At 70.2% G+C, this 57265-nt stretch carries 50 protein-coding genes, 2 tRNA genes and 2 pseudogenes (1 of these 54 cut by a window edge); 30 read left to right on the forward strand and 24 right to left on the reverse strand.

Features of this window, described 5'->3' with window-relative positions:
* A pseudogene (locus tag AC1DWR_RS13245) lies at positions 1–189 on the forward strand (hypothetical protein); the annotation flags it as partial.
* A gap of 96 nt (positions 190–285) precedes the next feature.
* Here AC1DWR_RS13245 and thpR read toward each other — a convergent pair.
* Positions 286–852 (reverse strand): RNA 2',3'-cyclic phosphodiesterase, encoded by a 567-nt coding sequence (thpR, locus tag AC1DWR_RS13250; RefSeq protein WP_477624631.1) that lies wholly within the window; start codon positions 850–852, stop codon positions 286–288.
* Between the two features lie 60 nt (positions 853–912).
* Here thpR and AC1DWR_RS13255 point away from each other — a divergent pair, with 60 nt between their 5' ends.
* The 5 genes from AC1DWR_RS13255 to ettA all read left to right on the forward strand — a co-directional run bounded on the left by AC1DWR_RS13255 (position 913) and on the right by ettA (position 7773).
* The gene (locus AC1DWR_RS13255) at positions 913–1677 is read left to right on the forward strand and encodes a hypothetical protein (protein WP_477624632.1); all 765 of its coding nucleotides are present in this window, start codon (positions 913–915) and stop codon (positions 1675–1677) included.
* A gap of 175 nt (positions 1678–1852) precedes the next feature.
* Positions 1853–3556 carry a dynamin family protein gene (locus AC1DWR_RS13260; protein ID WP_477612410.1) on the forward strand — a complete coding sequence of 568 codons (1704 nt, stop codon included), beginning with the start codon at positions 1853–1855 and terminating at the stop codon, positions 3554–3556.
* On the forward strand, positions 3553–5265 hold the full coding sequence (locus AC1DWR_RS13265) for a GTPase (protein WP_477624633.1): 1713 nt from the start codon (positions 3553–3555) through the stop codon (positions 5263–5265). The genes AC1DWR_RS13260 and AC1DWR_RS13265 overlap by 4 nt, the downstream gene beginning before the upstream one ends.
* A gap of 170 nt (positions 5266–5435) precedes the next feature.
* On the forward strand, positions 5436–6047 hold the full coding sequence (locus tag AC1DWR_RS13270) for a single-stranded DNA-binding protein (protein ID WP_477613401.1): 612 nt from the start codon (positions 5436–5438) through the stop codon (positions 6045–6047).
* 43 nt (positions 6048–6090) lie between these two features.
* Positions 6091–7773, forward strand: coding sequence for an energy-dependent translational throttle protein EttA (gene ettA, locus AC1DWR_RS13275; protein ID WP_477612412.1), 1683 nt, complete (start codon positions 6091–6093; stop codon positions 7771–7773).
* 22 nt (positions 7774–7795) lie between these two features.
* Here the strand turns inward: ettA and AC1DWR_RS13280 are convergent, their stop codons facing one another.
* Positions 7796–8395 (reverse strand): TetR/AcrR family transcriptional regulator, encoded by a 600-nt coding sequence (locus AC1DWR_RS13280; protein WP_477612413.1) that lies wholly within the window; start codon positions 8393–8395, stop codon positions 7796–7798.
* Between the two features lie 63 nt (positions 8396–8458).
* Between AC1DWR_RS13280 and AC1DWR_RS13285 the strand changes: the two genes are divergently transcribed.
* The 4 genes from AC1DWR_RS13285 (at position 8459) to AC1DWR_RS13300 (ending at position 12286) form a co-directional block, all read left to right on the forward strand.
* Positions 8459–9604: an acyl-CoA dehydrogenase family protein gene (locus AC1DWR_RS13285; RefSeq protein WP_477612414.1), complete on the forward strand. Its 1146-nt coding sequence runs from the start codon at positions 8459–8461 to the stop codon at positions 9602–9604.
* Complete coding sequence (locus AC1DWR_RS13290) at positions 9588–10376, forward strand: SDR family oxidoreductase (protein WP_477624634.1); 789 nt, start codon at positions 9588–9590, stop codon at positions 10374–10376. Before AC1DWR_RS13285 ends, AC1DWR_RS13290 begins: the two co-directional genes overlap by 17 nt.
* Positions 10373–11164 carry an SDR family oxidoreductase gene (locus AC1DWR_RS13295; protein ID WP_477624635.1) on the forward strand — a complete coding sequence of 264 codons (792 nt, stop codon included), beginning with the start codon at positions 10373–10375 and terminating at the stop codon, positions 11162–11164. The genes AC1DWR_RS13290 and AC1DWR_RS13295 overlap by 4 nt, the downstream gene beginning before the upstream one ends.
* Before the next feature lie 135 nt (positions 11165–11299).
* A complete protein-coding gene (locus tag AC1DWR_RS13300; protein WP_477624636.1) occupies positions 11300–12286 on the forward strand; it encodes an NADPH:quinone oxidoreductase family protein in 987 nt (328 codons plus the stop codon).
* Between the two features lie 24 nt (positions 12287–12310).
* On the opposite strand, the gene AC1DWR_RS13305 is transcribed toward AC1DWR_RS13300, so the two are convergent.
* Positions 12311–12805 (reverse strand): SRPBCC family protein, encoded by a 495-nt coding sequence (locus AC1DWR_RS13305; RefSeq protein ID WP_477624637.1) that lies wholly within the window; start codon positions 12803–12805, stop codon positions 12311–12313.
* A complete protein-coding gene (locus tag AC1DWR_RS13310) occupies positions 12802–13185 on the reverse strand; it encodes an ArsR/SmtB family transcription factor (protein ID WP_477624638.1) in 384 nt (127 codons plus the stop codon). Before AC1DWR_RS13310 ends, AC1DWR_RS13305 begins: the two co-directional genes overlap by 4 nt.
* Positions 13186–13285: 100 nt before the next feature.
* Between AC1DWR_RS13310 and AC1DWR_RS13315 the strand changes: the two genes are divergently transcribed.
* Positions 13286–13810, forward strand: coding sequence for a nitroreductase family deazaflavin-dependent oxidoreductase (locus AC1DWR_RS13315; RefSeq protein WP_477624639.1), 525 nt, complete (start codon positions 13286–13288; stop codon positions 13808–13810).
* On the opposite strand, the gene fabG is transcribed toward AC1DWR_RS13315, so the two are convergent.
* Positions 13783–14538: a 3-oxoacyl-ACP reductase FabG gene (fabG, locus tag AC1DWR_RS13320; RefSeq protein WP_477612421.1), complete on the reverse strand. Its 756-nt coding sequence runs from the start codon at positions 14536–14538 to the stop codon at positions 13783–13785. The two genes, AC1DWR_RS13315 and fabG, sit on opposite strands and share 28 nt — an antisense overlap.
* Positions 14539–14725: 187 nt before the next feature.
* On the opposite strand from fabG, the gene glgX reads away from it, so the two are divergent.
* From glgX to treZ, 3 genes are read left to right on the forward strand one after another with little or no spacing between them, the layout of a single operon-like run.
* On the forward strand, positions 14726–16891 hold the full coding sequence (glgX, locus tag AC1DWR_RS13325) for a glycogen debranching protein GlgX (RefSeq protein ID WP_477624640.1): 2166 nt from the start codon (positions 14726–14728) through the stop codon (positions 16889–16891).
* A 17-nt stretch (positions 16892–16908) separates the two neighbouring features.
* Positions 16909–19395, forward strand: coding sequence for a malto-oligosyltrehalose synthase (gene treY, locus AC1DWR_RS13330; protein ID WP_477624641.1), 2487 nt, complete (start codon positions 16909–16911; stop codon positions 19393–19395).
* Positions 19392–21296: a malto-oligosyltrehalose trehalohydrolase gene (treZ, locus tag AC1DWR_RS13335; protein WP_477624642.1), complete on the forward strand. Its 1905-nt coding sequence runs from the start codon at positions 19392–19394 to the stop codon at positions 21294–21296. Before treY ends, treZ begins: the two co-directional genes overlap by 4 nt.
* Positions 21297–21327: 31 nt before the next feature.
* Here treZ and AC1DWR_RS13340 read toward each other — a convergent pair whose 3' ends face one another.
* A complete protein-coding gene (locus tag AC1DWR_RS13340; RefSeq protein ID WP_477612425.1) occupies positions 21328–22281 on the reverse strand; it encodes an acyl-CoA thioesterase in 954 nt (317 codons plus the stop codon).
* A 166-nt stretch (positions 22282–22447) separates the two neighbouring features.
* Entirely contained in the window at positions 22448–23899 is a 1452-nt protein-coding gene (gene yczR / locus AC1DWR_RS13345; protein WP_477624643.1) for a MocR-like transcription factor YczR, read from the reverse strand.
* 182 nt (positions 23900–24081) lie between these two features.
* Between yczR and AC1DWR_RS13350 the strand changes: the two are divergent.
* Positions 24082–24513, forward strand: a pseudogene (locus AC1DWR_RS13350) (YczE/YyaS/YitT family protein); the annotation flags it as partial.
* Positions 24514–24633: 120 nt separating this feature from the next.
* Here AC1DWR_RS13350 and AC1DWR_RS13355 read toward each other — a convergent pair.
* Complete coding sequence (locus tag AC1DWR_RS13355) at positions 24634–26787, reverse strand: RecQ family ATP-dependent DNA helicase (protein ID WP_477612427.1); 2154 nt, start codon at positions 26785–26787, stop codon at positions 24634–24636.
* A gap of 48 nt (positions 26788–26835) precedes the next feature.
* Between AC1DWR_RS13355 and AC1DWR_RS13360 the strand changes: the two genes are divergently transcribed.
* Positions 26836–27369 (forward strand): acyl-CoA thioesterase, encoded by a 534-nt coding sequence (locus AC1DWR_RS13360; protein WP_477612428.1) that lies wholly within the window; start codon positions 26836–26838, stop codon positions 27367–27369.
* On the forward strand, positions 27369–28028 hold the full coding sequence (locus AC1DWR_RS13365) for a DUF8185 domain-containing protein (protein ID WP_477612429.1): 660 nt from the start codon (positions 27369–27371) through the stop codon (positions 28026–28028). The genes AC1DWR_RS13360 and AC1DWR_RS13365 overlap by 1 nt, the downstream gene beginning before the upstream one ends.
* Here AC1DWR_RS13365 and AC1DWR_RS13370 read toward each other — a convergent pair.
* Together AC1DWR_RS13370 and AC1DWR_RS13375 are read right to left on the reverse strand one after the other, a co-directional pair.
* Positions 28010–29467 carry an MFS transporter gene (locus AC1DWR_RS13370; RefSeq protein ID WP_477612430.1) on the reverse strand — a complete coding sequence of 486 codons (1458 nt, stop codon included), beginning with the start codon at positions 29465–29467 and terminating at the stop codon, positions 28010–28012. The genes AC1DWR_RS13365 and AC1DWR_RS13370 overlap by 19 nt on opposite strands.
* Complete coding sequence (locus AC1DWR_RS13375) at positions 29464–30258, reverse strand: glycerophosphodiester phosphodiesterase family protein (protein WP_477612431.1); 795 nt, start codon at positions 30256–30258, stop codon at positions 29464–29466. The genes AC1DWR_RS13370 and AC1DWR_RS13375 overlap by 4 nt, the downstream gene beginning before the upstream one ends.
* A gap of 178 nt (positions 30259–30436) precedes the next feature.
* Between AC1DWR_RS13375 and AC1DWR_RS13380 the strand changes: the two genes are divergently transcribed.
* Positions 30437–31138 (forward strand): GAF and ANTAR domain-containing protein, encoded by a 702-nt coding sequence (locus AC1DWR_RS13380; protein ID WP_477624644.1) that lies wholly within the window; start codon positions 30437–30439, stop codon positions 31136–31138.
* Positions 31139–31175: 37 nt separating this feature from the next.
* Here the strand turns inward: AC1DWR_RS13380 and AC1DWR_RS13385 are convergent, their stop codons facing one another.
* From AC1DWR_RS13385 to pepN, 5 genes are all read right to left on the reverse strand, one after another.
* The gene (locus AC1DWR_RS13385; RefSeq protein ID WP_477612433.1) at positions 31176–31559 is read right to left on the reverse strand and encodes a hypothetical protein; all 384 of its coding nucleotides are present in this window, start codon (positions 31557–31559) and stop codon (positions 31176–31178) included.
* Positions 31560–31845: 286 nt separating this feature from the next.
* The gene (locus tag AC1DWR_RS13390) at positions 31846–33561 is read right to left on the reverse strand and encodes a glycoside hydrolase family 13 protein (RefSeq protein WP_477624645.1); all 1716 of its coding nucleotides are present in this window, start codon (positions 33559–33561) and stop codon (positions 31846–31848) included.
* 397 nt (positions 33562–33958) lie between these two features.
* Positions 33959–34375, reverse strand: a complete 417-nt coding sequence (locus AC1DWR_RS13395; RefSeq protein ID WP_477612435.1) for a globin — start codon at positions 34373–34375, stop codon at positions 33959–33961.
* A complete protein-coding gene (locus AC1DWR_RS13400; protein WP_477612436.1) occupies positions 34372–35307 on the reverse strand; it encodes a mechanosensitive ion channel family protein in 936 nt (311 codons plus the stop codon). The genes AC1DWR_RS13395 and AC1DWR_RS13400 overlap by 4 nt, the downstream gene beginning before the upstream one ends.
* Positions 35300–37849 (reverse strand): aminopeptidase N, encoded by a 2550-nt coding sequence (gene pepN / locus AC1DWR_RS13405; RefSeq protein WP_477612437.1) that lies wholly within the window; start codon positions 37847–37849, stop codon positions 35300–35302. Before pepN ends, AC1DWR_RS13400 begins: the two co-directional genes overlap by 8 nt.
* Positions 37850–38080: 231 nt before the next feature.
* On the opposite strand from pepN, the gene AC1DWR_RS13410 reads away from it, so the two are divergent.
* From AC1DWR_RS13410 to AC1DWR_RS13420, 3 genes are all read left to right on the forward strand, one after another.
* Entirely contained in the window at positions 38081–38632 is a 552-nt protein-coding gene (locus AC1DWR_RS13410; RefSeq protein ID WP_477613402.1) for a mycothiol-dependent nitroreductase Rv2466c family protein, read from the forward strand.
* Positions 38633–38642: 10 nt separating this feature from the next.
* Positions 38643–39110, forward strand: coding sequence for a ribose-5-phosphate isomerase (locus AC1DWR_RS13415; RefSeq protein WP_477612438.1), 468 nt, complete (start codon positions 38643–38645; stop codon positions 39108–39110).
* A 126-nt stretch (positions 39111–39236) separates the two neighbouring features.
* Positions 39237–40334, forward strand: coding sequence for a PP2C family protein-serine/threonine phosphatase (locus tag AC1DWR_RS13420; protein ID WP_477612439.1), 1098 nt, complete (start codon positions 39237–39239; stop codon positions 40332–40334).
* 27 nt (positions 40335–40361) lie between these two features.
* On the opposite strand, the gene AC1DWR_RS13425 is transcribed toward AC1DWR_RS13420, so the two are convergent.
* A complete protein-coding gene (locus AC1DWR_RS13425) occupies positions 40362–40868 on the reverse strand; it encodes a DUF4395 domain-containing protein (RefSeq protein ID WP_477612440.1) in 507 nt (168 codons plus the stop codon).
* Positions 40869–40967: 99 nt separating this feature from the next.
* Here AC1DWR_RS13425 and trmB point away from each other — a divergent pair, with 99 nt between their 5' ends.
* Entirely contained in the window at positions 40968–41651 is a 684-nt protein-coding gene (trmB, locus tag AC1DWR_RS13430) for a tRNA (guanine(46)-N(7))-methyltransferase TrmB (protein WP_477612441.1), read from the forward strand.
* Positions 41652–41745: 94 nt separating this feature from the next.
* Here the strand turns inward: trmB and AC1DWR_RS13435 are convergent.
* A tRNA-Gly gene (locus AC1DWR_RS13435) sits at positions 41746–41816 on the reverse strand.
* 85 nt (positions 41817–41901) lie between these two features.
* On the opposite strand from AC1DWR_RS13435, the gene AC1DWR_RS13440 reads away from it, so the two are divergent.
* Positions 41902–41975 (forward strand) — tRNA-Pro (locus AC1DWR_RS13440).
* Between the two features lie 83 nt (positions 41976–42058).
* Here the strand turns inward: AC1DWR_RS13440 and AC1DWR_RS13445 are convergent.
* From AC1DWR_RS13445 to AC1DWR_RS13455, 3 genes are all read right to left on the reverse strand, one after another.
* The gene (locus AC1DWR_RS13445; RefSeq protein WP_477612442.1) at positions 42059–43033 is read right to left on the reverse strand and encodes a zinc metalloprotease; all 975 of its coding nucleotides are present in this window, start codon (positions 43031–43033) and stop codon (positions 42059–42061) included.
* A 140-nt stretch (positions 43034–43173) separates the two neighbouring features.
* On the reverse strand, positions 43174–44622 hold the full coding sequence (locus tag AC1DWR_RS13450) for a dihydrolipoyl dehydrogenase family protein (protein ID WP_477612443.1): 1449 nt from the start codon (positions 44620–44622) through the stop codon (positions 43174–43176).
* A gap of 111 nt (positions 44623–44733) precedes the next feature.
* Entirely contained in the window at positions 44734–45930 is a 1197-nt protein-coding gene (locus AC1DWR_RS13455; protein WP_477612444.1) for a S53 family peptidase, read from the reverse strand.
* A gap of 459 nt (positions 45931–46389) precedes the next feature.
* Here AC1DWR_RS13455 and tig point away from each other — a divergent pair, with 459 nt between their 5' ends.
* Positions 46390–47736, forward strand: a complete 1347-nt coding sequence (gene tig, locus AC1DWR_RS13460) for a trigger factor (protein ID WP_477612445.1) — start codon at positions 46390–46392, stop codon at positions 47734–47736.
* A gap of 117 nt (positions 47737–47853) precedes the next feature.
* A complete protein-coding gene (locus AC1DWR_RS13465) occupies positions 47854–48318 on the forward strand; it encodes a hypothetical protein (RefSeq protein ID WP_477612446.1) in 465 nt (154 codons plus the stop codon).
* Positions 48319–48414: 96 nt separating this feature from the next.
* Here the strand turns inward: AC1DWR_RS13465 and AC1DWR_RS13470 are convergent, their stop codons facing one another.
* Entirely contained in the window at positions 48415–49509 is a 1095-nt protein-coding gene (locus AC1DWR_RS13470; protein ID WP_477624646.1) for a LacI family DNA-binding transcriptional regulator, read from the reverse strand.
* Between the two features lie 72 nt (positions 49510–49581).
* On the opposite strand from AC1DWR_RS13470, the gene AC1DWR_RS13475 reads away from it, so the two are divergent.
* The 5 genes from AC1DWR_RS13475 to clpX all read left to right on the forward strand — a co-directional run bounded on the left by AC1DWR_RS13475 (position 49582) and on the right by clpX (position 54505).
* On the forward strand, positions 49582–50880 hold the full coding sequence (locus AC1DWR_RS13475; protein ID WP_477612448.1) for an MFS transporter: 1299 nt from the start codon (positions 49582–49584) through the stop codon (positions 50878–50880).
* Positions 50881–50980: 100 nt separating this feature from the next.
* Positions 50981–51616, forward strand: a complete 636-nt coding sequence (locus AC1DWR_RS13480) for an ATP-dependent Clp protease proteolytic subunit (RefSeq protein WP_477612449.1) — start codon at positions 50981–50983, stop codon at positions 51614–51616.
* 11 nt (positions 51617–51627) lie between these two features.
* Positions 51628–52305 (forward strand): ATP-dependent Clp protease proteolytic subunit, encoded by a 678-nt coding sequence (locus tag AC1DWR_RS13485; protein WP_477612450.1) that lies wholly within the window; start codon positions 51628–51630, stop codon positions 52303–52305.
* Positions 52306–52347: 42 nt separating this feature from the next.
* Positions 52348–53034 carry a hypothetical protein gene (locus AC1DWR_RS13490; protein ID WP_477624647.1) on the forward strand — a complete coding sequence of 229 codons (687 nt, stop codon included), beginning with the start codon at positions 52348–52350 and terminating at the stop codon, positions 53032–53034.
* Positions 53035–53230: 196 nt separating this feature from the next.
* A complete protein-coding gene (gene clpX / locus AC1DWR_RS13495; protein WP_477612452.1) occupies positions 53231–54505 on the forward strand; it encodes an ATP-dependent Clp protease ATP-binding subunit ClpX in 1275 nt (424 codons plus the stop codon).
* Between the two features lie 108 nt (positions 54506–54613).
* Here clpX and AC1DWR_RS13500 read toward each other — a convergent pair whose 3' ends face one another.
* The 3 genes in view from AC1DWR_RS13500 to AC1DWR_RS13510 are tightly spaced (each overlapping or abutting the next) and all read right to left on the reverse strand, a layout consistent with a single transcriptional unit that may run on beyond the window.
* Positions 54614–55135: a hypothetical protein gene (locus AC1DWR_RS13500; protein ID WP_477612453.1), complete on the reverse strand. Its 522-nt coding sequence runs from the start codon at positions 55133–55135 to the stop codon at positions 54614–54616.
* Entirely contained in the window at positions 55135–56514 is a 1380-nt protein-coding gene (locus tag AC1DWR_RS13505) for a DUF58 domain-containing protein (protein ID WP_477624648.1), read from the reverse strand. The genes AC1DWR_RS13500 and AC1DWR_RS13505 overlap by 1 nt, the downstream gene beginning before the upstream one ends.
* Positions 56511–57265 carry the 3' portion of an AAA family ATPase gene (locus AC1DWR_RS13510; protein WP_477613403.1) on the reverse strand. It continues 229 nt past the right edge of the window, so the window shows 755 of its 984 coding nt (coding positions 230–984); its start codon lies beyond the right edge, outside the window — the gene reads right to left on this strand; it ends in the stop codon at positions 56511–56513. The genes AC1DWR_RS13505 and AC1DWR_RS13510 overlap by 4 nt, the downstream gene beginning before the upstream one ends.

Here is a 57265-nt window from a genome sequence, read left to right on the forward strand (position 1 = left end):
TCCTGGCAACAGGTCTCCGTCGGACGCCACCGGGCCGGTGAACGCTGCGACGTCCACGTCGGCCCCGACACCCTCCAGTTCTGGATCGGCAACGAGCTGCTGCGCACCGTGCGACGCGACAGCACCGGCCCCGTCCGCAACAAACGACCCTTGGGAGGTGCACTGACCAAGACCCGCAGGACAAACTGACGTAAGGAGTGTCAAGGATCAACCGACGTAAAACCGTCAACCATCAGCCGAATGCCTACAGGGGCGCTCACGGCTGGGCGCTCACGGCCAACCGGTTCAGCCGGCCAGCTCGACCACGGCGATCGGCTCGTAGTGGGGGCGCCCCTTGGCCTCACCACGGTGCGACGCGAAGAGGGTGACCTCGTCCGCCGTCCACGCCGGGCCGGCATACGCATCGAGCACGCGCAGCCACCGTGTGGCCTCGAAAGGGTGGCGTGAGCGGGCCACCGTGAGGTGCGGCGTGAACGGCCCGCCCTCGGGGCTGGCGCCGACGTGGCTGCAGGCGCGGCGCACGGCACGCGCCAGGCCGGCAAGGGACTCCAGGGACTCCGGGTCCCCGTCGACGCCCATCCAGGTGACTCTGGCCTCATAGGGATTGGGAAAGGCGCCGCCACCCTTGAGGCGCAGCGACATGGGTCGACGTTCGCCCACGGCCTCGGCGATCCCGTCGACCAGGGACTCGACCAGCCGGCTCGGCACGTCGGCCATGAAGGCGGTGGTGACGTGCCAGAGGCTGGAGTCGGTCCACCGCAGGTCCGGGCCGGCGTCACGGCGGGGGTCGAGGAACTCGGCGAGGTCCTCCAGGGCGGTCTCGGTCGGCACGACGGCGGCAAAGATGCGCATCAGGCCATTGTGGCCGCGCCACGCTCGATTAGATTGGACGCCGGGAGGAAGGGGCCAACCATGCAGCTGACGTCGTTGCGGCAGGACTGGACCCTGCCGCGCACGTGGTTCGTGTCCGCTCGACTGCTCGAGGTGGCCGCCGCGGTGGCAGTCGTCGCGACCGCCTACCAGAGCTGGCTGGTCTTCCAGTCGACGGGGCAGAGCTACGGGGCAGACGGGGAGCCGCGCACGGAGGCGACACCGTTCCTCGACAGGCTGTTCGTGTTCGCGATGTACGGGTTCGGCTTCGGTCAGTCTCCGACGGGGATGCTCATCGGATCGCTGCTGCTGCTGGCAGTCCTCGGCATGCTCCACTTTGCGCAGCCGGTCAGCCACGCCGGACTCCTGCGCTGGGAGACCTTCGCCGTCTGGGTGGCCGCGGTCCTGCTGAACCTGGTCTTCGTGGTGTCCTCGGCAGTGGGACTGGTCCGCGGTGACCCCAACGCACCCTCGGCGGACAGCGAAACCGTCACCTACGATCCCGGGCCCAGCACGACCGAGCAGCTGCTCAACGGTCTGGCCATGCCTGTCGTCTGCCTCTTGCTGCTGGCACTGGTCGCGATCTGGTGGCTGCGGCTTCCGGCGGAGTTCGACGAGCCGGACGACGAACAACCCGTCCGAGAGCCCCGCCGCTGGCGTCCGGCGCCGGCCCAGGACGCCAACATCGACGACCTCACCCTCGACGGTGTCGAGCTGATCGAACCCGTCGAACGCCTCCACCCACGCACCAGCAGCGGCGACGGGTCGACGGCGAGCGGCTACGACGACTACTTCCGACGCTTCTAGGTCCTGAGCTCCTCGCGTCCCGGCCCCGAAACCGGCCCGAAACCGGACCCGGTCGGGCGAACCCCGTCACCCGCGTCCGCCCTCGGTCCCGACGAGGCAGGATCTTTATCGAACGGGTGCTTCGACCGGGTCTGTCGCGCACGGCGCACAGCGTCCGATTCGTTAGGCTTGCGGTGTGATTTCCAGGGACGACGCCATGTCGATGTTGGGCGCCGTGACGACCCTCCGTGAACAGGTCGAGCAGGCCGGTCTGCCCCTCGACATCCCCGACGTCGTGGTCGGACGGGCCACCCGCGATGCCCTCATCAAGCAGCTCGACGACTACGTCATCCCGCGGCTGCGCTCCCTCGACGCGCCCCTGCTCGCGGTGGTCGGTGGCTCGACGGGGGCCGGCAAGTCCACCCTGGTCAACTCCATCGTGGATGCCGAGGTGAGCCGCTCAGGGGTGCTCCGCCCGACGACGACCACCCCTGTCCTGGTCCACCACCCCCAGGACGCGCGGTGGTTCTCCGACGACCGCGTGCTGCCGGGGCTGAGCCGGGTGACCGGGGCTGCGGCCAGCGCCGGGGTCAACGCCCTGCGCCTCGTCGTGTCGAGCTCGCTGCCCCCCGGCATGGCCCTGCTGGATGCTCCCGACATCGACTCCGTGGTGAGTGCGAACCGGGCACTCGCGACCCAGCTGCTCGCGGCAGCCGACCTCTGGCTCTTCGTCACGACGGCCGCCCGGTACGCCGACGCCGTCCCGTGGGACCTGCTGCGCCAGGCGTCCGAGCACGGCACTGCCATCGCCATCGTGCTGGACCGCGTGCCGCCCGAGGCGATGGCCGACATCCGCAGCCACCTCGCCTCGATGCTGCGTGAGCAGGGTTTGTCCACCGCGCCCATCTTCGGGATCCCGGAAGCCGACCTGACCGACGAGGGACGGCTGCCCGAGCCCGACGTCGCCCGCCTCCGTTCGTGGTTGACCGCGCTCGCCAGCGACGCCCGCGCCCGCTCGGTCATCGTCAAGCAGACTCTCGACGGCGCCCTCGGCAGCCTCGACCACCGCGCTGGCGTCCTCGTCACGGCCTCCCGGCAGCAGGCCCAGGCGGTGGACGCCCTGCACGACGCCGCCGAGGCGGCATACCGCGAGGCGCTGGCCAACGTCGAACACGGCATGACCGACGGCACGCTGCTGCGCGGCGAGGTGCTGGCCCGCTGGCAGGAGTACGTCGGCACTGGCGAGTTCTTCAAGCAGGTCGAGTCGACCATCTCGAAGGTGCGTGACCGGATCACGGCGGCGCTGAAGGGTCAGGCCCCGCCCGCGGGYGACCTGGGGGAGGCGCTCCAGACCGGGGTCGCCGCCCTCATCAACGCCCAGGGGCAGGGTGCCGCCGCGACGGTCGCGCGCACGTGGCGCCAGCTCCCCGGCGGAGATCGGCTGCTCGAGCAGACACCGGAGCTGTCCAAGGCGTCGACCGACCTGGCGCCACAGGTCGAGCGGCTCGTCCGCGACTGGCAGGTCGAGGTGCTCGAGCTGGTGCGTGGCGAGGGCAAGGACCGCCGCACCACGGCACGCATCGCGGCCTACGGCCTCAACGGCATCGGCGTGATCCTGATGCTCGTGGCGTTCGCCCACACCGGGGGCCTGATCGGGGCCGAGGTCGGCATCGCCGGTGGCACCGCGGTGCTCGCCCAGAAGGTGCTCGAGGCGATCTTCGGCGACCAGGCGGTGCGCGACATGGCGGCCAAGGCGCGCAAGCGCCTGCTCGAGCACGTGCAGGAGCTGTATGCCGTGGAGCGACGTCGCTACGACGGTGCCCTCGACGGGGTGGAGACGACAGAAGGCCAGGCCGAACGCCTGGCCGACGCGGCGGCAGCGGTGAAGGCGGTTCGATGAGCCCGTTGAAGATGGGCAGCAAGCAGGTCAAGTCCGTGAGTGTCGAGGAGCTGACCGCGCGCACCCGTGCCCTCGAGCAGGCGGTGGCCGCTGGGGGGAACCAGCTCGACCCGGCCGCGGTGGCGTCCGCTCGCGCGGTGGTCGACAAGATCGCCGGACGAATCTCCAAGACCGGCAACCACACCGTCGTCGCCCTCGCGGGGGCAACGGGTTCCGGCAAGTCCAGCCTGTTCAACGCCCTGGTCGGTTCAACCGTGGCCATGGTCGGGGCCCGCAGGCCGACGACGTCGCGCCCTGTGGCTGCGGTGTGGGGCGACGACGACGCCACGGACCTGCTCGACTGGTTGTCCGTGGCCCAACGCCACCACGTGGACCCGCTGACGACGGACCCGACCGGTGGCCCCGACAGCCCGTGGAACCTCGACGGGCTGGTGCTTCTGGACCTGCCCGACTTCGACTCGCGGGTCGAGGCGCACCGCGCCGAGTCAGAGCGAGTGCTCGAGCTCGTCGACGTGTTCGTGTGGGTCACCGACCCGCAGAAGTACGCCGATGCTCGACTGCACGACGACTATCTCCGCACCTTGTCGACCCATCACGCCGTGACGGTCGTGGTGCTGAACCAGGCCGACCGCCTTTCCTCGGACGCGATGGGCCAGATCCGTCGCGACCTCGCGCGGCTGGCGGCGGAGGACGGCATCCCGGGGGTCCAGGTGATCTCGACCTCGGCCACTGCTGGCACGGGGATCGACGACCTCCGGCTCCGCCTTGCGACGGCGGTCGCTGCCCAGAACGCGGCCCAGCATCGGCTCCTAGCCGACGTCTCGGCCAGCGCGACCACCTTGCGCGGCGGGGTGGCCCTGACCGAGCCGACGCTGTCCGACACCGTGGACGCGGAGCTCGTCAACGCGCTCGCCCGTGCTGCCGGGATCCCGACGGTCGTGGCAGCCGTCGAGAGGGACTACCGCAACCAGGCCTGGGGACGCACCGGGTGGCCGTTCACCCGCTGGGTGCGCGCCCTGCGCCCCGACCCGATGAAGCGGCTGCGCCTCAACACCCGCGATGCGGTGGAGGAGAAGCTCGCCGTCACGGCAGGTGACGTCCGAACCGTTCTCGGGCGTTCCTCCCTTCCCCCGCCCACCCCGGCAGCCCGGTCGGCCGTCGAGCTGGCTACCCGAAAGGTCGGGGACGAGGCCGCAGAGGGCCTGCCCAACCGGTGGGCCGAAGCGGTCGCCGACGCGGCGACGCCGCCCGGTCCCGAGCTGGCCGACGCCCTCGACCAGGCGGTCGTGGGCACGTCGCTGAAGATGCGCCCCCCGATGTGGTGGCAGGCCTTCGGGCTCGCCCAGCTACTTCTTGCCTTCGTCGCCGCCCTCGGGTTCCTCTGGCTAGCCGCGCTCGTGGTGATGGGGTGGCTGGCGCTTCCCGACGTGGACCCACCACGGCTCGGACCTCTGCCCTACCCATTGCTGATGTTCGCCGGGGGCCTGCTGCTGGGGCTGGCGCTCGCAGCACTCGCCCGCACCCTCGGGCGCGCAGGCGCCCGTCGCCGTGGACAGCGAGTCCGGAACATGTTGACCGACAAGGTCGCCGGGGTCGCCCGCGAGCGCATCGTGGGTCCGGTGCGGCTGGTCCTGGACCGGCACCGCGCCACCCGTGAGTCGTTGGACCGGGCGGGGGTGCGGCTGGCCCCGGCCAGCTCGCGACGCTAGACGTCCCGACACGGCAGCGATGCGGCACGGATGCGCCGGGGTTCGTGCACAGGCACGTCCAGCCCCCTGACACCGTCCACAGGCGCTCCGGCGCACGCTCGTCCGCGGCCTCGCGTTGCCTCACTGTTGCGTCCAACCCACAGGGAAACGACACAGATGAGGTGAGCGAGATGAACGAGTCCTACATCACGGTGACCGGGCGAGTGGTCGCCGATCCGGAGTCGCGCACGACACGCAACGGAGTGCCCTTCGCGGCCTTCCGGCTGGCGTCGACGGTGCGACGGCCGAACCCGAAGACGCGCGAGTACGAGGACGCCGGCACCAGCTTCTACAACGTCACGGCCTTCAGGTCGCTCGGCGCCAACGTGGCCCACTCGCTCAAGAAGGGCGAGCCGGTGGTGGTCTACGGACGGCTGCGGGTCAACCAGTGGATGCGCCAGGACAACACCCACGCGACGTCGGTCGAGATCGACGCCTACAACGTCGGCCACGACCTCAGCTGGGGCACCACCGCGCTGACGCGGGTGACCCGCGCCCAGCTGGACACCAACGACCGGATGGCCGACGAGGGCGTCCAGGGTGCGATGGCGGCGCTCGAGGGTGAGCTCCCGGCCCAGGAGGAGGACTTCGGCTCCTACGACCCCGGCGACCTGGCCGCTCGACGCAGCACAGGGGACGAGCAGGACACCGGTGATCCCGAGACGGACGACTACGTGGTGGCCCAGGAGCCGACGGGCCTGGTGCCTCGCGGAGAGGGCGAGCGCGAGCTCTCGACGGTCTGACGCGGATTCGGGCGTGGGGGCCCCGGCCGATAGCCTTGCCCCCATGCCCGAGTTCATCTACGTCATGTCGAAGGCCCGCAAGGCCCACGGCGACAAGGTCATCCTCGATGACGTGACCATCTCCTTCTACCCCGGCGCCAAGATCGGCGTGGTGGGGCCCAACGGAGCCGGCAAGTCCTCGGTCCTGAAGATCATGGCCGGGCTGGACCACCCTTCCAACGGTGAAGCCCGCCTCACGCCCGGCTTCACGGTCGGGATCCTCATGCAGGAGCCCGAGCTCAACGAGGAGAAGACGGTCCTCGGCAACGTCGAGGAGGGGGCCGGCGAGATCAAGGCCAAGCTCGACCGCTACAACGCGATCTCCGCGGAGATGGCTGAGCCGGACGCCGACTTCGACGCCTTGATGGAGGAGATGGGCAAGCTCCAGGAGGCCATCGACTCCGCCGACGCCTGGGACCTCGACTCCCAGCTCGAACAGGCCATGGACGCCCTGCGCTGCCCGCCGCCGGATGCGGACGTCACCGTGCTCTCGGGTGGGGAGCGCCGCCGCGTCGCGCTGTGCAAGCTGCTTCTCCAGAAGCCGGACCTGCTCCTGCTGGACGAGCCCACCAACCACCTGGACGCCGAGTCGGTCCTGTGGCTCGAGCAGCACCTCGCGGCCTACCACGGCGCCGTCGTCGCCGTGACCCACGACCGCTACTTCATGGACAACGTCGCCCAGTGGATCCTCGAGCTGGACCGCGGTCGCGCCTACCCCTACGAGGGCAACTACTCGACCTACCTCGAGAAGAAGCAGGCGCGCCTGCAGGTGCAGGGCAAGAAGGACGCCAAGCTCTCCAAGCGCCTCAAGGAGGAGCTGGAGTGGGTCCGTTCCAACGCCAAGGCCCGTCAGGTGAAGTCCAAGGCGCGTCTGGCGCGCTACGAGGAGATGGCGGCCGAGGCCGACCGGACACGCAAGCTCGACTTCGACGAGATCGCCATCCCGCCGGGGCCGCGGCTGGGCTCGACCGTCATCGAGGTCAAGAACCTCAAGAAGGGCTTCGGTGACCGCGTCCTCATCGACAACCTGTCCTTCACCCTGCCGCGCAACGGCATCGTCGGGGTCATCGGCCCCAACGGCGTCGGCAAGACCACCCTCTTCAAGACCATCGTCGGTCTCGAGGAGGCGGACAGTGGCTCGGTCAAGGTGGGCGAGACGGTCAAGATCTCCTACGTCGACCAGAGCCGAGGCGGCCTGGACCCGAACAAGAACCTCTGGGAGACCGTCTCCGGCGGCCACGACTACATCAACGTGGGCCACGTCGAGATCCCGTCCCGCGCTTACGTGTCGCAGTTCGGGTTCAAGGGCCCTGACCAGCAGAAGAAGACCGGCGTCCTCTCGGGTGGCGAGCGCAACCGCCTCAACCTGGCGCTCACCCTCAAGGAGGGCGGCAACCTGCTGCTCCTTGACGAGCCGACCAACGACCTCGACGTCGAGACCCTCGGTTCGCTCGAGAACGCCCTGCTCGACTTCCCCGGCTGCGCAGTGGTCATCAGCCACGACCGGTGGTTCCTCGACCGGGTGGCGACCCACATCCTCGCCTTCGAGGGTGACGACGAGGACCCGGCCAAGTGGTACTGGTTCGAGGGCAACTTCGAGTCCTACGAGGCCAACAAGGTCGAGCGCCTCGGGGCCGACGCGGCGCGGCCGCACCGCGTCACCTACCGCAAGCTCACCCGAGACTGAGCGTCACGCCGGCGCGGACGAGCTAGCCGGCGCGGACGAGGCGCAGGCCGAGTTCGGCGTAGGCCGCGCCGATGGCTTCGGGGGAGCGCTTGATCACTGGGTCGTACCAGCGGGCGACGTCGACCGCCATCGACATGAGCGCCAGGGTCGTGTCGGGCACGTCGTCGACGGTGAACTCACCGCTCGCGACACCGGCGGTCACGACGTCGCGCACGACGGCGTCGATCTGCTTGCGCAGCGTCAGGACGGCGTCGCGGTGCTCGGGAGTGAGGTTCGCGAACTCGTACTGCACGATGCGAGCCACCCGGAAGTGCTCGGCGTGCCAGGTGGCGAACCGGCCCATGATCGCCCGCAGCGCCTCGGTGGGGGAGCTGGCGCTGCTCGCGGCAGCCAACAGCATGTCGCGGGCGACCTCGTGGCCCTCACGGCTGAGCTGGTAGAGCAGCTCCTCCTTGGAGGAGAAGTGGACGTAGACGCCCGCCGGGGACAGCCCGGCCCGCGACGCGATGTCTCGCGTGGTGGTCGCGTGGAAGCCCCGGTCGGCGAACGCCTCGGCCGCTGCTTCGAGAAGTCGGTGGGGCGCGTCTGTGACGGAGTCCACGGTGCGTACGGGACTGGACATGGTTGACAGCATGCCTCAGCCATCGCAGACTAAGCAAGCGCTTAGTCACCTTGGAGGAATGTCATGCCCCGCAATGTGTACGGTCCCGACCACGAGTCCTTCCGCAGCTCGGTCCGCGAGTTCGTCGAACGCACGCTCAAGCCGCGTGCCGAGCAGATGCTCGAGGTGAAGTCGGTCGACCGCGACATCTGGAAGGAAGCCGGCAAGCAGGGCCTGTTCGGTCTCGACATCCCCGAGGAGTTCGGCGGTGCCGGCGCCGATGACTACCGCTTCAACGCGATCGCGGCCGAGGAGATCGCCGGCTTCAACTTCGCCGTGTCGTCCTGCTTCGGGATCCACTCCGACGTCTGCCCGCCCTACATCGTCGACCTCGGCACGCAGGAGCAGAAGGAGCGCTGGCTCCCGGGCATGGCCAACGGTGACCTGATCTGCGCCATCGCGATGACCGAGCCGTCGGGTGGTTCCGACCTCGCTGCCCTCAAGACCACCGCCGTCCGCGACGGCGACGACTGGGTGCTCAACGGCTCCAAGACGTTCATCACCAACGGCTACCAGGCAGACCTGGTCATCGTGGCCGCCCGGACCGACCCTTCCAAGGGCGCCAAGGGCATCACCCTGTTCATGGTCGAGGCGGGCATGGAGGGTTTCAGCCGTGGTCGCAAGCTCGACAAGGTCGGGCAGGAGGAGGCTGACACCTCCGAGCTCTTCTTCGAGGCCGTGCGCGTCCCCGACGCCAACCGGCTCGGGGCCGAGGGTCTCGGCTTCATCTCGATGATGCAGCGCCTGCCCCAGGAGCGGGTCGGCGCGGCGGTGGCCAACACGGCCCACGCGTTCCAGATCTTCCGCGAGACGGTCGAGTACACCAAGGAGCGCAAGGCGTTCGGCCAGCCGGTGGGCTCGTTCCAGCACAACAAGTTCAAGATGGCCGAGCTGCAGACCAAGCTCGAGGTCACCCAGGCGTACGTCGACGACTGCATCGCGGCGCACGCCGAACAGAAGCTCAGTGCCGTCGACGCAGCCAAGGCCAAGTGGTGGTCCGCCCAGGTCCAGAACGACGTCCTCGACGAGTGCGTCCAGCTCTACGGTGGCTACGGCTTCATGAACGAGTACCGCGTCGCTCGCGCCTGGCGCGACGCCCGGGTCTCGAAGATCTGGGCAGGGTCGAACGAAATCATGAAGGAGCTCATCGGCCGTGACCTCGGACTCTGAGGTGAGCGCCGGGCATGGGGTCCACGGGGGAACGGTCGCCATCGTCACCGGAGCCTCGCGGGGCATCGGGCTCGGTATCGCCGAGAAGCTGGTTGCCGAAGGCGCCCGAGTCGTCATCACGGCGCGCAAGCCCGAGGCGCTGGCAGCGGCCGTGGAGCACCTCGGCGGCGAGTCGAAAGCCATTGGTGTGGCAGGAAATGCCGCCGACGAGGCACACCAGGACGAGGTCATCCGAGTCGCCCACGAGCGGTTCGGAGGCCTCGACCACCTCGTCAACAACACTGGCATCAACCCGGCCTACGGCCCCATGCTCGACGCGCCGCTCGACGTGGCGCGCAAGATCATGGACGTCAACGTCCTGGCCGCGTTCTCGTGGATCCAGAAGGCCGTCGCCTCAGGGCTGGGCCGAGACGATCGGCCGGGAGCCGTGGTGAACGTCGCGTCCATCGCCGGGCTCGGCGCCACCGGCACGATCGGGTGGTATGCCGTGAGCAAGGCCGCCCTGATCCACCTCACCGTCGAGCTGGCCTACCAGCTCGGACCCGCCATCCGGGTCAACGCCGTCGCTCCGGCGATCGTGAAGACCCAGTTCGCCCAGGCCCTCTACGAGGGTCGGGAGGAGAAGGTGGCGGCGGCCTACCCGTTGAAGCGCCTGGGTGCGCCGGAGGACATCGCCGGAGCCGTGTCGTTCCTGCTGTCCCCGGACGCAGGCTGGGTCACCGGCCAGACCCTCGTCGTCGACGGAGGCGTCACGCTCGGGGGCGGCCTGTGAGCCCTGACCTGACGGGGCGCGGGGTCATCGTGACGGGCGCCGGCAGGGGGATCGGCGCTGCCTACGCCAGGGCGTTCGTGGCAGTGGGCGCCAGGGTCGTGGTCAACGACCTCGACGCGGAGGCAGCGGAGTCCACCGCGCTCGAGCTCGGGGCCGTCGCAGTCCCTGGTGATGCCTCGAGCGAGGCGGGCGTGACAGCCCTGGTCGGGGCGGCTCGTGAGCACCTCGGAGAGGTCGAGGTGTTCTGCGCCAACGCAGGCGTGGCTCGCGGGGGGACCGAGGCGGTCGACGAGAAGGCCTGGGAGGTGTCGTGGAACGTCAACGTGATGGCCCACGTCCGCGCCGCCAAGCTGCTCGTTCCCGAGTGGGTCGAGCGCGGGAGCGGCACGTTCATCGCGACCGTTTCTGCCGCGGGCCTGCTGTCGATCCCGGGCGCGGCTCCCTACGCCGTGACCAAGCACGCCGCGCTGGCCTTTGCCGAGTGGTTGTCGATGACCTACGGCGACAAGGGGATTCGGGTTCACGCCGTGTGCCCGCAGGGGGTGCGCACCGACATGCTCTGGAACTCCGGCTCTGCCGGCAGAGCCCTCATGGAGCCGGGCGCGGTCGACCCCGATGACGTCGCGCGCGACCTCATGACCGCGATGGACGACGGCCGGTTCCTCGTCCTTCCCCACCCCGAGGTCGCCGAGATGTATGCCGGCCGGGCCGCCGACCCGGATCGCTGGCTTGCCGGAATGCGCCGGATGGCGGCCTCCCTCCCGGCGGTCACCATGGGCACCGGCTGACAGCGTGATCAACCACTGACACCATGGGCACCGACTGACACTGGCACTGGCCCTGACACTGGCACTGGCCCTGACACTGACACTGGCCCTGACACTGACACTGGCCCTGACACTGACACTGACATCGGAGACTCCGTGAAGGCCTGGCAGGTCACCTCCCACGGCGAGCCGGCTGACGTGATGTGGCTGACCGAGCGCAGCGAGCCGCGCGTCCAGCCGGGCCACCTGTTGGTCCGCGTCCTGGCCGTTGCCCTGAACTTCCCCGACGTGCTCATGGCACGCGGCCACTACCAGGTGCGACCGGACCTCCCCTTCACCCCGGGAGTCGAGGTGTGCGCCGAGGTGCTCGAGCTCGGCGAGGGCGTCACGGGGTTCGCCGTGGCCGACCGGGTGGTGGGCACCACGGCCGTCCCCCACGGCGGGTTGGCGCAGGTGTGCCTCATGCCCGCGACCGGCGCCTTCGCCGCACCGCCTTCACTCTCCGACGCCCAGGCGAGCGCCCTGACGATCGGCTACCAGACGGCCTACGTGGGGCTGGTCCGTCGGGCCGGCCTTCACGCCGACGAGACGCTGTTGGTCCACGCCGCGGCGGGCGGTGTCGGCTTGGCGGCCGTGCAGGTCGGCAAGGCCCTCGGCGCGCGGGTCGTCGCGGTGGTCGGCAGTCCCGCGAAGGCGGACGTCGCCCGCCACGCAGGTGCGGACGTCGTGGTCGACCGCTCGGCCGGCGACCTCGTGGCGGACCTCAAGGGGGCAGTGGGACCCGACGGCGCCGACGTGGTGTTCGACCCGGTGGGTGGCGCCGCCTTCGAGGCGTCGACCAAGGTCGTGGCCTTCGAGGGGCGGATCCTCGTCGTGGGCTTCACCAGCGGGACCATCCCGACGCCGGCCCTCAACCACGCGCTGGTCAAGAACTACTCGATCCTGGGGCTGCACTGGGGGCTCTACCTCCAGCGCGACCACGACGTGGCTGAGGCTGCCCACCTCCAGCTGGGGAAGTGGGCATCAACTGGAGCCATCAAGCCCTTTGTCTCCCAAGAGGTGGCGTTCGAGGACGCGCGCAGTGCCCTCACCCGGCTCGGAGCCGGAGAGAGCACTGGACGCATCGTGGTGCTGGGCGCCTGACGTCAGCCGTGGGCAGCCGCCGGCTCAGTCGGCGAGGCCCTGGGCGACCTTCTCGAGGGCGTCGTAGGAGTCGTTGAGCCCGACCTCCATGCCGGACGCGAGCACCAGCTCGACGGTCTCGGGGGAGTCGTACGTGATCACGGCCCGAAGTGTCGTCAGGCCGTCCTGCTCGGTGAAGGTCGACTGGATGAGTGACGGCGGGCTCTGGATGTTGTCGAAGACCTCGGTGTGCACCAGGCGGCCCGGAGGGTCGAGCTCGCGGTACTCGCCGGAGAACGACACCTCGTCACCACCAGGGGTCACCTGGGCAAAGTGCCAGCGACCACCGACACGGAGGTCGACCTCGCAGACGGTGACCTCGCCGTGGCCGGCACCCCACCACTGGCGGATGTGCTCCGGCGTGGTCATGACCTCGTAGATGAGGGCGGCGGGCGCGGCGAAGGTTCGGGTGATGACGACCTCGCTTCCCTGCTGGGTGACGGTGGCCCGCTGGTTGGTTTCGGCAGCTGTGTTGCTCATGACTTCTCCTCGTGGTGTGAGGTGGTGGGTGTGTCGGGGTGTGCATCGGGGGATGCGGGTCCCTGGATGCGGGTGAGGTACGCGTCGAGGTGGTCGAGGTTGGCCTCCCAGTGGCGGCGGTACTCCTCGAGCCAGGACGTGGCGCTCCTCAATGGCGTGGCGGTGATCCGGCAGTGACGCCGCTGCCCGTCACGGTCCTTGGCGATCAGCCCGGCCCGCTCCAGCACCGACAGGTGCTTGGAGATCGCCGGCAGGGTCATGGCGAACGGCTCTGCGAGCTCCCCGACCGTGAGGTCACCCCCGGCGAGGCGCTCGAGGATGGCGCGCCGCGTGGGGTCCGCCAGGGCGGCGAACGTGCTGCTGAGCTGATCGTGGTCCATTGTCCTTAACCATTCGGTTTATTAACTGCTAAGGAAACTATCGCCCTGAGGACGCCCGGCTGTCAAGGGGTATGCCGCATCGCCGGCGTAGCGTGAGAACGTGCCCCGAACCCGAAGCCAGGACCTCAAGCCCTGGCTTCGCGCCGTCTTTGCCCTTCCGAATGCGTTGTACGCCAACGGGTTCGGATGGATCCTCGGTCACCGGTTCCTTCAGCTCACGCACACCGGACGCCACAGCGGAGAGCGCTTCACAGTTGTCGTCGAGGTGGTGCGCCGCGACAGGTCGACCGGCGAGGCGACCGTCGTGTCCGGCTACGGCAGGAGCTCCGACTGGTTCCGCAACCTCGAAGCAGGCGGGCCGGCCGCAGTGGACTTCGGTCGCGGACCCAGGCCCGCGGCATACCGGGTCCTGGGGCTCGAGGAGGCGCAGGAGGTCTACGCCGCCTATGAGCGGCGCAACCTGCTCATCGCACCGCTGGTGCGGTGGACGCTGACCACGTTGCTCGGCTGGCGCTACGACGGGAGCACCGGAGCCCGCCGGCGCATGGTCGCCGAGCTCCCGATGGTCGCCTTGCGACCGTCCCGGAGTCGACCGGTTCAGTCGAGCGGGCCGCCGGCGACGTAGATGACCTGGCCGGAGACGAAGCCGGCCTCCTCGGAGCAGAGGAAGCCGATCGTGGCGGCGATGTCCTCGGGCTGGCCGACCCGCTGGACGGGGATCGCGGCCGCCGAGTGGGCGATGAAGTCCTCGAACGAGACTCCGAGCCGCTCTGCCGTCATCTTGGTCATCTCGGTCTGGATGAACCCCGGGGCGACGGCGTTCGCGGTCACGCCGAACTTCCCGAGCTCGATGGCGAGGGTCTTGGTGAAGCCCTGCAGGCCCGCCTTGGCCGCCGAGTAGTTCACCTGGCCGCGGTTGCCCTGCGCAGAGCTGGAGGAGAGGTTCACGATGCGGCCGAACTTCTCCTTGGTCATGTAGCCCTGGACGGCGCGCGTCATGAGGAAGGAGCCACGCAGGTGCACGTTGATGACCGCGTCCCAGTCCTCCTCGGTCATCTTGAAGATCAGGTTGTCGCGGGTGATCCCCGCGTTGTTCACCAGGATCGTCGGCGCCCCGAGCTCGTCCGCGACGCGCTGGACGGCGGCCTCGACCTGGGCGGCATCAGCCACGTCGACGCCCACAGCCAGCGCCCGGCCGCCGGCGTCGGTGATGGCCGAAACCGTGTCGGCACAGGCTGACTCGTCGAGGTCGAGCACGGCCACGGCGTGTCCCGCCGCGGCGAGACGCTTGGCCGTTGCTGCGCCGATGCCGCGGGCGGCTCCGGTGACGATCGCGGTGCGCTGGGTGCTCATGCGGGACTCCTGAGAGGGCTTGGCGGGTGAGGTGTCCCGGCGAGTGTACTAAGCGGGCGCTTACCCCTGGGGCGACCGGTGGCGTGAAAAGGCTGTGGGCTCGGGCACAATGGGTTCGCTGGAGGCCGTCGACGTCCTTCTTCACCACGGCCCCAGGACGAGGGCTGCTCTACGACGAAGGCGATGCATGGAAATCTGGCCCGGCAAGTCCTACCCGCTCGGCGCAACGTTCGACGGCACCGGCGTGAACTTCGCGTTGTTCTCAGAGGTGGCCACCAAGGTCGAGCTGTGCCTCATCGACGACGAGGGCGCGGAGACCCGCGTCCCGCTGCCGGAGGTGGACGGCTTCGTGTGGCACGCCTACCTGCCCGGCGTCCAGCCCGGGCAGCGCTACGGCTACCGCGTCCACGGTCCCTACGACCCGGCCAACGGCCACCGCTGCAACCCCCAGAAGCTGCTGCTCGACCCCTATGCCAAGGCGATCGACGGCCAGCCGGACGGCGACCAGTCGCTGTTCTCCTACGACTTCGGGTCACCCAGCGAGGACCCGGCCAAGGCCAACGTCGAGGACAGCCTCGGCCACACGATGATGGGTGTGGTCATCAACCCCTTCTTCGACTGGGGCCAGGACCGCCTCCCACGGCACGAGTACCACAACACCGTCATCTACGAAGCCCACGTCAAGGGCCTCACCGAGACCCATCCCGACATCCCGGAGGAGATCCGCGGCACCTATGCGGGGATCGCCCACCCGGTGATCATCGAGCACCTCAAGAACCTCGGCATCACGGCCATCGAGCTGATGCCGGTGCACCAGTTCGTCAACGACTTCACGCTGCGCGACAAGGGCCTGTCGAACTACTGGGGCTACAACACGATCGGGTTCCTCGCCCCCCACAACGGCTATGCGGCCTACGGCACGCGCGGCGAACAGGTGGCGGAGTTCAAGGGGATGGTCAAGGCGCTCCACGAGGCGGGTATCGAGGTCATCCTCGACGTGGTCTACAACCACACCGCCGAGGGCAACCAGCTCGGGCCCACCATCTGTTTCCGCGGGATCGACAACGCGGCCTACTACCGGCTGGTCGACGAGGACAAGGCCCACTACTACGACACGACCGGCACCGGCAACAGCCTGCTGATGCGGCACCCCCACGTGCTGCAGCTCATCATGGACTCGCTGCGCTACTGGGTGACCGAGATGCACGTCGACGGCTTCCGGTTCGACCTCGCGGCGACGCTGGCCCGCCAGTTCCACGAGGTCGACAAGCTCTCGGCGTTCTTCGACTTGGTCCAGCAGGACCCGGTGGTCAGCCAGGTCAAGCTCATCGCGGAGCCCTGGGACGTCGGCGACGGTGGCTACCAGGTCGGCAACTTCCCGCCCCTGTGGACCGAGTGGAACGGCAAGTACCGCGACACCGTCCGCGACTTCTGGCGTGGCGAGAGCGCGACCCTCGGCGAGTTCGCCTCGCGCCTCACCGGCTCCAGCGACCTCTACGAACACAGCGGTCGCAAGCCCATCGCGTCGATCAACTTCGTCACCGCCCACGACGGCTTCACGCTACGGGACCTGGTGTCCTACAACGAGAAGCACAACGACGCCAACGGCGAGGACGGCAACGACGGCGAGAGCCACAACCGCTCCTGGAACTGCGGCGTCGAAGGTCCCACCAAGGACAAGAAGGTCAACGCGCTCCGGCTGCGGCAGCAGCGCAACATGCTGGCGACCCTCCTGCTCTCGCAGGGCGTGCCGATGCTGCTGCACGGTGACGAGCTCGGTCGCACCCAGGGCGGCAACAACAACGGCTACTGCCAGGACAACGAGATCTCCTGGATCGACTGGGACCTCGACCAGGACCAGCTCGACCTCATTGCCTTCACGCAGCGGCTCGTCGAGCTGCGCCGCGACCACCCGGTCTTCCGTCGCCGTCGCTTCTTCGCCGGGTCGGCCGACCACGGCGGGGAGAGCGCCGTGGGCGACATCGCGTGGTTCGAGCCGGGCGGCAACCACATGGACGAGGACTCCTGGGCCAACGGTTACGCGCGCTCGATGATGGTGTTCCTCAACGGCCAGACCATCCCGGAGCCCGACACGCGTGGGCAGCAGACCCTCGACGACCACTTCCTCGTCATCTTCAACGGCCACCACGAGGTGCTGCCGTTCGTCCTCCCGGGCAAGGAGTACGGCGAGCGCTGGGTCACCGAGCTCGACACCTCCGCCCAGGAGGTCGAGGCCAAGGAGTACAAGCCCGACGCCAAGGTCAAGGCCAACGGCCGCAGTGTCATCGTGCTGCGCTGCCCTCGTCCGCTTCCGTCCGGATCGCCCGCGGGAGCGGCCGCCGCCCGCCGATGAACGAAAGGCAGACACGTATGCCGAGTGGTGCAGCGCCGCACCGACCGGGACCCGGGCGGGTCGTGCCGTCCTCGACCTACCGGCTGCAGGTCCAGCCTGAGTTCACCTTCGGCGATGCTGCCGACCAGGCCGACTACCTTGCGGCACTGGGGGTATCACACGCCTACCTGTCGCCGATCCTGGCGCCGGCGCCAGGATCGGCGCACGGCTATGACGTGGTGAGTCACGAGTTCCTCAACGAGGAGGCCGGTGGGTCGGAGGGCTTCGACCTGCTGACGGGCGCCCTCCGGCAGGCGGGGCTGGGGACCGTCGTCGACGTGGTGCCCAACCACATGACGACCCCGACCCCGGCCTCGCTCAACCATCCGTGGTGGTTCCTGCTCCGCGACGGCCGCGAGTCGGACCACGCCCACTGGTTCGACGTGGACTGGGAGGCCGAAGACGGTCGGGTGCTCGTTCCGGTCCTCGGACAGCCACTGGAGTCGGTCCTCGCCGCGGGCGAGCTCGCCCTCGAGTCCGGGGGAGGCCCCCACGGCAACGAGACCGTGCTGCGCTACTTCGACCACGAGTTCCCCGTGCGAACCGGGACCGAGGGGCTCGACCTGCCGGAGCTCGTGGCTGCCCAGCGCTATCGACTCTGCGACTGGCACGAGGGTGGGAGCCGGCTCAACTACCGTCGCTTCTTCGACGTGACGACCCTGGCTGCCGTTCGGGTCGAGGTCGAAGACGTGTTCGACCACACCCACCGCCTGTTGCTCGAAGAGTTCCGGGCCGGCACCATCGACGGCTTCAGGATCGACCACCCCGACGGGCTGGCAGATCCCGGCGGCTACCTCGCCCGGCTCGCGGACGCGACCGGGGACGCCTGGGTCGTCGCCGAAAAGATCCTCGAGGGACACGAGCAGCTGCCCGACGACTGGCGCTGCGCGGGCACGACCGGTTACGACACGATGCTGCGCGTCCAGCAGGTCTTCGTCGACCCTGCGGGCGAGCAGCCACTGACCGACCTGCTCACCGAGCTCGTGGGGGAGCAGCAGGACCTCGAGGCGGTGGTCCACACCGCGAAGCGACAGGTCGTCGCCCAGGTGCAGCAGGCAGAGGTCAACCGGCTGATGCGACTCGTCGGCCGGGTCCTCGTCGGTGAGGACCAGGCTGCCCTGCGACGTGGACTCGAGGCCCTGCTCGTGTCGATGGATCGCTATCGGGCCTACCTCGCCCCCGGGGCCGAGCCGGATCCCGAACAGCTCGCAGTGCTGGCTCACGCCGAGGCCCGGGCAGCCGAGCTGGTCTCGGAGGAGGACCGCGACGCGTTGGCGATGGTGGCCCAGCTCGCGTCCGGAGGGCACCTGCCCGGTGCGCAGGTCGACACCCGCGGTGCCCAGCGCGAGTTCGTCGTGCGGTTCCAGCAGACCTGCGGACCGGTGATGGCCAAGGGCATCGAGGACACCGCGTTCTACCGCTTCGCCCGCCTCACGGGGCTCAACGAGGTGGGCGGGGACCCCGGCCGCCTCGGCCTCGCCCCGGGCGAGCTGCATGCCTTCGCCGCCCGGCAGCTCGCCACCTGGCCGACGACGATGACGACGTTGTCGACCCACGACACCAAGCGTTCCGAAGACGTGCGAGCCAGGCTGTCCGTCATCTCCGAGGTGCCGCAGGAGTGGGCCCAGTGGGTGAGCGCGGCCCGTGACCTGGCCGCTCCCCACCGAGGATCCCGGCTCGACGCGCCCACCGAGTACCTGCTCTGGCAGACCGCCGTGGGCGCGTGGCCGATCAGCACCGACCGGCTGAAGGCCTACGCCACCAAGGCGGTGCGCGAGGCCAAGCAGCACACGACCTGGACCGAGCCCGACGCCGGCTACGAGGCAGACGTGGCGGCGTTCGTCGAGGCACTGACGACGGAGCCGGCTCTCACCGACCACCTCGCGGAGTGGGTGGAGCTGACCGCGGACGCTGCCCGCGCGACCACGCTGGGACAGAAGCTGCTCCAGCTCGTCGTCCCGGGCGTCCCGGACGTCTACCAGGGCACCGAGCTCGTCGACCTCTCGCTCGTCGACCCCGACAACCGTCGTCCCGTCGACTACGCCTCGCGTCGCGCCCGGCTCGCCCGGCTCGACGCCCGCGAGGCCCCGGGCGACGTCGACGACGAGAAGCTGCTCGTCACCTCGCGGGCGCTGCGGCTGCGGCGTGACCACCCCGAGTGGTTCACGGGCGGTCAGGCCACGTATGCCGCCGTCCCCACGTCGAACGAGCACGCCCTGGCAGTGGGTCGTGGCGATGCGGACGGGGTGCAGGTGGTGGCCGTGGCGACCCGACTCAGTGCGCGGCTGCGGTCCGACGGCGGGTGGGGCCAGGCGACGATCACGCTGCCCGAGGGCAGCTGGGTCGACCTGCTCGACGCCGACGGCCCCGGACGACCGGTGCACGGCGAGATGGAGCTCGCGGGCGTGCTGCGTGCCCTTCCGGTTGCCTTGTTCGTACGGCATGACAGCCTTGACCCGCGATGAAGACGGCTGACATTGAGATGAACACGGCGGAGACAGTCACGACGCTCCTGCCAGGGCCCGAGCTCACGGTCTGGGCTCCCCACGCCCACACGGTAGAGGTGGAGTGGGCTCTCGACGACGCCGCGGCCGAGCGCTCGGCCATGGAGGCCAAGGGGGACGGCTGGTGGCGCTGGCAGGCGCCAGCGAAGGTGCCGTCCACCGTGGGGCCGGGGACGGCGGCATACCCCGTCCTCGACTATGGCTTCCGGCTCGACGGCGGTCCGGTGACCCCGGACCCGCGGTCCGCATGGCAGCCGCATGGCGTGCACGCGGAGAGCCGCTACTTCGATGCCACGGCGCACACCTGGCGGGACGCCACCTGGGCTGGACCGCAACAGGGCGAGGGTGTGCTCGGCGGGGTCGTCTACGAGCTGCACGTGGGGACCTTCACCCCCGAGGGCACCCTCGATGCGGCGCAACACCGGCTGCAGCACCTGGTGGACCTCGGTGTCGACGTGGTCGAGCTGATGCCGGTGGCGTCGTGGCCGGGGCGCTGGAACTGGGGCTACGACGGCGTCGGGCCGTGGGCCGTCGACGCGGCGTACGGCGGCCCGGCGGCTCTCCAGCGGTTCGTCGATGCCTGCCACCGCCTGGGGCTGGGCGTCTGCCTCGACGTGGTCTACAACCACCTGGGGCCGGTGGGGAACTACCTGTCCCGGTTCGGGCCGTACTTCTCCGGCACCCATCCGACACCGTGGGGCGACGGACTCAACCTCGACGGCACGGACAGCCTGCACGTTCGGCGCTGGATCGTCGACAACGCGCTGCGCTGGTTCGGCGACTTCCACGTGGACGCACTGCGGCTCGATGCCGTGCACGAGCTGCACGATGACTCCGGTCGACACGTCCTCGCGCAGCTCGCCGACGAGGTGGCGGCGCTGAGTGCGCGACTGGGACGCCCGCTCGACCTGATCGCCGAGAGCGACCTCAACGACCCCCGCACCGTCACGCCCACGGGCGAAGGCGGGCACGGCATGGACGCGCAGTGGGACGACGACGTGCACCACGCCCTGCACGTCACTCTGACCGGCGAGACGCAGGGCTACTACGCCGACTTCGCCGGGCACTGTCCGGCGCTGCCCGACGGGGGACCGCTCGCGGTCCTCGCCAAGACCTTGAGCAGGGCCTTCCTGCACGACGGCAGCTGGTCGAGCTTCCGCGAGGCTGACTGGGGCGCCCCCGTCGACCGCGCACGACTGGACGGGCGGCGGTTCCTGGCCTACCTGCAGACCCACGACCAGGTGGGCAACCGGGCGCTGGGCGACCGCATCTCCGCCCTCGTCACCCCCGGAGGACAGGCGATCGGCGCGGCCCTCTACCTCACCGGACCCTTCACCCCGATGGTCTTCATGGGGGAGGAGTGGGCGGCGCGGACGCCGTTCCAGTTCTTCACCGACTTCGACGACCCCGCGATGAAGGTCGCCGTGACCCAGGGCCGGCGACGCGAGTTCGAGGCCCACGGGTGGGCGGCCGACGACGTCCCGGACCCGCAGGACGAGCAGACCTTCCGCCGCTCGCACCTGAGCTGGGCCGAGCTCAGGGGAGAGGACAACGCGCGGATGCTTGCGTGGTATCGCGACCTGATCTCGTTGCGACGCATGGAGTTCGACCTCAACAACGGGCGGCTCGACGAGGTCGAGGTCGACTTCGACGAGAGCGACGGGTGGCTGGTCATGCGGCGTGGCGCGTTCCGCATCGTCGTGAACCTCGGGGAGTCGCGCTGGACGGTGCCCCTCGACGCCGAGCCGGAGAGCGTTGTGCTCGCCTGGGAGCCTGGGCAGACCCGGTTGCGCGGCGATGGCGTGCACCTGCCGCCCTTCACCGCGGCGGTCGTCCGGATGGGTCAGCCGACCCTGGGCTAGCCGACGGGGAGGTCGTGGGCCACCCAACCTCTCAGGACGAGGACTCCTTGACCCGGACCATGCCTTCTTGCGCCACGGTGGCCACGAGGGTGCCGTCGGCCGCGAACATCCGCCCGATGCCCAGACCGCGTCCGCCGGAGGCGGAGGGCGACTCCTGGCTGTAGAGGATCCACTCGTCGGCGTGCACCGGACGGTGGAACCACATGGCGTGGTCGAGGCTCGCCGGTCGCAGGCGCCGGTCGGTCCACGTCAGTCCGTGTCGACGGATGACCGGCTCCAGCAGGGTGTAGTCGGAGGCGTAGGCGAGAACAGCGGCGTGCACCAGTGGGTCGTCGGGCAGCCTGCCCAGGGCCTTCATCCAGACACTCTGGTGGGCCACCTGCTCCGGACCGGGAGCGACGAACAGGTTGTTCTCGACGTGGCGGTGCTCGATGGGGCGCTTGGTGAGGTGACGGGCGCCCGGGTGGTCGATCCCGCCGAACTCGTCGGCCAGGGATCGCAGCTGGTCGGGGCCCGGGACCTCGGGCATCGGGTCCTGGTGGTCCAGTCCGCCGGACTCCTCCTGGAAGGAGGTGATCATCGACAGGATGGGCAGGCCGTCCTGGATCGCGTGCACCCGCCGCGTGGAGAACGAGTTGCCGTCGCGCATCCGCTCGACGGCGAACCGGATCGGCTTGGTGTCGTCGCCCGGGCGCATGAAGTAGCCGTGCAACGAGTGGATCCGCCGCGCCCCGTCGCCGTCGTCGATGTCCTGCATCGTCCGACCGGCGGCCATGACGCACTGCGCGAGCACCTGCCCGCCGAACACCCGGCCGTGCGGCATCCTCTGGCTGCGCCCGAGGAAGACCGTGGCACCTGACTCGCCGAAGTCGGCCCGGTCCCCGACCCCTTCGACGGTGATCCGGGCGGTACCCAGCTCCTCGAGGTCGAGGGTGTCGAGCAGGTCAGCCAGCGGGTCGAAGTCGGGGGAGCTCTCGTCGGTCACGCACCGACCCTAGCGGGGCCGCCCACCCGCTCACTCAGCAGACCGAAGGCCCCTGCTCATGCCGGCGGCGGTGACCGCTCACGCGACGAGCGGTGACCGCTCAGGCAACCAGCGGTGACCGCTCAGGCAACCAGCGGTGACCGCTCACGCGACGAGCGGTGACCGCTCAGGCAACCAGCGGTGACCGGCCGTGACGCGAGGGACGGGCTGACTGGGCGTCCGCCCAGGCCAGTGCGAGGCGTTCGACGGCCTCGTCGACGACCTCGGGCGAGTGCCCGGTGAAAGGCAGTCGGACGAAGCGTTCCATGCCGCCCTCGACGGCGAACTGAGCGCCCGGTGCCAGGACGACGCCGCGCTGGTCGGCCGCAGCACACAGGGGAGTGGACAGTGCATCCGGCAGTTCCACCCACAGGCACAGCCCTCCCTCCGGCATGCGGAAACGCCACTGCGGCAGGCGATTTCGCAGTGCGCCCACGAGCGCGTCCCGACTGGACACAATGGCAGCGCGCCGCTCGGTGATGATCTGCTCACGGTGGGCCAACAGGTCGGTCAGCACCAGCTGTTCGAGAACCGGGGCCCCCAGGTCGAGGGTCAACCTCGCGCTCACCAGGGTCGCCATCAGCTCACGCGGCGCGCGGATCCAGCCGACGCGCAGGCCACCCCAGAAGGACTTGCTCGCGCCGCCCAGCGTGACCGTGCGTGGGTGGTGTGCCGCGAGCGGCCGTGGCATGACCAGGCTGGGGTCGTGGGCCAGGTCGACGAGCGTCTCGTCGACGATGCCGACCGTGTGCGTGCTGGCCAGCGCGCCGGCCAGGTCGGCTCGCTGCGCATCAGGCATGAGGGCGCCGGTGGGGTTGTGGAAGTCGGGGATCAGGTAGGCCGCCCGGGGAGCGGTCTGCCGCAACGCGGCATCGGCCGCATCCACGTCCCAGCCGTCACGATCGAGCGGCAGGGCAACGGGACGTGCGCCCGAGCGACGCAGCGTGTCGATGGCGTTGGGGTAGGTCGGGCTCTCCAACAGCACCCGGTCGCCGGGCGAGAGCAGGGCCCGGGCGGCAACTGCCAGACCGGCCAGCGCTCCGCTGGTCACCATGATCTGGTCGGGGGTGGTTGCCAGCCCCCGCTCCGTGAAGCGGTCGGCCAGGGCTTCACGCAGGCTGGTCAGGCCCAGCGGGTGGTATCCCGTGCCGGCGAGGTAGCGAGGCAGTTCGAGCATGGCGCGCTCGTAGGCCGCCACCGTCCCGCCCGGGGCGCTCATGGAGGCGCAGGTCAGGTCGACGACATCACCGACGAGCTGGTCCGAGGTGGGGTGCAGTGCGGTGCCCTGGCGCCGGCCAGACGTCTCCCCCGGTAGGGCCGCGACGCTCCCGGAGCCCTGGCGGGAGGCCAGGTAGCCGCGGTCGCGCAGCTCGGCATACGCACGGCTGACGGTGGTGCGGCTCACGCCGAGGGCGCTGGTGAGGTCGCGCTCGCTGGGTAGCCGGGTCCCGACCGGGACTCGACCATCGGCGACGAGCAGCCGGACGGCGTCGGCGAGGCCGCGGTAGGCCGGGGTCGTCTCCAGAGCTGCGCCGAGCATGGGGACCAGCCGGGACGCTGAGATGCTTCGTGCCACCATGCAGACCACTTTTGCACAATTGGATATGGAAGAACAGACCAATCAAGTCCAATCTTGGGTGCATGACCCGAACCAGCCTGGCCTCGATGACACCGGTGGAGCAGCTGCGCGCCGGGCGGACCACCCGGCGACTACTCCAGCTCGCCGTCGGCCTGACGCTCTACGGGGTCTCGATGGGCATGATGGTCCGGTCAGGGCTGGGGCTCGACCCGTGGGACGTCTTCCACTACGGGATCGCCCAGCACCTGCCCGTCAGCTTCGGCACCGTGACGATCATCGTGGGCGTGGCCGTGTTGCTGTTGTGGATCCCGCTTCGCCAGTGGCCGGGCCTCGGCACGGTGGCCAACGTCATCGTGATCGGCCTGGCGACCGACGCCACGCTCGCTCTGCTCGATGCGCCTCGCGCCATGCCTGTCCGGGTGGCGCTGCTGCTCGGGGGGATCGTGTCCAACGGCCTGGCGGGCGCGCTGTACATCGGCAGCCAGTTCGGTCCCGGCCTGCGGGACGGCCTGATGACGGGCTTGGTGCGACGCACCGGACGCAGTTTCAGGTTGGTGCGCACCAGCATCGAGGTCACCGTGCTGGTCGTGGGCTGGCTCATGGGCGGTGTCGTCGGCCTCGGCACGATCCTGTATGCCGTGTTGATCGGACCCGTGGTGCAGGTGTTCCTGCCGATCTTCACCGTGCCGTTGGACTCGCCGCGCACCGGCCGGCTGCCGGGTGGCAGCGCCGGCTCAGGCGTCGAGGGCCAGAACGAAGGGCAGCACGCCAGCGGCGCCGGCGCGACGCAGGGCGGCAGCGGCGACGGTGAGGGTCCAGCGCGAGTTGGCGACGTCGTCGACGAGCAGGACGGGGCCGTCGAGCCCGCGCAGCGCTGACGCCTGCTCGGGGCCGACCTCCAGACGGCCCCAGACACCGGCGAGCCGGAACGCGCTGTTGCCACCCGCTTCGCCGACCGGACCACCGTCCACCGGGTCGAGGGCGCCGAGCCACTGCATGCGGCCCAGCTCGGCGATGCCCCTGGCCAGCGACTCCACGAGCTGTGGCCTGGTGCGTGAGGGCACCATGGCGACGGCCACGGGACGCTGTGTCCACCCCCAGTCGCGCAGGATCGGCACGCAGGCACGCAAGAGCTCGGGCGGCACCTCGGCATCGGGGGCCCTCAGCAGGCTGCGCAGCTGCTGTCCCCAGCCGAGGTCGGTCAGCCGCGCCACCGCGCGCCCGGTCTCCATGGCCTCGTCGGCCTTGATCTTGCCGCGGACGGGCACGCCGAGACGGTCCATTCCCGACGGCCACTGGGCGCGGGACTCCAGCTCCACGCCTGCACGCTCCAGCCGCCCACGGGCGGTCGTGACCGCAGTCTGCGGGATGTCGGTCGGGAACCAGACCCCGGCACACGAGTCGCAGCGGCCGCAGCTCGCAGCGGAGTCGTCGTCCAGCGACTCCTGGAGGAAGGCCATCCGGCACTCCGCTGTCTGCTCGTAGGTCACCATCAGGTCCTGCTCCCGGACACGAGCGGCGGTGACTCGCTGATAGCGCTCGGCGTCGTAGCTCCACGGCTGACCGGTCGAGGTCCACCCGCCGGGCACCCGCTGGACCGCGCCGTCGACGTCGAGCACCTTGAGCAGCAGCTCGAGCCGGGTGCGACGGATGTCGACGATCGACTCGAGGGCCACGGTCGACAGCGCCTTGCTCGACTCGGCCAAGGCAGTCAGCACCGCGTCGGCCTGCTCCTGGCGGGGCATCGAGGCCGAGGCGAAGTAGGCCCAGATGTCCTTGTCCTCCGGGCCCGGCAGCAGCAGGACGTCGGCACGCTCGGTCGCGCGGCCGGCACGACCGACCTGCTGGTAGTAGGCCACCGGTGACGACGGCGCACCGAGGTGGAGCACGAACCCGAGGTCCGGCTTGTCGAAGCCCATGCCCAGTGCGGACGTCGCGACGAGCGCCTTGACCTGGTTGTCGCGCAGGCTCGCCTCGAGCCGCTCGCGGTCGGCCGGGTCGGTGCGCCCGGTGTAGGCGCGAACCTCGTGGCCGGCCTCGCGCAGCGCCACGGCGATGTCCTCGGCGGCCGAGACGGTCAGGGTGTAGACGATCCCGCTGCCGGGCAGAGAGTCGAGGTGGGCCAGGAGCCAGGCGAGTCTCTGCTCGGGAGAGGTCAGCGCCATGACACCGAGCCGCAGCGAGTCGCGGGCGAGCCCGCCCCGCAGCGTCAGCACGTCGTGGCCGCCTGCCCCGAGTTGCTCGACGACGTCGGTGACGACGCGGGCGTTGGCGGTGGCCGTCGTGGCGAGCACGGGGGTGTCGGCCGGGAGGGTGGTGAGCAGGTCGCGGATGCGGCGGTAGTCGGGACGGAAGTCGTGGCCCCAGTCGGAGACGCAGTGTGCCTCGTCGACGACGAGCAGGCCACAGCGGCGGGCGAGGTCGGGCAGCTGCTCGTCGCGGAACCGCGGGTTGTTGAGTCGCTCGGGGCTGACCAGGAGGACGTCCACCTCGTCGGCCGCGAGGGCCGCGGAGACCTGCCCCCACTCCTCGGCGTTGGCAGAGTTCATGGTGACCGCACGGATCCCCGCCCGGCCGGCCGCCGCGACCTGGTCACGCATCAGCGCGAGCAGGGGCGAGACGATCACGGTCGGGCCGGCACCGGCGGCCCGACGCAGGGCCGTGGAGACGAAGTAGACCGCCGACTTGCCCCAGCCCGTCCGCTGCACGACGAGCACGCGCCTCCGACCGCCCACCAGCGCCTCGACCGCGTCGAGCTGGCCGTCGCGGAACTGCGCGTCGTCGCGCCCCACCAGCCGGCGCAGGACGCTCGTGGCGGAGTCCCGCAGGTCGGCGCCCGGGTCCTCGCCGAGCTCAGCGCGCCGGTCGAGGTCTGCAGTGGTCTCCATGGCGACCACCGTATGCCGCGGACCTGACACCCCTGCGAGGATGTCCACATGGCCCCCGACCACGACACCCACCAGGGCACGCAGCAGGCCACCGACGACGCGCCGGCACAGACCATCGCCCGGGCATCGCGCTACCGGGTCAACGTGCCGTTGCGCTGGAGCGACATGGACGCCTACGGCCACGTCAACAACGTGCAGTTCCTCCGGTTGCTCGAGGACGCCCGCGTGATCGGCTTCGAGGACTGGTTCGGGCAGGACCGCTCGGTGCTCGACGAGGGCATCCTCGTGGCCCGTCACGAGATCGAGTACCTCGCACCGCTCCTCTTCCGCGTGCCCCCGATCGTCGTCGAGATGTGGGCCACCAAGATCGGCGGTGCCGGTTTCGACCTGGCCTACGAGGTGCGCGACGGCCGCGCCGCGACCGAGGGTGGGGACGGCGACATCATCTATGCGCGCGCCGAGACCACCCTCGTCCTCTATGACTTCACGACGAGCACGCCGCGGAGGATGGACCAGACCCTGCGCGCCATGCTCGAGGAGCACTCGGGCAGCCCCGTCCCGTTCCGCTGGCGACGACGCTGATGGAGCTGACCTTCCCGGACCTCCAGGGGATCGACGACCTGCGCACCTATGTCGCGCGCGCCAAGACGGCCGACGAAGACGGTGCGATCCGACTGCAGGCCCAGGGCCAGACCCTCGCTGCCTACGTCGGCGTGCTGCCGGGCAGCGGCCTGATGGCCGAGGGTGTGGTGATCGGTCTGAGGGCCATGCCGCTGGCCGCGCCCGCCGACGTCGACGTCACCGTCGCCCTCAGTGCGATCAGTGACCGGCTGGCACGGGGATCCGGCACGACGCTGCCCCTCCCGCCCATGACGGTCAACGTCGCCTGGGCGGCGATGGCGCCACCGCGTGGCGGCTGGGAGCGCGTGGGTGCCCTCACCGCCGACGAGGTGTATGCCGTGGCGCGCCACGGCATAGAGGAGGTCGCCTCCGGTGCGCCCGCCGACGCGGGTGGAGCGGCGGTGACAGCCCTCCGCAAGCAGGTGTGGGGCCGGCTCACGAGCACGACCCCGCCGGTGCCCGCAGGTGGTGCGTTCGCGGCATACGTGCTGGGCTTCGTCGCGCCGAGCCAGGGTCCGGTGCCAGCTCATGCCGCGGCGCCGGACTCAGAGGTGACGGTGTGGGCGCAGGGCCGCTGGACGCGGCTGTCGACGCCCGCAGGTCACGTCCTGATCCGCTGACCGGCCACCGCCACGAGGCTCGCGACGACGCTGAGTCCCAGCCACATCGTCACGAACACCGGTACGTCCTGGCCGGCGGCGGTGTGGCGGGCCGCGAACACCGCGCCGGCCGCAGCGATGCCGAGCACCGAGCCCAGGACGTCGGCGAGCTGGAGCGACGAGGAGGTCGAGCCGTGTTCGGACGCCGGTGTCAGCGTGAGGGAGAGCACGGACAGGCTCGCGGTGCCCAGGCCCATCCCGAGTCCGCACGCGACCAGGGCCAGGGCGACCAACCACGGGTGCCAGTCGAACTGGGTGACGGCCACGACTCCGAGCAGTCCCACGGTCAGCAGCAGACCTCCGGCGACCACGAGCTCGTGGCGGCGCCCGGCCCAGCGGTCGCGGCCCTGGACCCATGACCCTGCGGACCAGCCGAGTGAGCCGACGGCGAGGATCGTGCCGGCAGTGGCGAGGGTCTGCCCGCGCTCGTTGACGAGCATCAGCGGGATGTACGTGATGGTGCCGAAGAACGAGCAGGTGAGGAGGAACCGGGCCAGCATCACCGACGGCAGTCCTCGACGCATCAACCAGGTGCCCCCGGGGAGCAGCAGCGGCGCGATGCCGGCGATGCCGAGGACGCCGACGAGAGCGACCACGGTCTTGGGCGACCAGCTGAGGTCGAGGTCGTGGGTGCCCCATTGCAGGGCCCCTGCGGAGGCCGCTATCAGCACCCCGAGCCAGGCTGCCCGCGCATGCTCTCGCCGGTCGCGGCTGGAGCCGTCGATCCCCTCGCTGGCGCTGGCGATCTGCCCTCGGCGGGCGAAGACCATGACGAGGGCCACGACGACCGGGAGCACCACGAGCCAGAACACCCAGCGCCACGACCACGTGGTGGTGACCCACGCAGAGATCGGCGGACCGAGCAGCGAGGGGAGGACCCACGCGGCCGAGATGACGCTGAACACCTTGGGGCGCAACGACTCCGGATAGGCGCGCCCGATGACGACGTAGCCCGCGACGATGATGAGGCCGGCGCCGAGGCCTGCCACACCGCGTCCGGCGAGGAACGGTCCGAAGGCCTGTGAGCCGCCGCAGAGGGCGCACCCGGCGGCGAAGAGCACCTGTCCGGCAAAGAGGGACGGCAGCGGCCCGGAGCGGTCGCACCACACCCCGGCGAGGACGATGCCCAGCAGCTGGGTCGTCAGCATCACCGAGAACGCGAGTCCGTAGGACCGGACGGCGTCCAGCTCGCGGGCCGCGTCCGGCATGGCGGTCGAGACCGCCATGCCCTCGAACGCGATGACGGTGATCAGGGCAAGGAGCGAGATGGACAGCAGCAGGTAGCGCGGGTGGAACACCCCCACTCGGGGCTCGCCCTGGTCCGACCCCGGGCCAACGCCCCTGGTGTCACCCCCACTTGCGAGCTCTCCGTGCGACGGGTGCGGAGTCGGGCTGGTCACCGGCTCAACGGTACGCCGCGCTCGGCGAGCACCTCGGCAAGGGTGTCGATGCGGTCGGACACGATCCCGTCGACACCGAGGTCGAACAACCGGTGCATCTCCGTCGCGTCATCGATGGTCCAGACGTGCACGTGCTTGCCCATCGCGTGGACACGTTCGACCAGCGCGGGGGTCACCAGGTCGAGTCGGCGACCACCGACCACGTGCCCCGTGGGGATCTGAAGGACGGCGGCGGGGGAGCGCAGCCAGCCCGCGATCCGCTGCGGGGCCAGGCGGAGGGCGGCGACCTCGGCCGGCCCCGTCGCCGTCGCGAGCCCGGGCCCGAGCAGTCGACGCACGGCTCGCAGCCGACGGTCGGAGAAGGAGCCCACACACACCCGGTCGATCGCGCCGTGGGCGTGGATCACCTCGGCGAGGGGCTCAATGGCGCCCGGGGCCTTGACGTCGATGTTGAGGCGGGCGGAGGGGAACTCCTCCAGCAGGTCGGTCAGCAGCGGGATCGTCTCGGTCCCGTTGATCCGTGCGGACTGCACTGCTGCGTAAGGAAGTTCGGCGATCCGGCCGTGCCGATCCGTGACCCGGTCGAGCCGCAGGTCGTGGAATGCCAGCAGCACGCCGTCGGCCGTCGCGTGGACGTCGGTCTCGAGGTAGCGGTAGCCCATTCGCACGGCCTCGCGGAAGGCCGCCATGGTGTTCTCGAGGTGCAGGTTCGCCGGGAGCTTGGCGCCACCGCGGTGGGCCAGTCCGATGGGCGTCGGTGCGTCGAAGAAGGCAAAGTCCGCTGCTCTCACCGGTCCATTCTTCCCGGACGTGGTGATCGTCGTGGTGCCGGATGCCACCCTCGCCCCCCGTCGGGGTGAATGTGGCCCGCGGAATTGCCCACCGCGTTCACCCACATGCCTCTGACCTGCAGGAATACACTTGCTGTCAGCCAGTGCTGACGGGGCACGGCGGAGGGGGGATTTGACCATGCACGACCAGCTCGACCTCCTACGGACGCTCTCCGCCTTCACTGCAGACCTCGTCAGCGAGTACGACATGGAGGACATGCTCCAGAACCTCGCCGAGCGGGTCACCGAGGTCCTGGGGCTGGCTGGCAGCGGCGTCTCCCTCGACGTCGACGGGCGGTTGTCCTTCGTGTCGGCCGTGACCGGTCCCGTAGCGAAGCTCGAGCGCCTGCAGGAGTCGCTCCAGCGGGGGCCCTGCGTCGACTCCTGCTACTCGGGGGTCGTGGTCGCGATGGGTGACGTCAGGGACGCGGAGGACCGCTGGGGCGACTATKCCCAGGTCGCCCTCGGCCTGGGGGTCCAGGCCGTGGCAGGGATCCCGATGACGTTGAAGGGCAAGGGAATCGGTGCCCTGAATCTCTACGCGGCCGATGTACGTGACTGGTCCGTCGAGGATCTCGCCGCGGCCCAGGCGATGGCTGACATGGCCACGGCCTACCTCGCCAACGCGTCGCGGCTGCAGCAGCAGGTGGACCTGTCGGAACAGCTCTCCCGCGCCTTGACCTCGCGGGTCGTGCTGGAGCAGGCCAAGGGCGTGCTCGCCGAGGCGGCGCATGTCAGCGTGGACGAGGCGTTCCAGCGGATCCGCGTCTGGGCGCGCAACCACAACACCCCGCTGCACGCCGTGGCGGCGCAGGTGGTCGAGGACGGCCTGAGGCCCTGACCCGAGCGAGCCCGGCGGTTCTGGTCCGAGGGGCTGATCAGTTGTTGGAGCTGCCGGGCGTCATGACCAGGCCCGGCAGGTCGCCGCGCCGCCAGGCGGTCCGCCGGGACCTCAGCTCCGCGACCAGCGCGCGCTCCCGCGCGATCCAGGGCTGTCGCGCCGGGTTCACCACGAGTCGCCCGTTTCGGGGCACGAACGGCTCCAGGTTGCGCAGGACGTCCTCCGCCTCCGTCAGCTGGGCGACGAGCGCCCGCACCGTCTCGGACGGCAGGTGGCGGGCCGGCGGTATCGGGGCGGGCGAGCGCTGGGGCTCGGTCTGTGCGGTGTGGGACTGCGCCCGGGAGTCGGTCGGGGACTCGGACTCGGAGTCGGCCTGGGACGAGGCCTGGGACTGGGTGTGGTTCTCGAGCTGCTGGGTCACGGCTACCTCCGCATGGCGTGCCTACAGGGCACTGCCGTGCGGTCCAGAGCAGTCGTGGTCTCGTCGTCCCCCGCCCCGGGCGACGACCTCCCGATCATAGGCTGACCTGCGCGGCTGCGCACCCTTTGGGGACAAAAAACCGCAATTGGGACAGCACTGCACCATCACCACCAGCACCAGCACCAGCACCAGCACCACCAGCACCAGCACCAGCACCAGCACCGGGACGCGGAGGAGGGGTATGCCGCGTGGTGACCACGCGGCATACCCCTCCTGGAGCGTGCTGCTAGAGCGCCGCCCAGACCGTGGTGTCCGTGGGCACCAGGCCGTCGTCGGTGAGGGGACCCGAGGCCACGAGGACCGACGCGCCGTCGGGGAGGGCTACTGGTTCGGTGCCGAGGTTGGCCACCACGAGGGTGTCCTCACCCTGACCGGTGTTGACGAGGGCGACCACGTCGTCGTCGAAACCCTCGGCGAAGACCAGTCCGCCGGTGCCGAGGTCGCGCTCCCGGCGGGTCCGCAGCAGTGACCGGTAGAGCTCGAGGGTCGAGCCCTCGACGCCGTCCTGCTGGTCCACGGCGTACTCGCCGTAGATCTCCGGCTGCGGCAGCCACGTCTGGTCGGAGGGCCCGAAGCCGAAGGACGGAGCGTCCTTCACCCAGGGGATCGGCACGCGGCATCCGTCGCGACCCAGCTCCTTGCCGCCAGAGCGCAGGTAGGTCGGGTCCTGCCGCGACGCCCCGGGCATGTCGGTCGAGTCGGGCAGGCCGAGCTCCTCGGCCTGGTAGAGGTAGGCGCCGCCGGGCAGCGCCAGCATCAGCTGGGTTGCGGCACGGGCGCGCTTCAGGCCGAGCGCACGGTCGGGCTGCGGATCCTCGGCGCCGATGCCATTGGGACGCCGCTTGCCGACGGGCAGGCCGAGCCGCGAGGCGTGCCGCACCACGTCGTGGTTGGACAGCACCCAGGTGCTGGGCGCACCGACGGAATCGGCTGCTGCGAGGGAGGACTCGATGACTTCACGCAGGTCCGCGGCGCGCCACTGGGACTGCAGGAAGTCGAAGTTGAACGCCTGGTGCATCTCGTCCGGGCGGACGTAGCGCACCGCGCGCTCCTGCGGTCGGACCCAGGCCTCGGCGACGAGGATGCGGTCGGGCTCGCCGTACTCGGCCAGCACCTTGTGCCAGCGACGGTAGACGTCGTGGACCGCGTCCTGGTCCCACATGGGCGGCATCGGGGCGCCGGGCTTCACCTCGCCGTCGAGGATGTGCAGCTCGGCGTCGTAGTTGGGCAGGCCCTCCTCCTTGATGAGGCCGTGCGCCACGTCGACCCGGAAGCCGTCGATGCCACGGTCGAGCCAGAAGCGCAGGATCGACTCGAACTCGTCGCCGATCTCGGGGTTGTCCCAGTTGAGGTCGGGCTGCTTGACGTCGAAGAGGTGGAGGTACCACTGGCCGGGCTGGCCGTCGGCCTCGGTGATGCGGGTCCAGCCGTCGCCACCGAAGACGGAGTGCCAGTCGTTCGGGGGAGTGCTGCCGTCGGCGCCCAGTCCGTCGCGGAAGATGTAGCGGTCGCGCTCGGGGCTGCCCGGACCCGCGGCGAGGGCGGCCTTGAACCACTCGTGCTCGTCGGAGGTGTGGTTGGGCACGAGGTCGACGATCACCTTGAGGCCGAGCTCGTGGGCCTTCGCGACCATGGCGTCGGAGTCCGCGAGGGTGCCGAACAAGCCGTCGATGTCGCGGTAGTCGGCCACGTCGTAGCCGGCGTCGGCCTGGGGGGACTTGTAGAAGGGGCTGAACCAGACCGCGTCGACGCCGAGCGCCTTGAGGTAGTCGAGCCGGGCGGTCACGCCGGGCAGGTCGCCGATGCCGTCGCCGTCGGCGTCGGCCCAGGACCGCGGGTAGATCTGGTAGATCACGGCATGGCGCCACCAGGCCGCGTCGGCCGAGGCAGCGGGGTGGATGGGTGCGGGTCGGGTGGATTCAGAGGAGAGGGTCGTCGTCACGGTCAACCATGCTGACGCATAGAAGGCGTTCGGGGAAACCAGCCCTCCACCGTCTTGCACTGCGAAACCGACGTTGTCGACGACGACCGACGGCATGCCGCCGCCGAAGGCCAGGGCGTGACCGCCATCGAGAACGTGACCTCGATTCGTCCGGATTGCCGTGGCTTCGGGGCGGGGCGACTTGTTGCTCGGCTCTGGTCACGGGCGGTCTGAATCGGCGCCTCATGACGACGTGCGAGCAACAGGTCGGGGTGCGGGGCGACTTGTTGCGCGGCTCTGGTCACGGGCGGTCTGAATCGGCGCCTCATGACGACGTGCGAGCAACAGGTCGCGGGGAGTGATCAGCCGGTATGCCGCGTGGCTGGGCCGCGTGGCATACCGAACCGTGGCTGGTCCGTCAGTCCTCGAGGGTGTTGACCATCGAGTGCGCGGCGCGTTCGAGGTAGTCGCGCAGCAGCAGGTCGTTGGCCGGAGGGAGGTCGAGGGTGTCCACGGCGGCCATCATGTGCAGGAGCCAGCGGTCACGCTGCGCGGGGGTCACCTTGAAGGGGTGGTGGCGCATGCGCAGCCGCGGGTGGCCACGCTGCTCGGAGTAGGTGCCCGGTCCGCCCCAGTACTGCTCGAGGAACATGCGGAGCCGCTCCTCCGCGGGGCCTAGGTCGACCTCGGGGTAGAGCGCCCGCAGCGGTTCGTCCTGCGCCACGCCGCGGTAGAACTCGTGGACCAGCTTGCGAAAGGTCTCGTGACCGCCGACCTGGTCGTAGAAGCTGCCGGACTGGTCGCCTCCGGGCGTCTGGGGGAGCTGGGTGCTCACGGTGTGCCGCCTGCCGGACCGAACGGCGTCATGACCGGCGCCGTGACGCCGTTCGCGTCGAAGGCCTCCTTGACCCGCTCACGGATCTCACGCGAGACGCCGTACTGCTCCTCAGGTGCGGTCTTGGCGATCACGCGGATCGTCACGACCGACCCGGTGATGGACTCGACACCCACCACCTGTGGTTCGTCGAGGAGCTTGTCCTGCCAGTCGGGGTTCTGGTCGAGGTCGTGCACCACGGTGCGGATGAGGGGGATCACCTTGTCGAGGTTCTCGGAGTACGCCACGGGGATGTCCACGAGCGCTGTCGACCAGCCCTGGCTCTTGTTCCCGATACGGATGATCTCGCCGTTGCGGATGTACCAGACCACGCCCGAACCGTCGCGCAGCCGGGTGACCCGCAGGCTGACCTCCTCGACCGTGCCGGTGGCCTCGCCCGTGTCGATGACGTCTCCGACGCCGTACTGGTCCTCGAGGATCATGAAGATCCCTGACAGGAAGTCCTTGACCAGGCTCTGGGCGCCGAAACCGAGCGCCACCCCGCCGACGCCGGCCGTGGCGAGCACTGGTCCGAGCTGGATGCCGACCGTGGTCATGATCGTGAGGATCGTGATCAGGACGACGACGAAGGTGACCATGCTTCGCAGCAGGGAACCCATCGTCAGGGTGCGCTGACGGTGCCGCTCGTGGGCCGCCCCGGTGGCGTGGGCCAGGACGCGGCTGGCGCGAGTGGTCTCGCGGCTGCGCCGCGCGTCGGACTTCGCGATGGTCGCGGCGACCACCCGACCGATGGACCGCAGCGCCAGCCATCGCAGGATGACGGCCGCGAGCACGGTGATGACGATGTTCAACGGCTTGCCGGTGAACCAGTCCCAGACTTCGTGGGGGGTGACCTCGCTGAGTGCCTTGAGGAATGCGACTGCCTCAGGCATCGGCATCCCGCTGCTGGGCGCGAAGGGCGCGGGCGATCGGGTCGCGGTTCTCGACCACCAGGCGACGCAGGGCCGCGGGGGCATCCTGGTGACCGGTCAGCCACGCCTCCGTCGCCTCGTGGAGGCGCGCATCGGCGAGCGCCATCGGGTAGAAACCGCGGACGAGGATCTCGACGATCGCGTGCGACGTCTTGGTCTCGACGGTGTCGAGCATCGCGACGTACTTCTCGACGTAGGGCTCCAGCAGACGGGTGTCGTGGACGTTGCCGAAGCCGGCGGCCACGGCCTCGAGCACCGAGTTGGGCAGGCCGTCCTCCTCGACGCCGCGATGCCAGGCAGTTGCCTTGGCCTCGGCGGTGGGAAGGGCGGCGCGCGCCTGCTCGGCGCGCTCGCGACCGGTGGCGGTGTTGTCGCGCTGCAGCTCGGCGTCGATGTCGTCGGTCGTGGCCTCACCGCAGGCGGCGAGCGAGGTGAGCAGCGCCCACCGCATGTCGGTGTCGACCGCGAGCCCGTCCAGGACCTGCGTGCCGTCGACCAGACCGCGCAGGTATGCCGCGTCGTCACCACCGCCCTGGTGCGCGGCATACGCGCCCACCAGCTGGAGCTGGGCGTCGCTGCCGGGCGCGGCCGACAGGGCCAGCTCGCGCAGGGCCGCCGCCGCCGCGGCGAGCGTCGGCTTCCTGTGCTCGGGCGCGACGTAGAGGCGCAGGGTGGTCGACAGCTGGCCGAGCAGGGTCCGCAGCAGCGTGGAGTCCGACTCGCCCGGCAGGGAGGCCAGCACGAGGGAGACGAAGTCGCGGGCGCCCATCTCCGCGTCGCGGGTCATGTCCCATGCGGCCCCTAGCACCAGGGCGCGGGGCAGGCTGTCGGTGAACCCACGGGGGTGCGCCAGGGCAGTCGCGAGGGAGCGAGGGTCGAGGCGGATCTTGGCGTAGGCCAGGTCGTCGTCGTTGACGAGCAGCAGGTCGGGCGCGGGACGACCGATCAGCTCGGGCAGGTCGGTCGACTCTCCGTCCACATCGAGCTCCAGTCGGTCGGTGCGCACGAGCGCGTCACCTTCGACGGAGTAGAGGCCGACCGCTAGACGGTGCGGGCGCAGCGTCGGGTAGTCCGGCGCGTGGGTCTGGGCGATCGCGGCAGAGGAGATCAGGCCCTGGTCGTCGGTCTCGATCTCGGGGCGAAGCGTGTTGACGCCGGCGGTCTCGAGCCACAGCTTGGACCACGTGCCGAGGTCGCGACCCGAGGTCTCCTCGAGCTCGTGCAGCAGGTCGGCGAGGGTGGTGTTGCCCCAGGCGTGCTTGGCGAAGTACGCGCGCAGCCCGGCGGTGAACGGCTCACGCCCGACGTAGGCGACGAGCTGCTTGAGGACCGAGGCGCCCTTGGCGTAGGTGATGCCGTCGAAGTTGACCTCGACGTCCTCGAGGTCGTGGATCGGGGCCACGATCGGGTGGGTGGAGGACAGCTGGTCCTGGCGGTAGGCCCAGGCCTTCTCGGAGGTGCCGAACGTCGTCCAGGCGCTTGCCCACTGGGTGACCTCGGCCTGGCAGGTGGTCGACGCCCACTCGGCGAAGGACTCGTTGAGCCACAGGTCGTTCCACCACTTCATCGTGACCAGGTTGCCGAACCACATGTGGGCGAGCTCGTGGAGGATCGTCAGCGCCCGGCGCTCGACGATCGCCTCGGTGACCTTGGAGCGGAAGACGTAGACCTCGCTGATGGTCACGGCCCCGGCGTTCTCCATCGCACCCATGTTGTACTCGGGCGTGAAGAGCTGGTCGTACTTCTCGAACGGGTACTCGCAGTCGAACTCGTCCTCGAAGAAGGCGAAGCCCCGCTTGGTGCAGTCGAAGATGTTGTCGGCGTCCAGGTGCTCCAGCAGCGACTGGCGGCAGAAGATACCGAGCGGCACGGTGCCGCGCCGCGTCTCGACCTCGTCGCGAACCACGGCGTACGGCCCGGCGATCAGGGCGGTGATGTAGCAGGACATCCGAGGCGTCGTGCCGAACGCCCAGGTGGCCGCACCCTCGCCGGCCGGGGTCGGTTCGGGAGTGGGGGAGTTGGACACCACCTGCCAGTGGTCCGGCGCCGTGACGGTGAACCCGAAGGTCGCCTTGAGGTCGGGCTGCTCGAAGACGGCAAACATCCGCCGGCAGTCGGCCACCTCGAACTGGGAGTAGAGGTAGACCTCGCCGTCGACCGGGTCGGTGAAGCGGTGCAGCCCCTCGCCGGTGTTCATGTATGCCGCGGTGGCGTCGACCGTGAGCATGTTGCGCTCCGCCGTGGTCGGCAGCTGGACGCGGAACCCGTCGAAGTGCGTAGCGGGGTCGAGCGCCTCACCGTTGAGGGTGATCGCCTCGACCGACGGTGCGATGAGGTCGACGAAGGTCGCTGCCCCGGCCTCGGAGCTCGTGAACGTCACGGTGGTCGTGCTGCGGAACGTGGTGTCCGAGGTCGTGAGGTCGAGGACGACGTCGTAGTGGTCGACGGCGATGACGGCGGCGCGGGCGGTGGCCTCGTCGCGGGTCAGGTTCTTGCCAGGCAACGGTGCTCCTGCGGAGGTTCGGGGTGTGTTCGAAGTGCTCGGCGGCCATCCTCGCACGGCCGGGACGGCGCGGGACCACCGCTTGCGCGGCCGTCGGGGGCCAATGGCAGGATTGCGGGCGTGACCGTAGCCGAGACTGCCGAGACTGCCGAGAACGCCGACACCGCCGAGAACGCCGACACCCTGACGTCTGCCGAGTTCTGGTTCGACCCGTTGTGCCCGTGGGCGTGGATGACCTCTCGCTGGGGCATGGAGGTCGAGCGGGTCCGCCCCGTCGACATCACCTGGTCGGTGATGAGCCTGTCCGTGCTCAACGAGGACCGAGACCTGCCCGACGGCTACCGCGAGATGATGGACCGCGGTTGGGGCCCGGTGCGCGTGATCATCGCCGCGGCCCGCGAGCACGGTGACAAGGTGATCAAGCCGCTCTACGACGCCATGGGCACCCGGATCCACCTTGAGGGCGAGCGCGACTACGCCAAGGTGATCGTCCCGGCACTCGAAGAGGTGGGCCTGCCGCCCGAGCTCGCTGACTTCGCCGACAGCGACCTCGTGGACGACGAGCTGCGCGCCAGCCACCAGCGCGCCATCGACCTGGTGGGCGACGAGGTCGGCACCCCGGTGATCGCGGTCGACGGCCAGGCCTTCTTCGGCCCTGTCGTGAGCCCGGCGCCCAAGGGTGAGGACGCCGGACGCCTCTGGGACGGTTGCGTCCTGGTCGCCTCGACTCCCGGGTTCTTCGAGCTCAAGCGGTCCCGCAACGTCGGCCCCATCTTCGACTGAGGAGCACACCATGCGCGTACACATCGGCGGCGACCACGCGGCATACGACCTGCTCGGCGAGCTGGTCACCTTCCTCGAGGCCGAGGGTCACGAGGTGACCAACCACGGGCCCCACACCCTGGATGCCGAGGACGACTACCCCGTCTTCGTGCTCCGGGCTGCCGAGGCCGTCGCGGCCGACCCCGAGTCGCTCGGTGTCGTGCTCGGAGGCTCCGGAAACGGTGAGCAGATGGCCGCCAACAAGGTCAAGGGCATCCGTGCGGCCCTGTGCTACAACGCCGAGCTTGCCACCCTCGCCCGTGAGCACAACAACGCCCAGGTCATCTCGATCGGCGGTCGGATGAACACGGTCGAGGAGGCCAAGGCGATGGTCGCTGCCTTCCTCGCCACCCCGTTCTCCGGCGCTCCACGGCACCAACGGCGGATCGACATGGTCAGCGCCTACGAGCACGACGGCACGCTGCCCCCGCAGCCCTGATCTGCGTGGATGATGCGCGCGACGGGGTGAGCTCCGACTACTGTTGACGGATGGGCTGGAACAGGGGCCGGCCCGCCCGCAGACGTCAAGGGTGCCCCCGCACCTGCCTTGCCGAAGGATCTCACCGTGGACATCGACAGGACGGTGCTAGCTCGCCGCTCCGTGATGTCCCGCGTCCAGCGCGGCCGGGTCAGGTTCGTGCGCTGGGGGCAGGCCGTCACCGCCATCGGCATCGTCGTCGTCACCGCGGGCCTGTGCTGGGCCATGGTGCGGTGGACGAACTACGTCCCGTTCTCGACCTACGTCCCGCTGGCCGTCCTCGCCGGACTGTTCCTCACCCCGAGGGTGCTGGCTGTCGTCGACGGCGCCATCCTCATCGCAGGTGGCTACACGATCTGGGAGAGGGAGATCACCCAGCCGGCCCTGTTGGGCGCCTATGCCGTCCTGACCCTCGTCATGATCATCATGTTCTCGGTCGCCACGTCGCGGGCCAGGCTCGGCGTGCAGGGAAACCTCGGCGAGTCGATGCTGGTCGACCTTCGCGACCGCCTGCGGACCCAGGGCGAGCTCCCCGAGCTGCCCGCCGGATGGGGAGCCGAGCTGTCGGTCCTGTCGGCCTACGGCGACTCCTTCTCCGGGGACTTCCTCGTCACGAGCAGGTCCGACGACGTCCTCGAGGTCGTGCTCGTCGACGTCTCGGGCAAGGGAATCGCAGCCGGCACCCGGTCGCTGTTGCTGTCCGGCGCGTTCGGCGGCCTGCTCGGGTCGATGCCCTACGACCGGTTCCTCCCGGCGGCGAACTCCTACCTGCTGCGCCAGGACTGGGAGGAGGGGTTCGCCACCGCGGCGCACGCCATGATCAACCTGACCACCGGTGAGTTCAGCCTCGGCTCCGCCGGGCACCCGCCGGGGGTGCGGTTCTCAGCCGGCTCGGGCCGGTGGGAGGTGCTCGAGGTCGAGGAGGGTCCCGTCCTAGGCGTCACCGAAGGCCCGGCCTTTCCGCGGATCCAGGGCCACCTGGGCCGTGGTGACGCGCTGCTGCTCTACACCGACGGAGTCATCGAGGTCCGCAACCGTGACCTGCGCGACGGGATCGACCGGATGCTCGGGACCGCTGAGCGGATGATCGGCAAGGGCTTCGAAGGCATGGCGGCCAAGATGTGCGCAGCCGCCCGTGCGGGCGAGACCGACGACCGGGCTGCCGTGCTCGTCTGGAGACGCTGAACAACCAGGCGGGTCACGGCCCGACCCTCACCCCGCCGCGGTGGCTGCCTGGCGCTGGGCGGCGCGGCGGGTGATGTCGGCGCACTCGATGCAGACCGACTCGGGAATCACACCCAGCCGCATCAACCAGCCGAACACGATGCACCCCACACACACCCCGGCAAGGGCCTCCAACGCGGGGAAGACCACCATCACGACGCCGATCAGCACCACCGGAACGCTCGTGCCGGCGAGCCACAGGATGGTGGCTGCCGAGGTGAACGCCGCGCCCACGGCCGCGGCGAACCGCTTGGGTGGTCCGGCGGTGTACCGCGGCGTGGCGGACACCCTTGGCCGGACCCAGCGGTTCACGAGGATCGCCACGGGGCTGGCCGACGGCCCCCAGCCGGTGCGGAGCACGAAGTCCACCGCGAGCACGGCATACAGCCACCACTGATGCGCGGCGAGGGCGACGACACCCAGCACGAGGACGACGGCCGCGATGAGGCGCACGGTGACGTCGTCGACGATGTTGGGGAACCGGGAGATACGCATGTAGACATTATGGGTTACATAAGTGCTGGTTATCCATCGCTGTGTCGCAGGTCAAGACGCGGCGCTGCCGCCGCGTCCCAGGCTGCCTAGGCTGGTGCAGTGGACGGTGTCGTGGAGGGTGACGTGAAGGGCGACGGACGGGTGCGTTCCTACAACGCGCGCCGGGGTCGCCTCTCGGCGCTCACCCTCGAACGCATGGCAGTCCTCGGCCCCCGTCACTCGATCGCGGCGGACGGGCCCCTGGTCGCCCAGGAGGCCTTCGGTCGGGTCGCCCCGGTCGTGCTGGAGATCGGCTGCGGCCACGGAGCAGCGGCGCTCGCCTACGCCGCCACCCACCCGGCGCACGACCTGCTCGCGGTCGACGTCTTCACCCCGGCCCTGGCACGGATGCTGGCCGAGGCGGACCGACGCGGCCTGACCAACCTGTGGATGCACCGCGGTGACGCCGTGGAGCTGCTGGCGCAGCGGGTTGGCGTCGCGTCGCTGGCCGGGATCCACGTCTTCTTCCCCGACCCGTGGCCCAAGGCCAAGCACGCCAGGAGGCGCTTCATCTCCCGCGAGACGCTGGACCTCATCGCTTCGCGGCTGGCCCCCGGTGGCAGCCTGCTCGTGGCCACCGACCACGACGGGTATGCCGCGCACGTGCGGTCGGTGTTCGCGGCGCGGGGCGGGTTCGAGGTGACCGAGGGTGAGCGACCGCCGTGGCGGCCGACCGACGGCTTCGAGGCCAAGGGGCTGGAAGCCGGACGACGGGTGAGCGAGTTCCGCGCGACCCCGCGTTGACACCCGGGACGCTGAACTGGGGAAGAGCACGACCCGTTGGCACGGGAAGGCCCTCGCGCCCCGGGGTGGATCCCGGGACACGAGGGCCTGACTGAGCGGGCGACGAGAATCGAACTCGCGTAGCTAGTTTGGAAGACTAGGGCTCTACCATTGAGCTACGCCCGCGTGGACCGGCCGCCGTCGGGGCGTCAGGTCCGAGGCGTTAGCCTAATGCCCGCGATCGTGTGGCCAGAAATCGGCTCGCCGTCGACGGGGTATGGCGCAGGTTGGTAGCGCGTCCGCTTTGGGAGCGGAAGGCCGCCGGTTCAAATCCGGCTACCCCGACAAACAGCCAAGCCTGCGCAGGCTGCTGCCGGGGGAGCCGGATCAGGGGGCCGGGTCAGGGAGCCAGGGACCCCACTGACCGATCAGCCCTTGCCGCCTCCAGCGCGGAACTGCTGCCAGGCATCGCTCATCCGGTCGGCCTGGCCCTGCGTGAACATGTTCATGCAGGAGTCCTGCGAGTAGTCCATGAAGTTGTGGATCGGGTCGACCCCCGGCGCGGTGCAGGTGTCGGCGCCCACTGGGCAGTCGAACTGCGGGATCGCCTCGGGCGCTGTGTCAGCCACCCAGTCGCCGTTCGCGGCGCATCCGTGGGCGAAGGTGTGCTCGAGCATCAGCCAGTGGCCGGACTCGTGGGTGAGGGTGTCGCCCCCGGTGTACTTCGTGTAGCCCAGTCCTGTCCCGCCAGGCATCGACTCGGCCATCATGACCACGCCGTCGATGTAGTCGCGGCCGTTGTTGTAGCCCTTGGGGAAGTACGCCCAGCCGAGCAGGCCGCCACCCTGGGTCCCGTAGACGTTCAGGGTCGTGGCGTCACCGGTGTACAGCGCCCTCTTCATGTCGCGCTCAGCACCGCTGCCGGGGACTGCCGCGTACCACGCCGGGTTGGTCGTCCAGGTCGTGTCGACCAGCCGGAAGCGGAAGGGGGTGTCGGCTGCGTCGGAGGCCGTCGCGCCGGAGTACGAGTCGTTGAGCACCTTCATCTGGGCGGCAATGAGCTTCTGCCAGCGCGCCTTCTCCGCCGCGGTGAAGGCATCCTTGTCGACCATGTGGAAGACGGTGTCGATGCGCACACTGCCGTCGGCCAGGGTGGGCAGGTCATTGAGGACTCCGTAGGCGTTGGCCTCGTTCTTGGGGTAGAGCGCGGGCTCGGCGGCGGTGGAGCCGGGCTTGACCCTCGCGCCGCTGGCTCCGGCGTCGGCTGAACCGGGCAGGCAGGCGGCGACACCGGGTGAGGTGACAGCGGCTGCGTTCACGCTGGCAGCCGTGCCACCGCCCAGGAGGGCGAGCGCGCCGGCGGCGGTCAGTACGGCCAGGCGGAACGGGGTGCGGATACGCATGGATGTTCCCTTCGACAGATGAGCCCCGTCGTGCGGTGACGTGGGGTTTTGTGGACGTTACCCGGCGAAATGTCCCGGCGGGACGTACCGATGACGGAGAATTTCCTTCGACGCGGGAGGCGAACGGTGCCGCACGACGGTCACAGGCCGTACTCCTCCAGCAGGCGCAACCAGATCTCGCTCATGGTGGGATACGAGGGCACCGCGTGCCACAGGGACGTGAGCGGCACCTTCCCGACGATCGCCACGGTGGCCGCGTGGACGAGGTCGGCGACGTCCTGCCCGACGAACGTGGCCCCGACGAGGACGCCGCCGTCCTCGTCGACCACGATCCGCGCCTGGCCCTGGTAGCCCTCCGCCTGCAGCCCCGGACCTGCGGCCGAGTCCATCGGCAGGTCCACGACCCGGACTCGTAGCCCGCGTTCCCGCGCCTGCTCCTCGGTGAGACCCACGGAGGCCACCTCCGGGTCGGTGAAGACCACCTGGGGTGACCCCACAGCCACTGCCCACGGCGTGGTCCGGGTGGGGTCGGGCTCGCGCCCGGCCGCACGGGCGCCGACGAGGTCGCCGACCGCGCGGGCCTGGTACTTCCCCATGTGTGTGAGGAGGACCTGACCGTTGACGTCGCCCACGGCATACAGCCACGGCTGGTCGCCGGGGACGCCCTCGACCTCCATCTGCTCCGTGACCTGGACGTATCCCTCGTCGTCGAGCTGGCCGCCGACCGCCTCGACGCCGAGGGACTCGGTCGCGGGGGTCCGGCCGACGGCCACGAGGAGCTCGTCGGCGATGACGCTCGTGCCACTGGACAGCTCCACGGTGATCTCGCCGGTCGGTCCGAGTCGGGAGACGGACTCCGCCTTGGTCCCGAGCCGGAGGTCGACGCCGTCACGCTCGAGGGCTTCGGCGACCGCCTGGCCCGCGAAGGCTTCGTTGCCGCCCAGCAGTCCGTCGTTGATCTCGATCATGGTCACGGTCGAACCGAGTGCGGCGTAGACCTGGGCGAGCTCGCAGGCGACCACACCCCCGCCGAGCACCGCGAGCCGCTCGGGGATGCGCCGACTCGTCGTGGCTTCCCGGTTGGTCCACGGTCTCGACTCACGAAGGCCCGGGATCGGCGGGACGGTGGGAGCCGTGCCGGTGGCCAGGATCACCGCGTGACGGGCCCGGATGGTGCGGCCGTCGACCTCCACGGTGCGCTCGGCGACCAGGCGGCCCTCACCGCGCAGGAGGGTGATGCCCACGTGGTCGAGCCAGCCGACCTGACCGCTGTCGTCGAAGGTGTCGCTGGTGCCCACCCTGTTGACCCACGAGTCCCGGCGGGCGAGCACTCCTTGCGGGTCGAGGTGGGCGCCCTCGGAGCCCTGCACCCGCTGCGAGGCCCGGGTGGCGTGGATCGGCCGCAGCAGTGCCTTGCTGGGGGAGCAGGCGTAGAAGCTGCACTCACCGCCCACGAGGTGCTTCTCGATGATCGCAACCGTCAGTCCGGCCTTGTGAGCGCGGTCGGCAGCGTTCTCGCCCACGGCGCCGGCCCCGACGACGATGACGTCCCACTCCTGCGGCGCGTCGGACACGCTCTGATCTGGCATGTCCTCAACGTAGACGGCGAGTCCGAGGAGTGCTCGGCGGCGGGATGTGGGCCCCGGCCGCGACGGCCCCGGGGGATGGTCCCCCGGGGCCGTCGGCGTGACTGGTCAGGGTCAGAACGCTGAGGTGCCGTTCGGGGTGCCCAGACCGGTGGGGCCGTCCCAGCCGGCCTTGGCGGTGCACCAGGAGGCGCACGTCCCGTTGGATCCCGAGGTCACGTCGAACAGGCCCGCCGGGTTGGCGTACGGCAGCGTGTTCGCAGAACCGGCGGTGTTGCCGCTCAGCGCGTAGACCGAGGCGACGATCGGCGCCGACAGGCTGGTGCCGCCGTACTGGGCCCACGAGGACGAGGTCCTCGACGTCGGGGCGTACGTGGCCAGTCCGGTCGCCGGGTCGGCCACGGCAGAGACGTCCGCGATGGCACGACCGCTGCAGCTGGTCATCGCCGAGGTCTGACCGGCCGGTGCGGCGTTGAGGGTGGTGCAGCCCGAGCCGGCTCCGTTCCACGCCGACTCCGACCACCCGCGGGCGCTGGAGTCCTTGACCAGGGAGGTCCCCCCGATGGCCGTCACGTAGTGCGAGGACGCGGGGAAGCTGCCGCCCTGGTACCCGTTGTCACCGGTCGACGCGGTCACGGCGATGCCGGGGTGGTTGTATGCCGCGCCGTACGAGCTGTCGGGAAGGTCACCTCCGCCGTAGCTGTTCGAGATGGCTGCGACGCCGGGCTGCTGGGCCGCGGTGTTCACGGCCGCCCCGAGGTCGGTGAGGCTGGCGCTGTTGGCCTGGACCAGGACGATCTTGCAGCCCGGGCAGGTCGCCGACACGGCGTCGAGGTCGAGTGCCTGCTCGCCGGCCCAGCCGACGTTGAAGCGGGGCAAGGACGTCCCGCCCGTCTGGTTGATGATGCGCAGACAGCCGTTGGCGGTGGTGCAGGCGGACAGGCCCCACTGGGCGCGGTAGACGCCGAGGTCGCGCTCCGCGTTCGGGTAGCCGTAGGCGTCGACGATCGCGACCGTCCGACCGCCGGCGGGCAGCCCGGTCACCTTGTAGGCGCTCTGGATGTCGGTGGGGGTCTTGCCCGAGATCGCATGAGGCGTGACCACCGCGCCCGCGGTGCTGACCGCCCGACCGCTGGCGTCGACCAGCTTGAGTGCGTGGCACGCCGCGACCGTGGGCGAGCTGGGGGTCGCGCACACGCGTTGGGCGTGGGCGCTGGGGGAGGGGGCTGCCGAAGCGGCGGTGACCGCGGTCGTGACGAGCCCCAGGGATGCCGAGGCCGCCAACGCGACAGAGAGGATCTGCGTACGCATACGAGGTGTCTCCTGACATGGAAGGGGGCGGCCACTACCGCCCCACGCGTCGAAAGACTCACGGCGAAGGCCTGGTCTGGCAATGGATGTTTGCGGCCAAAGCGGTTGCAGGGGAAGAAATGGGATGACGGTGGGACGGCAGTGGGATGCCGCAGGGAGATCCTTGACGCAAAGTCGTGACGGATGTCATGGGCGCCCGGGCGAGCGGTGTGGCCGCGAGCCCACGCGGCATACTCCTGAGGCTGGTGTGCCGCCGGTTCGGAGCGTGGGCGCGCAGCGGCTACGATGAGGCGTTGGCCCGGTCGCCGCCTGTCACAGCCGGCGCAGCGGGCCTTCGCATTGCCCCACCGTGAGGTGACGGGCAGTGCCCCGCACCAGGGGCACGCCCAGCACCAGCGCAGAAGCACCCACGCCCAACACGTACGCATCACGCCCCCCACGACCTTGGAGTATCCCGCAGTGAAGAGTGCCGTCGAGACCCTCAACCCGACCCGGGTCAAGCTGACCGTCGAGGTGCCGTTCGAGGAGCTCAAGCCGAGCCTCGACGCCGCCTACGCCACCATCGGCTCGCAGATCCAGGTGCCCGGATTCCGCAAGGGCAAGGTTCCCTCGCGCATCATCGACCAGCGGGTCGGTCGCGGCGCGGTCCTGCAGGAGGCCGTCAACGAGGCGCTGCCGCAGTTCTACGGCCAGGCCGTCGAGGAGAACAAGGTCCGTCCGATCGGGCAGCCCGAGGTCGACGTGACCGAGGTGCCGGCCGAGGACGGCCAGGAGCTCAAGTTCACCGTCGAGGTCGACGTGCGTCCCGAGGTGCAGCTCCCCGACGACTTCAGCGGGATCACCGTCGAGGTCGACGAGGCCAAGGCGTCCAATGAGGACGTCGAGGCCCGGCTCATCGCGCTGCAGGAGCGGTTCGGCACCCTCAAGGGTGTCGAGCGCCCCGTCGAGAACGGTGACTTCGTCTCCATCGACCTCAAGGCCACGATCGGCGAGGACGAGATCGACTCCGTGACCGGCATCTCCTACGAGGTCGGCTCGGGCAACATGCTCGACGGGCTCGACGAGGCGCTGACCGGGATGGCAGCCGAGGAGACCAAGTCCTTCACGGCGCCCCTCGCCGGTGGCGACCGCGAGGGCGAGGACGCCGACGTGGTCGTGACCGTGCAGTCGGTCAAGGTCCGCGAGCTGCCTCCGCTCGACGACGACTTCGCCCAGTTGGCGTCGGAGTTCGACACCCTCAAGGAGCTGCGCGAGGACGTCACCAAGCAGGCCGACCAGGCCGCCAGGTTCGAGCAGGGCGTCCAGGCCCGCGACAAGGTGCTCGAGCACCTCCTCGACACCATCGACATCCCGGTGCCGGACGGCGTCGTGGAGGCCGAGGTCAACCAGCACCTCGAGGGCGAGAACCGCCTCGAGGACGCCGAGCACCGTGCCGAGGTCGACGCCAACACCCGCAAGGCGCTCAAGGCCCAGTTCCTCCTCGACGCGATCGCGGAGAAGACCGAGGTCAAGGTCGAGCAGCCCGAGCTCATCGAGTACCTCGTCATGTCCGCCCAGCAGTACGGCATGGACCCGAACCAGTTCGCCCAGGCCATCGACCAGCAGGGTCAGGTGCCCGCGATGGTGGCCGAGGTCGCTCGTCGCAAGGCGCTCGCCGCCGTCCTCGAGCAGGCCACGGTCGTCGACACGGCCGGCCAGCCGGTGGACCTCAACGAGGTCACGGCCACCGACGTCGCCTCGCAGCTGTTCGAGGGTGACCACGAGGGCCACGACCACGGCGACCACGAGGGTCACGACCACGCCTGATCGAGTCAGAACGGGGTCATAACAACCCATAACGTATGCCGCTCAGCCCTTCATAGGGTGAGCGGCATACGTCATTTGGGTGACCCGCATCAGCGCCGCCACACCGGACCATGAGGCATGGACATCAACTCCTTCCACAAGCTGCGGACCGCGGTGCAGGAGAACGCCCACCCGGCGGACCAGCTCGCGACCACCAGGCTTCGCCACGCGCTGCACGCAGCCCTCAATGCGAGCGGGTTGTTCGACGAGGTCGAGTTCGGGCACACCGAGGACCCGACCCAGCTGGTGATCGGGGTCTGCCGCTGCGCCGACGACGTGCTGCCGTGGGAGGCGGGCATGGGGGTCGAGCGGCTCTGGCTGTCCGTGGCCACCGACGTGCCGTGGGAGGCCCACACGATCGGGTGCACCGACAGCCTCATGGAGTTCGAGGGGGCGGTCACCGTGGACGACAGTGGCCACTTCATCACGGTCCACGTGGTGGCAGAGCCGTCTGCCACGACCATGGACGCCATCGTGGCCCGCCGGGCCGCCGACGAGGCAGCGGCGCCGGTCGGCGCCGAGTCAGAGCCCGCCCGCGGCTGAGCAGCCGGCGACCGAGCAGCCGGCGACCGAGCAGCCGGCGACCGAGCAGCCCGCGACCGAGCAGCCCGCGACCGAGCCGCCGGCGACCGAGCCGGCTCAGCGGGACGCAGGCRGAGCGGTCGTCGTCCCGATCCGCAGGTCGGTCGGTTGCACCGCGTCGTCGGGGCGCTGGCCGTCGAGCAGCTGACGCAACATCTCGCCCATCAGCCGACCCTTGGCGAGGCCGTGCTGGTCGATGGTGGTGAGCGTGCCCGCGAACCACGGCAGCTCGACCCCGTCGAACCCGGTCACGCTGAGGTCGCCGGGAACGCTCAGGCCGAGCTCTCCCGCGGCGCGCACGACACCCATCGCGAGCAGGTCCGACTGGGCCACGATCGCCGTGGGACGCTGCGCTGGGGGGAGGTCCAGGAGCAGCCGTGCCGCTATCGCGCCCTGCTCCACGTCGGGGATGGCAGTCTGCGCGAGGCGCGGCGTCGCGGGGGTGTCGGTGCTGTCCGCCCCGAAGACGTCCAGGAAACCGAGTGCGCGGTCCCTCGTGTCAGCGAACCCCGCCGTGGCCACGTCGTCCCACGAAGCGGGACCGGTGGGGGAGTCATGCCGCAGCGGCATCATCAGGTGCGCCACGCGCCGGTGCCCCAGGTCGGTCAGGTGACGCCCCAGCGCCGCCGTGGCGCCGCGGTTGTCCAGGGAGAGCTGGGCGACGCGTGGGTCGGCGGGAGACCCGTCCCCCAGCATGGGTATGCCGCGTGCCGCCAGGTGGTCCACCGCAGGGTTGCTGTCGGGGCCGCACAACGAGAAGACGACGGCATCGAGGGCCGTCGCGGACAGCTGGGTGATCGCGCGTTCGGGGGTGCCTGCGGGCTGGGCGATCAGGAGCATCCCAGCCGGGATCTCGTCGAGCACCTGGGAGAGGCCGTCGAGCACGCTGACGGCGAACGGGTCGCGGAACGCGTGCAGCAGCCGACCCTCGACGACCACGCCCACGACCCCGGACCGGCCCTGACGCAGCGACGACGCGAGGGGGTCCGGCCCGGCATACCCGAGCTGCTCCGCTGCGGCGAGAACGCGCGCCACCGTGCCGGGTGCCACCGGGCCCTTGCCGCTGAAGGCGAGGGAGGCTGTCGACGTCGAAACCCCGGCAGCCTGCGCGACGGCGCGCAGGGTCGGTCGAAGTTGACGGGCGCGACTCATGGGGTAGACACTATCGAATCGATTCGACCGAATCGATTCGATCGCTCCGAAACCATCCCGAAAGAGCATGCAGTGACCCAGCCGACCGCCCCCGACACCGCCCGTGGGGCCACCCCGTCGACCACCGCTTCGACCACCGCTTCGACCACCTCAACCACGGCCCGGGCCATCCAGGCCCGCAACGCCGTCTTCGTGGTCTTTGCGTTGGCCGGCATCGCCTTCGCGACCTTCGCGTCGCGGATCGCGGACAGCAAGGTCCAGCTGGGGCTCACCGCCGGTGAGCTGGGGCTGACCCTGTTCGCGGCGTCCGCAGGCTCGCTCGCGGCGCTGCCCTCGGCGGGTCGCATCGCGGGCAGGTTGGGTGCGTCCCGGACCATCCAGCTGGGCATGGTCTTCGGTTTTGCCGGTCTGGTCGTGATCGCCGCAGCCGTCGACCTGTTCGAGTCGCGCTGGGTCATGGCCGTCGGCCTCTACCTGCTCGGCATGGGCGTCGGGGTCTGGGACGTCGCGATGAACCTCGAGGGTGCGGCGGTCGAACGGCTGCTCGGCAGGACCGTCATGCCGCACTTCCATGCCGCGTTCTCCGGGGGCACCGTCCTGAGTGCACTGGTCGGCGCAGGGATGTCGTGGGGCCATGTCCCCCTGCTCGTGCACTTCGTCGGCGCCATCGCCCTGTCCGCGGTTCTCGGGATCTGGGCCCTGCGTTCCTTCCTGCCCCGCGAGGCCGAGGTCTCGGACCCGGACCAGTCGACGGACGCATCGCCTGCCAAGGCCCGGCCCCGTTCGGCGTGGCTCGAGCCGCGCACCCTGATGATCGGTCTCGTGGTCCTGGCGGCTGCGTTCACCGAAGGCACCGCCAACGACTGGATCTCGGTCGCCTTCGTCGAGGGTCACGGCGTCCCGGCCTGGGCGGGCGTGCTCGCCTTCGCCTCGTTCCTGGCCTTCATGACCCTCGGCCGGCTGGTCGGGACGCGGTTGCTCGACACCTACGGTCGCGTCCCGGTGCTGCGCGTCACCTTCGCCCTGGCTGCGGTCGGTTCACTCATGGTGATCTTCGGGCCGGCCTGGATGGCCTACGCCGGTACCGCCGTGTGGGGCGTCGGCGCGTCGCTGGGCTTCCCCGTGGGGATGAGCGCCTCGGCGGACGACCCCGCCCGCGCCGCTGCCCGCATGTCGGTTGTCGCGACGATCGGCTACACCGCCTTCATCGCCGGACCGCCCATGCTCGGCTTCCTCGGCGACCACTTCACGGTGCTCCGCGCCCTGATCGCCGTCACGGGCATGGTCGCGCTCGCCATGCTCGTCATCCCGGCCACCCGCGAGCTGGCGCGCGTCCGCGCGTCCGAGCCGGTGAGCCCTCCCTCAGCTTGAGTGCTGTGCGCTCAGGGCGAACATGGAGCGGATCGGGGACTTCTGCCCACCACGACCGCGTTAGGGTCACTGACAGGCAAGGACCTCAAGTGATGGAGACATGGTGAACGAGATTGTCGCCGCGGGCGAGGGCCCGCAGGGTGGTCTGGACGACCACATCTACAACCGTCTGCTCAAGGAGCGGATCATCTTCCTCGGCTCCGACGTGCGCGACGACAACGCGAACGCGATCTGCGCGCAGCTGCTGCTGCTCGCAGCGGAGGACCCGGGCAAGGACATCTGGCTCTACATCAACAGCCCCGGCGGCTCCATCTCCGCGGGCATGGCGATCTACGACACGATGAAGTGGATCCCCAACGACGTGGCCACGGTCGCGATGGGCATGGCCGCCTCGATGGGGCAGTTCCTGCTCTCCGCCGGCACCCACGGCAAGCGCTACGCCACGCCGCACGCCCGCGTGATGATGCACCAGCCGTCCGGTGGCATCGGGGGCACCGCCTCCGACATCAAGATCCAGGCCGAGCAGATGCTCTACGTCAAGCGCCAGATGGCCGAGCTGATCGCCGAGCACACCGGTCAGACCAAGGAACAGATCGAGAAGGACTCCGACCGCGACCGCTGGTTCAGCGCCGAGGAGGCCAAGGAGTACGGCTTCGTCGACCACGTGTTCAGCAGTGCCGCCCAGGCCGGTGGCCGTGGCGGCAGCGACGACAACCCGGTCACCCGGGACAAGTGAGGGATCGACACATGAACGCCAACATCAACCCCTCCATGCACGGCGGACGCCAGGGCGGTCTGCAGGTGCCCGGACCGTCGAGCCGCTACATCCTGCCGTCCTTCGAGGAGCGCACCTCCTACGGCATGAAGCGGCTGGACCCCTACACCAAGCTCTTCGAGGACCGCATCATCTTCCTCGGCGTGCAGGTCGACGACGCGTCCGCGGACGACGTCATCGCCCAGCTGATCGTCCTGGAGTCCCAGGACCCCGACCGCGACATCCTGATGTACATCAACAGCCCCGGTGGCTCGTTCACCGCGATGGCCGCGATCTACGACACGATGCAGTACATCCGTCCCGACGTGCAGACGTTCGTCATCGGACAGGCCGCCTCGGCCGCCGCGGTGCTCCTGTCGGCCGGCGCCAAGGGCAAGCGGTTCGCCCTGCCCAACGCGCGGATCCTCATCCACCAGCCGGCCCTCGAGGGCGGCATGGGTGGCCAGGCCTCCGACATCGAGATCCAGGCCAACGAGGTGCTCCGCATGCGCACCTGGCTCGAGGAGACGTGGGCCAAGCACTCCGGGCGCACGGTGGAGCAGGTCCGCAACGACATCGAGCGCGACAAGATCCTGTCTGCCGAGGAAGCCAAGGAGTACGGCCTCATCGACGAGGTCCTCGCGTCCCGCAAGGGCACCCTCGAGGGCTGACCCTCACCGGGGGCCTTCGTCCCCGACCGCGCACCATCCGGTATGCCGCCCGCTCACCTCGAGCGGGCGGCATACCGGCGTGTGGGCGTCTCGGAACGGCACACTGGTGGGGTGCGTCCGACCGCCATGAAGCGTGCGCTGCTCGTCGTCCCGCTGATGTTCGCCGCCCTGCTGGTGCTGCCGTCGGCTCCCGCGTGGGCGTGCTCGTGCGCCTCCGCGACACCGGTGCAGTGGGTGGATCGGTCCGACGTCGTGCTGCGGGGCACCCTCGAGGACGTGGACAAGCCGTCGGGGCCGGCAGTGCTGCAGCCGAGCGATCCCAGCGTGACGTACCGGTTCGCCGTCTCGGAGGTGTTTCGCGGTGAGGCCATGGAGACGACCTACGTGAGCTCCAGTGCCTCTGGGGCGTCGTGCGGACTGGAGGGCCTGCAGCCGGGGCGTGAGTACGTGGTCTTCGCCCAGACCCGCGGCGACACGCTCTGGGCCGGCCTGTGCGGCGGAACAGCCAGGGCGGCCAGCGGGCTGGTCGCGGACGTGCGGGAGGTCACCGGCCCGGGCCACGAAGCCGTGYGACCCGGTCTCGTCGACGAGGCAGCGCGGCCCCCTGGCGCCGTCTCGGCAGCCCCCGAGGGTGCCTGGCTGGTGCCCCTGGTCGGCGGTGGCGTGCTCGCCCTGGTGCTCGTCGGTGCGCTGGTCGTGGTGCTGCGCCGGGGTCGCCGACGCGCCTGAGAGGGCGGCCGATCGGCCTGGCGGCGCCTTGTCCGCCCTCAGCGGACAAGGGCGACGAACACCCGACTCGGCGGTTTCAATGGAGCGAAGGCGGTACTTCGCGCTGTAGCGTCGGAGCGTTGCCCGTCCGAAGGGGAGGGGTGCACCGTCAGGCACATTCGTCAGACAGCTCGTCAGACAGACCGGAGGACTTCGCGTGGCACGCATGGGAGAAAGCGGCGACCTGTTGAAGTGCTCGTTCTGCGGCAAGAGCCAGAAGCAGGTCAAGAAGCTCATCGCCGGTCCGGGCGTCTACATCTGCGACGAGTGCATCGACCTGTGCAACGAGATCATCGAGGAGGAGCTCGCCGAGTCCTCCGAGCTGGGCCTCGACGAGCTGCCCAAGCCGCGCGAGATCTTCGAGTTCCTCGAGAACTACGTGGTCGGCCAGGACGTGGCCAAGCGGTCCCTGGCTGTCGCGGTCTACAACCACTACAAGCGGATCCAGGCTGGCGAGGCGGGCGGCAAGAAGGACGCCGAGTCGGTCGACATCGCCAAGTCCAACATCCTGCTCATCGGCCCCACGGGGTGTGGCAAGACCTACCTCGCGCAGACGCTGGCCAAGATGCTCAACGTCCCGTTCGCCATCGCGGACGCGACCGCCCTGACCGAGGCCGGCTATGTCGGCGAGGACGTCGAGAACATCCTCCTCAAGCTCATCCAGGCCGCGGACTACGACGTCAAGAAGGCCGAGACGGGCATCATCTACATCGACGAGGTCGACAAGATCGCCCGCAAGAGCGAGAACCCGTCCATCACCCGCGACGTCTCCGGCGAGGGCGTGCAGCAGGCCCTCCTGAAGATCCTCGAGGGCACGACTGCGTCGGTCCCGCCGCAGGGCGGTCGCAAGCACCCCCACCAGGAGTTCATCCAGATCGACACGACCAACGTGCTGTTCATCGTGGGTGGCGCGTTCGCCGGTCTCGAGAAGCTCATCGAGTCGCGCAACGGCAAGAAGGGTCTGGGCTTCGGCTCCGAGCTGCACAACCCCAAGGACCTGGCCGACTCGATCCACGAGGTGATGCCCGAGGACCTGATGAAGTTCGGGCTCATCCCCGAGTTCATCGGCCGCCTCCCGGTCATCACCACGGTCAGTCCGCTGGACCAGGAGTCGCTCGTGACGATCCTGTCCAAGCCGCGCAACGCGCTGGTCAAGCAGTACAAGAAGATGTTCGAGATCGACAACGTCGAGCTCGAGTTCACCGACGACGCCCTCGAGGCCATCGCCGATCAGGCCCTCAAGCGCGGCACTGGTGCCCGCGGCCTGCGCGCGATCATGGAGGAGGTGCTCATGCCGGTGATGTTCGACGTCCCGAGCGACGAGGGCATCTCCCGCGTCGTCGTCAGCCGCGAGGTCGTCCTCGACAACGTGCTGCCGACGATCGTTCGGCGCGACGAGGAACCCAAGCGCACCCGCAAGCGCTCCGCCTGACACCCTGGCCGCGGCGTCGCCCGACGACGTGATGCTCGCCGGTGGTCACCAACCGCCCGTTCGGGGGGTCTGGTGACGTGCAGGTGGCAACAGGTCGGGTGAGACCGGTCAGTGGTGGGGGCTGTCGTCGCGGCTCAGCAGCCAGACGCTGAAGGTGAGCAGCGCCACGGCTGCGATCGCGGCATACGTGAGCGACACCTCGCCCTTCACCCCCTGCTGGCCGGACAGCATCGCCACCGCCCAGAAGGGGACCGTCGCGGCCGCGACCACGGCGCCGCGACGGGCCCACCGCCGCAGGCTGAGCCGCGGGACGGGCACGGCCCCCGGCAGGCTGGCGGCGAGGCTCGCGGTGAGGTGCAGGACCAGGCCCGCCCAGGCCGCGGCGAGAAGGGTCGCCCAGGCAGTCGTGCTGCCCGGGACGGGTACGGCGGCGAGCCAGTGCAGGGCGTGGCCACCGAGCAGGACCGTCACGAGCCCGGAGTCCGGCTCGACCGCCGCGTAGACGGTGAGCGCGACGAGGACCACCGCGGCCACGATGATCGGGTGCGGCGAGGCCGCCAGGGTCAGCCCGAGGAGGGCCAGCGAGGCGCTGACGAGCACCCCACGGAGCACGAGCTGGGAACGCGACATCAGCGACTCACCACCCGGGGCGCCCGGGAGCGGCGGCCGAGGTCGCGCAGCACGAGGTCGAGGGTCCCGGGGCCTGCCCAGGGGACGATCGGCACACCGGTCTGACGGGCCCGGCTCATCTCGTGGCTGCGTTCGAGGAGGCGAAGCCGCCACGCCAGCCGGGTCTCGGTGGGCTGGTCGGCGGCGGCTGGGGACAGCTGGGCCAGCGAGGCCTCGGGGATGTCCGGTCGGGCGAGGTCGGCCGGCAGAGTGTCGACGGTGACCACCGAGATCCCACGCCGCGACAGAGAGACGGCGTGGGCCAGGATCGCGGGGGAGATGGCGGGGGTGAGGATGACCGCGAGGGTCCCGGCCGACACGTGGTGGCGAAGCTGCGAGCGCAACCTCTTCTCGTCGCTCACCGTGCTGTCGGCGACCCGGACCCAGGCAAGGACGTCGAGCAGGCGGCGCAGGTGGTGGCTCCCGGCGGCAGCCTTGACGTGCGGCAGGTCCTTGGCGCCCAGCACGAGCAGCCCGACCCGGTCCCCGGTCCGCAGGTAGTGCTCGGCGATGGCCCCGGCTGCGCGAACGGCGTTGTCCAGGCTGCTGCTCGACCCGCCGACTCCTTCGCTGCGGCCGATGTCGTTCATGGCGTCGACGAGCAGCAGGATCTCGCTGTCCTGGTCGGCGTGGGTCGCGGTGACGTGCAGCTCCCCGGTGCGCACCGACACCGGCCAGTGCACGCGGCGCAGCCGGTCCCCGAAGCGGAACGGGCGGATCTGGTCGAGCTCGCCGCCGTCACCCGGGTGGTGCGAGCGGTTCTGCCCGACGAGGCCATCAGGCCGTGGGACGGGCACGCGGGCCGTGAACGTGTCGGGCAGTGGCACCGTCGGGATCGCCGGGAGGGAGACGGCCTCGGGCTCCCACCGGAAGGCGCCGAACGCCCCGCTCACGGCCACGGTCGCCGGTCCCAGCGGACGATGGCCCCAGCGAGTGCTCTGGCAGACGACTTCGAGGGACTTCGGTGCAGCGGTGTCGGCGCCGAACGCCGTTGCAGCGGCACGGAATCCGGGGCTGAACGTCGTGTGGGGCGTCGGCAGCAGGACCAGGCCTGCCTCCTCGACGCCGGGGCCGGGCGCGATGGTGGCGACCCACTTGGTGGCCTGGCCCTCGCGCAGCAACGGATGGGCCACGGCCGCGTGCGCTGCGGGCGACCCCGCCGGTCGGACCGCGGTCGCCCACAGCCCCACGAGGAGCAACGGGGTCCCGAGCACGAGGGCGTCGGGGCGGCGCAGCACGACGCCCGCGCCGACGAGCAGCAGCCCGAGGAACAGGGCCCGGATGTGTGCCGACGTCACCCGCCAGCGCGCTTCCAGCCGGCGTCCGGGTACCGCCGTCACGGACGCTCGAAACCGGTCCGCGGGCCGGCTGCGGTGGCGGTGGGCGTGGGCACCGAGGTGAGCACGCTGTCGACGACGCTGGCGGCGGACACGTCGTTCATCCACAGCTCGGGGCGCACGGTGACGCGGTGGTCGAGGCAGGCGTGGGCCACGGCTTTGACGTCCTCGGGGGTGACGTAGTCGCGGCCGCGCAGCACGGCATACGCCCGGGAGGTCAGGAGCAGCGCGAGCGAGGCGCGCGGGGAGGCGCCCATGAGGAGGTTCTGGTGGGTGCGCGTGGCGGCGACCAGCCGCACGCAGTACTGACCGACGCCCTCGTCGACGGTGACCGTCTCGACCGCCTGCTGCATCTCGATCAGCCCGGGCCCGTCGGTGACGGCGCCGACTTCCTGCGCCTCCTGCTGGCGCGCCATCCGTCGCTGCAGCACCTCCCACTCGTCGGCCGCGTTGGGGTAGCCGAAGCTCACCCTCAACAGGAACCGGTCGAGCTGCGCCTCCGGCAGCGGATAGGTGCCTTCGTACTCGACGGGGTTCGCCGTGGCGAGCACGTGGAACGGCTTCGGGAGCGCGAACGTCTCGCCCTCGACCGTCACCTGCCCCTCCTGCATGGCCTCGAGCAGGGCCGACTGGGTCTTCGGCGGCGTGCGGTTGATCTCGTCGGCGAGGAGCAGCCCGGTGAACAGGGGTCCCTTGCGGAAGGAGAAGTCGTGGGTGCGCTGGTCATAGAGGAACGACCCGGTCAGGTCGCTGG

This window comes from Pedococcus sp. P2_E2 (assembly GCF_056403955.1).

Coding starts and splice junctions, on each gene's coding strand:
- AC1DWR_RS13480 (WP_477612449.1), top strand. CDS start 50,981: ATGGTGAACGAGATTGTCGCCGCGGGCGAGGGCCCGCAGGGTGGTCTG.
- AC1DWR_RS13355 (WP_477612427.1), bottom strand. CDS start 26,787: ATGGAGACCACTGCAGACCTCGACCGGCGCGCTGAGCTCGGCGAGGAC.
- AC1DWR_RS13365 (WP_477612429.1), top strand. CDS start 27,369: ATGGAGCTGACCTTCCCGGACCTCCAGGGGATCGACGACCTGCGCACC.
- glgX (WP_477624640.1), top strand. CDS start 14,726: ATGGAAATCTGGCCCGGCAAGTCCTACCCGCTCGGCGCAACGTTCGAC.
- AC1DWR_RS13455 (WP_477612444.1), bottom strand. CDS start 45,930: ATGCGTACGCAGATCCTCTCTGTCGCGTTGGCGGCCTCGGCATCCCTG.
- AC1DWR_RS13285 (WP_477612414.1), top strand. CDS start 8,459: ATGCCCCGCAATGTGTACGGTCCCGACCACGAGTCCTTCCGCAGCTCG.
- treZ (WP_477624642.1), top strand. CDS start 19,392: ATGAAGACGGCTGACATTGAGATGAACACGGCGGAGACAGTCACGACG.
- AC1DWR_RS13445 (WP_477612442.1), bottom strand. CDS start 43,033: ATGCGTATCCGCACCCCGTTCCGCCTGGCCGTACTGACCGCCGCCGGC.
- AC1DWR_RS13465 (WP_477612446.1), top strand. CDS start 47,854: ATGGACATCAACTCCTTCCACAAGCTGCGGACCGCGGTGCAGGAGAAC.
- ettA (WP_477612412.1), top strand. CDS start 6,091: ATGCCCGAGTTCATCTACGTCATGTCGAAGGCCCGCAAGGCCCACGGC.
- AC1DWR_RS13270 (WP_477613401.1), top strand. CDS start 5,436: ATGAACGAGTCCTACATCACGGTGACCGGGCGAGTGGTCGCCGATCCG.
- thpR (WP_477624631.1), bottom strand. CDS start 852: ATGCGCATCTTTGCCGCCGTCGTGCCGACCGAGACCGCCCTGGAGGAC.
- AC1DWR_RS13305 (WP_477624637.1), bottom strand. CDS start 12,805: ATGAGCAACACAGCTGCCGAAACCAACCAGCGGGCCACCGTCACCCAG.
- AC1DWR_RS13255 (WP_477624632.1), top strand. CDS start 913: ATGCAGCTGACGTCGTTGCGGCAGGACTGGACCCTGCCGCGCACGTGG.
- AC1DWR_RS13310 (WP_477624638.1), bottom strand. CDS start 13,185: ATGGACCACGATCAGCTCAGCAGCACGTTCGCCGCCCTGGCGGACCCC.
- AC1DWR_RS13265 (WP_477624633.1), top strand. CDS start 3,553: ATGAGCCCGTTGAAGATGGGCAGCAAGCAGGTCAAGTCCGTGAGTGTC.
- AC1DWR_RS13280 (WP_477612413.1), bottom strand. CDS start 8,395: ATGTCCAGTCCCGTACGCACCGTGGACTCCGTCACAGACGCGCCCCAC.
- fabG (WP_477612421.1), bottom strand. CDS start 14,538: ATGAGCACCCAGCGCACCGCGATCGTCACCGGAGCCGCCCGCGGCATC.
- AC1DWR_RS13485 (WP_477612450.1), top strand. CDS start 51,628: ATGAACGCCAACATCAACCCCTCCATGCACGGCGGACGCCAGGGCGGT.
- AC1DWR_RS13425 (WP_477612440.1), bottom strand. CDS start 40,868: ATGCGTATCTCCCGGTTCCCCAACATCGTCGACGACGTCACCGTGCGC.
- yczR (WP_477624643.1), bottom strand. CDS start 23,899: ATGGTGGCACGAAGCATCTCAGCGTCCCGGCTGGTCCCCATGCTCGGC.
- treY (WP_477624641.1), top strand. CDS start 16,909: ATGCCGAGTGGTGCAGCGCCGCACCGACCGGGACCCGGGCGGGTCGTG.
- AC1DWR_RS13360 (WP_477612428.1), top strand. CDS start 26,836: ATGGCCCCCGACCACGACACCCACCAGGGCACGCAGCAGGCCACCGAC.
- AC1DWR_RS13500 (WP_477612453.1), bottom strand. CDS start 55,135: ATGTCGCGTTCCCAGCTCGTGCTCCGTGGGGTGCTCGTCAGCGCCTCG.
- AC1DWR_RS13400 (WP_477612436.1), bottom strand. CDS start 35,307: ATGCCTGAGGCAGTCGCATTCCTCAAGGCACTCAGCGAGGTCACCCCC.
- AC1DWR_RS13410 (WP_477613402.1), top strand. CDS start 38,081: ATGACCTCTCGCTGGGGCATGGAGGTCGAGCGGGTCCGCCCCGTCGAC.
- AC1DWR_RS13450 (WP_477612443.1), bottom strand. CDS start 44,622: ATGCCAGATCAGAGCGTGTCCGACGCGCCGCAGGAGTGGGACGTCATC.
- AC1DWR_RS13415 (WP_477612438.1), top strand. CDS start 38,643: ATGCGCGTACACATCGGCGGCGACCACGCGGCATACGACCTGCTCGGC.